Origin of the sequence: Pseudarthrobacter defluvii, from assembly GCF_030816725.1 — a bacterium.
Classification (GTDB): domain Bacteria; phylum Actinomycetota; class Actinomycetes; order Actinomycetales; family Micrococcaceae; genus Arthrobacter; species Arthrobacter defluvii_A.
The window spans coordinates 3,770,849-3,826,139 of record NZ_JAUSYG010000001.1 but is presented as its reverse complement, the minus strand read 5'-3'; the positions used below and the strand labels follow the sequence as shown (position 1 = coordinate 3,826,139).

Below are 55,291 nucleotides of genomic sequence, written 5' to 3'. Positions count from 1 at the left end.
GGCCCACACGGGAGCCCAGGCCGTCGCGGAGACCGAACGGCTCCAGCCGGACCTGGTGCTGCTGGACATCCACCTGCCGGACATCAACGGCCTGGACCTGATGCAGCGCCTGCGTACTGTCGCTCCGGAGCTGGATGTGCTGGTGATCAGCGCTGCCCGTGAGGTCGAAACCGTGCGGAAAGCGCTCCGCGGCGGCATAGTCCACTACCTGATCAAGCCCTTTTCGCAGACGGACCTGCAGGAACGGCTGGAACACTACCGTCACGCCTACCAAGGCCTGGATGCGTCCAAGGACGTGGCTGAGCAGTCGGACGTCAACCGGGTGTTCGGCCTGGACCGCGCCGAGCGGCCGCTGCCCAAAGGCTGCAGCATCGAGACGCTGAAGCTGGTGGAGGAGGCACTGAATGCGGCCGCCGGAGACGTGTCCGCGGCCGAGATGGCCGAGGAACTTGGGACCTCCAGGGTCAGCGCCCGCCGTTACCTGGAATACCTGCATGACGAGGGAACGCTGGACGTGCGGCTCAAGTACGGCGTGGGACGCCCGGAGCGGCGGTACGTCCTGAAGGCCTGAGCGCTGACAGTCAGCGGGCTTTCAGCGCAGCAGCGTGTCCACCAGCCTCGCCGCGGCCCGGGCGGTCCGGCCGTCGATATCGAAGGCAGGATTGAGCTCCGCCACGTCCAGGTGCAGCAGCTTGCTGCTCCGCGCCACCTGCCGGCACACCGCGGAAATGATGGGCAGCGGCACGCCGTAGGCTGCGGGTGCGCTTACCCCCGGCGCCACGGCGGCGGGCAGCACGTCCAGGTCAATGGTCAGGTACAGGACGTCGATCTCCGCCAGGAAGGCCGTCACGAAGTCCCGCACCCGGTCCGCTTCACAGTCCTCGTCCAGCAGGTACCGGACGCCCAGCTTGTCCGCGGTGTCGAACAGGACCTGCGTGTTGTTCGGCTCCGAGATCCCGACGACGGCGTAGCGGAAGTCGCGTCCGGCGTCCGATTCCGCCCGGGCCATCTGAAGGAATGGAGTCCCTGAGCTGGGAACGGGCTCGTCGCGGAGGTCGAAGTGCGCGTCAAGGTTCAGGACGCCGAGGCGTTGCCCCCTTTGGACTGCCGATGATGCGCTGACGCCGAGGTAACTGGCGTAGGCGGTTTCATGGCCGCCGCCCAGCACGACAGTCTGGTGGCCGGCGTCGAGCAGGGCCGCCAGCGCCTGGCCAAGCCGTTCCTGCCCGGCCTCCAGGTCCCCTCCGGACACCACCACGTCACCAACGTCAGCAACCGCGCGGTCCAGATGGAATGCCAGCGGGCCGAGCGCTTTCCGCAGGGCTGCGGGGGCGGCGGAGGCTCCGGTGCGGCCCTTGTTCCGGCGGACCCCCTCATCGCTAGCGAAACCCAGCAACGCTGCAGGCCGTCCGCCAGCCCCGGCATCCTGTGGGCCATCCGGTGCGTTCACGGCCTGCCACCAGCGGCAGTGTCCGGGGCCGTCGCCGTCGTACCTTCCCGTCCAGGGCTGGGGCGGGACGTCGACGGCGGGGAGCTGGAGGGACATGCCTCAAGCTCACCGCATGCGCGGCACGAAAACCAGCAGCGCCGCCGTCGTACTGTCCGGAATCCAAGAAACCTGTGAGTCTTATCAGCAGCTGGTCTGGGACTGGCTGGCAGGATGGTATCGGCCGTCCGCCTCGGTGGTTGTGACTCAAAGAAACTATGACCATTAGTGTCTTGCGTCCGACTTGTCCTTCCGTCGGGGTGGTCGGCCGGTACCTGTCCGGCCCACTTCGGTGACTTGATCAGAAGATTGTCCGCGTTGTTGAGCGCGTGACTCGTCACAGTGCTGTTCCGATGTGATTCCTACCCGGACCGGTACCGGCCTTTAGCGGCCGGACCTTGTCCATCGCTGAGGAAAGGTGCTGCACCGCCATGTCTATCGTTGCGCATTCCCACCCGTTTGTCGTGGGGGTTGATACCCACGCCCGGAATCATGTTTACGCCGTCCTCGCCGCCGGGACCGGCGAGCTGCTGGATACCCGGGAGTTTCCCACGACGCCTGCCGGCATCAGCAGGGCCATCGCCTGGGTCGCCCGCCGTACCGGGGCAGACGCTGGCGCGCTCTGGGTCATCGAAGGCGCCGCATCCTACGGGGCTGTCCTGGCCGGCACTGTTGCCGCCGAGGGCTTCCCTGTCGCCGAGGCACCACGCATGGATGCCAGGAAGCGCCGCGGCGTTGGGAAGTCCGATGCCCTGGACGCCCACCGGCTCGGCGCGGCCGTGCTGCCGCTGCCGCTGGAGAAGCTGCGCCGGCCCAGGGTGAACGACGGGGTCCGTCAAGCCCTGCGGATCCTGATCACGGCACGCGATGCGATGAGCACCGAGCGGACCCGCTCGGTCAACGCGCTCACCGCGCTGCTGCGCACACACGTTTTGGGAATGGACGCCCGGAAGCCTCTTTCAGGCGGGCAGATCACTGACGTCTCGCGGTGGCGTGCACGCGAGGAGGAGCTCTCCCTGTCCATTGCCCGCGCCGAGGCGGTTCGCCTGGCCAGGCGTGTCCTCGAACTCGATGAACAGCTCAAATCCAACGAGAACCAGCTGACCGAGCTGGTGCAGATCAGCGAGGCCGCGCCCCTGCTTCAGGAACCGGGCTTTGGGCCCGTCGCTGCAGCGACCTGCCTCGCCACCTGGTCCCACCACGGGCGGGTTCGAAACGAAGCCGCCTACGCCTCCCTGGCGGGCGTCAACCCGATCCCTGCGTCTTCGGGAAACACCGTCCGCCACCGCCTGAACCGCGGGGGCGACAGAAGCCTGAACCGCGCCTTACACATGGTTGCGCTCACCAAAATGGCCCACGATCCCGAGACCCGGAAATACGTCGAGAAGCGGCGGGCAGAAGGCCACACAAATAGGGAAATCCGTCGATGCATCAAGCGCTACCTAGCCCGACGCGTACACCGTACGCTCAATGCCTCCTGCACTTCGAATGCCGCTTGACAGACATAGAAGAGTCGGACGGGAACGGGGTTTTGTGGGGAACCGCCGGCCGGATGGGTACGAACGATAGGGTGAGACCGGGTCCGGCGGCGGCAGCGTGACCGCCCGCTGCACCGGACCAAGCAACAATTCCAGGCTGGAGAGCCCATGTTTGAAGCCCCCGACATCCTTTTTGCCGCGGCCGGCCTGGCCGTCTTCACCGCGGCCGTCCTGCCCAAGCTGCTGCGCAACATGCCCTTATCCATGCCGATGGTCTTCGTCGGCGCCGGAATGGGTGCCTTCGCGCTGATCCCTTCGTTGCCGGACCCCAACCCGGTGGAGCGCAGCGACTTTGTCATGCACCTTGCGGAGGTCTGCGTGATCATCTCGCTGATGGGCGCCGGGCTGGCCCTGGACCGGCCGGTGGGACGCAAACGCTGGGCCACCACGTGGCGGCTCCTGGGCATAGCGATGCCGCTGTGCATCGTGGCGCTCACCCTGCTGGGCATGTGGTTCCTGGGTCTGGGGCTGGGCGCAGCGCTGCTGGTTGCCGCCAGCCTGGCGCCCACGGACCCTGTGCTGGCGTCGGAGGTGCAAGTGGGGGAGCCCGCGGACCAGGACGACCACACGGACAAGGAGGACGAGGTCCGCTTCGGGCTCACCTCGGAGGCCGGGCTTAACGACGGCCTGGCGTTCCCGTTCGTGTACCTCGCCATTGCCATCAGCGTGGCTGGAGCAAACCCGGCCGCCTGGTTCGGTGAATGGTTCGGACTGGACGTGCTGTGGCGGCTGGCTGTTGGGCTGCTCGTGGGCTTCCTCACCGGCAAGCTGCTGGCAAGGCTTTTCTTCTCAGCCCGAGCAGACAGCCTGCGGCTGTCCAACCATTCCGAGGGCTTCGTGGCCCTGGCGGCAACCTTCCTGGCGTACGGGCTGACGGACATGGTGGAGGGCTACGGGTTCATAGCTGTGTTTGTCTGTGCCGTGACCATCCGGGCAGCTGAACGGACCCACGGCTACCACCGGGTCCTGCACTCCTACGTCGAGCAACTGGAACGGCTCCTGACCGTGGTGATCCTGGTCCTGCTGGGCGGCGCGATTGCCCGCGGGCTGCTCGCCGGCATCGGGCTGGCGGAGCTGCTGGTGGCGCTGGCTTTCCTGCTGGTGGTCCGGCCACTTGCGGGCTGGGTGGGCCTGCTGGGCGGCAAAACCGGCCCGCGCGAACGCGTTGCCCTCTCCTTCTTCGGCATCCGCGGAATCGGTTCCCTGTACTACCTGGCCTTCGCGCTGGGTGAGGGCCACTTCGCCGAGCAGGCGCATTGGCTCTGGTCGTTCATCGGGCTGGTGGTGGCCCTGTCCATCGTGATCCACGGCGCCACCACCTCGCCGCTGATGAACCGGCTGGACCGGCTGCGGCAGCGCAAAGCCCTGGCCGTGTCCGGCGACGAAGGACTTGCCCCCAACACCCCGGTGTAGGCAGCGCTTTCGGGAAGAAAAAAGGGCTGGTGCGGCAGATGCCGCACCAGCCCTTGGTCCAGAACAAGGGGACTACATTCCCAGGGCGGCCTCGATGGGGCCGATGGCGAAGAACAGCGCGAAGGCGGCAGCCACGGCCCACATCAGCGGGTGGATGTCCTTGACCCGGCCCTGGACCGTGCGGATCAGCACGTAGGCGATGAAACCTGCGCCCAGGCCATTGGCGATGGAGTACGTAAACGGCATCAGGGTGAAGGTCAGGAACGCCGGGATGGCGATGCCCCAGTCCTGCCAGTCGATCTTGCCAACCTGGGACACCATCATGAAGCCCACCACCACCAGGGCCGGGGCCACGGCCTCGAACGGCACTAGGTTGATCAGAGGGGTGAAGAACATGGCCACCAGGAACAGCAGGCCGGTGACGATGGAGGCGACGCCGGTGCGCGCGCCTTCGCCGATGCCGGCACCGGCTTCGACGTAGATCTGGTTGGAGGAGACGGACGCGCCGCCGCCGATGATGGCGCCGAGTGCGTCCACCTGGAGCACGCGGTCGACGTCGGGAATGTTGCCGTGCTCATCCACGGTGCCGGCTTCGTTGGCCAGGCCCACCATGGTGCCCATGGCGTCGAAGAAGATGCTGAGCAGGATGACGAAGGCCAGCAGCGTGGCGGCCACGAAGCCAAGGTGCCCGAAGGCGCCGAACGGGTTTGCCTTGCCGATCAGGGAGAGGTCAGGGGCGGCCCAGCCGGAAAACGCCGGTGCCACCAGGGACCAGCCCTGCGGGTTGAAGTTCTTGCCGTCGAAGCTGGGTCCGATGTGCAAGGTGGTCTCAAGGATGACGGACAGCACCGTGGAGGTGATGATGCCGATCAGGATGGCGCCCTTGACCTTGCGCACTACCAGGGCGATGGTCAGGATCAGGCCGAACACGAAGACGGCGGTGGGCCAGCCCAGCAGCTTGCCTTCGAAACCCAGGCCAACCGGAACGGTGGTGCCCGCAACATCGGGGATGCGCCGCACGAACCCGGCATTGACCAGCCCGATCAGGGCGATGAAGAGGCCGATGCCCACCACGATGGCCGTCTTAAGCCCGTCCGGCACGGCCTTGAAGACGGCGGTGCGGAAACCGGTGAGGACCAGGATCAGCATCGTGATGCCGGAAAGCATCACCAGCCCCATCATGTCCGGCCAGGTGAGCCCCGGGTTGGTGGCCACGGTGACGGCCACGAAGGCGTTGACGCCCAGGCCGGTGGCAAGCGCAAACGGGTGCCGTCCCCACGCACCCATGAGGATGGTCAGGATGCCCGCGACCAACGCGGTCACCGCGGCCACGGCGGTGAAGCCCAGCGTGGTGCCGCTGGAGTCCGGCCCCGACAGGATTAGGGGGTTCAGCACCACGATGTAGCTCATGGCGAAGAACGTGGCGAACCCGCCGCGGATCTCGCGGGAAAGATTGGAACCGCGCTCGGTGACCCTGAAATACCGGTCCAGGGCAGAGCCTTGCTTAAGCATTAGTCCTCCGGGGGAGTGTGTGGGGATACCTGCATCCTAAAGGGGCCGCAGGGGATGGGTCGCCAAATTCGCCTAGTCTGTAAGGAAGCCAACACAAGGAGCAGCCCAAACATGCGCCAAGTCCGCCGCCAGTTGCTGAGCCTTGTGCTCGGTTCCTTCATCCTCGCAGCCGCAATGCTGGGCCTGGCAGGCCCGGCCTCCGCCCACGATGCTGCAGAGTCCACCAGTCCGGCGCAGGGGGCCTCGCTCGCGGCGCCGCCGGCGGAGGTCTCCGTGACCTTCAGCAACAAGCCCCTGGGTATCGGTTCGTCCTTCTCGGTCAAGGATGCCGGCGGCACTGAATGGGCTGACGGATCCGTCCAGATCGTTGACAACGTGGCCACCCAGAAACTCCGGTCAGGCGGTCCGGCCGGCGCATACACCGTTGCGTGGCGCGTGGTCAGTTCTGACTCCCACCCCATCGAAGGAACCTTCACCTTCACAGTTGCCGCCGGTGCTGTCCAGCCAGGTGCCGCAACCTCCGGGCCTCCCACGGCGGGAAGTCCGACGACGGCGGCAGGTACGGTGCCGGGCATGGGCACAGCACAGCCAGGGGTGACGGAAGAGCCGTCCGAGCCTGCCAACGCCGGGGAGCCCTTCCAGTGGAGCATTGTGATCTTTGCTGTCGTCGCAGTGGGACTGCTGGTGGCCCTGGGTGTGCTGGCACGTCGCCGGCTCACCGGCGACGGGGATGTGGGGGAAAAAGGCGGGGAATAGGCCAGACGGGCGGGACTGGAGGATTTCACCGTAACGGCGGGAGTGGGGAAGACCGTCAGCAGCCCAGCACCGCGAAGCTCCCCGTTGCCGGAAAGGCGCCGCTGGCGAGTTGGGCGCTGCCCGGGTTGACCTTGGCGGAGATCGCCTGGCCCACCGTTTTGGCCTGGCGCAGTACTTCCTTGGGCGAGGGCGTAATCAGTTCGCCCACGCCCACCAGGTAGATGCCGATTGCCCGCATGGCGGCGGCGACGTTGCGGCCGACAGCAATGCCGAAGTCGTTGAGCATGCGCCGCAACTGGCTGTGCGCGCACCGGGTCAGGACGATGTGGTCGGCCACCAGGACACCGGTGGGCGTGTGCACCTGCCACTGCGGGGCGGAGTGGTGCTCCGTGCCTTCCACCATGGTCAGCTGAACCGCACGTGTGGTGTTCCGGACGTCGACGCTGTGGCTTGCCGCGTAGTTGCGGAGGTGGCGCAGGATCTCGTTCCGCTCCCGCAGGGTGTCGCTGTCCGCTGCGTCGCAGCGCTGAAGCGAAGAGGTGTTGGCAGGTTGGTTGGCGCCAAGGATGTCCAGGCCGTCCACCACAATGGAGTCCACGCCATGGCGGCGCAGTTCGGCGGCCACGGCCAACCCGGACAGGCCCGTGCCGATGATGACAGTGGTGGTCTGTTCGGTCGCGGCATCCCCAGGCAGGCTTGACACTACAGTTTCCCTCCTTCAGAGCGTTCAGCAGGCGCCGGCGTCCTCGCCGGCCCGCGTCCCGTTACCCCCAAGCACGGCCGCAGCGCGTGGCCGGGACAGTCCTGGCAGGAAGCATCGGTTGGCGTCCCGGACCAACAATGTCCTGAAGACTACAGAACAAATCCGGCCGTGGATAGCCCAAGGATGTAAACATCTCCTGCCGGGCTGAAGGCGCTTTCCGGACGTTGCCGGAAAGCCTGTGGATAACAGGGGCAACCGGCTCCTGAGCAGGCTTGCTAAGCACTGGGGGACGGAGAATAGTGGAAAACGGGAAACAGTCTTTTCCTGCCGGTACAGCCGGAAATCCGGATGCGCGGGGGACTGGCCGTTTTCTGGCAGAATAGCCGCAACATCAGGCGTATCGCGAGGAGGCGGCCCCCATGGGCTCACGAGAGTTGCATCCGGATCCGGCCCGGGACGGGGGCGGTACTGCCGCTCCGCACGGCATCGTGGTGGGGGTAGACGGGTCGGACCACGGCCAGTGCGCACTGGTGTGGGCGGCACGCGAGGCCCAGCGCCGCCGTCGTCCGCTTCATATCGTCACTGCCTATTCCGTGCCGATCTTCGCCGCGTCCGGCCTGGATGGCGGTTACGCCACCGTGGACGATTCCGTTATCCGCGAAGGTGCCGAGGCGATCGTCAGGCAGGCACTGGAGAAAGTTTCGCCGTACGACGTGGACGTGACGTCCTCGGTGGAAAACGGCGATGCTGCAGGAGTTTTGCTGGAAATCTCCGAGACCGCGGAACTGCTGGTGGTGGGGACCCGCGGCCGGGGCGGCTTTGTTGGCCGGCTCCTGGGCTCGGTCAGCAGCGCGCTGCCCGCCCACGCCAAATGCCCCACGGTGACGGTCCCGCTGTTCTGCTCGGACCGGCTGGGCGAGACCACCGAGGACCGCCGGGTCAAGGCGGAGCAGGCGAAGTCCGGGCACCGGCCCGTGGAGGATGTGGTGGTGGTCGGGGTGGACGGCTCCGAGCAGGCACGCGTCGCCGTCCTCGAAGCGGCCGATCAGGCCGAACGCCTTGGCGCCTCCCTGCGCGTGGTTTGCGCCGTACCCCAGTACAGCGGTTCCTTGGCCTGGGTTCCCGCACCGATGGACCGGAAGGCCCTTTTCGACGACATCCGCGCCACCTTGGAAGCCGGCATGGCCTGGCTGCGCAGCCACTATCCGCGCCTGCAGGCCGAGTACGAGTTGAAGGACGGCTCACCGGTTGACGTGCTTGTCGAGGAAAGCAAGCATGTGGAGCTGGTGGTAGTGGGTACCCGCGGGCGTGGCGGCTTCACCGGGATGCTTCTGGGCTCAACGTCCGACGGCGTGCTCCACCATGCGAAGGGACCGGTCATGGTGGTCCCGGACCGCGAGGACCCGCGCATGGCGGACCGCGCACGGTTCGGCCCAATAATGGGCGACGCCGCCTAGCTCCCGCCCGGACCGCCAGGCAATACCGCACTTCAGGCATACGGCACCCGGAACATGGAACAGCAAGGGCCGCTGTTAGCCGGCACCAGCGCGGACGCCGGGCTGGTACTGGACCTGCGTCATCTCAACGCCCGGATGCTGGCGGTGGTGGGCGGCAAGGCAGCCAATCTTGGGGAGCTCCTGTCCGCAGGGTTGCCGGTTCCGGAAGGCTTCTGCCTCACCACCGCCGCATACCGGCAGGCCGTCGCCGCCGGCGGCTCCGTGCTTCCGGCGCTGGCCGGGGTCTACGCTGACCTTTCAGCCGGCGCCGCCACGATAGAGCCGGGCCGGCTCAATGAACTGGCCGGGACGGCACGGGCAGCCATCCTGGCGGCGCCCCTTCCGGCGGCGGTTTCCGCGGCCGTGGAACAGGCCTACGCGGGTCTGGGTCCCGACGTTCCGGTGGCGGTCAGGTCCTCCGCCACTGCTGAAGACCTGCCGTTCGCCAGCTTCGCCGGGCAGCAGGACACGTACCTCAACGTGGTCGGAGTGCCTGCGGTGCTGGACGCCGTCCGGCGGTGCTGGGCGTCGCTGTGGACCGACCGGGCAACTGCCTACCGGGCGGGTCTGGGGATGGACCCGGCAGGCGTGGCGCTCGCGGTGGTGGTCCAGCGGATGGTGGACGCAGAGACCGCAGGCGTCATGTTCACGGCAAACCCCCTTACCGGCAGCCGCCGCCAAGTGGTCATCGACGCCAGTCCCGGCCTGGGTGAGGCTGTTGTCTCCGGCGCCGTCAATCCCGACCACTTCGTGGTGGATGCCTTGACCGGCAGGGTGCTGGACCAGGAACTGGGCGCCAAGGGCGTTGAGGTGCGCCCGGTCCCCGGGGGCGGTACGCAGATCCGGGAACTGCCCGAGGACCACGGCGCTGCCTGCCTGGCAGAGCGCCAGTTGCGTGCGCTCGCACGCCTGGGGCTGCAGGCTGAGGAGCATTTCGGCTCTCCGCAGGACACCGAGTGGGCCATCGGCCGCACAGGGGCCCTGTGGCTCACGCAGTCCAGGCCCATCACCACGCTGTACCCCGTTCCGAGGAGCAATGGTGCCGCCGGCAGGATCCCACAGGGGAGGGCCGCTGTTGGCGGCACCAGGGCCTACCTTTGCTTCAGCCTGGCCCAGGGGCTGACCCGGCCGCTCACCCCCATGGGGCTCGCGGCCGTTCGCCTCATCGCCTCCTCAGTGGCCACGGCTGCCGGCTTCCCTGTTCCTGATCCGCGCAGTGGGCCGTCCCCCTATGCTGAAGCCGGGCAACGGATCTACGTCGACTTCACCACTCCCATTCGCAGCGCCATAGGCCGGCGCATCGTTCCACGGGTTTTCGACATCATGGAAGCGCGGACCGCCGCGGTCATGCGCCGGCTGATGGAGGACCCCGCCTTTTCGGTCACCTGGAGGACGCCGTTCGGGATGCTGCGCCACGTTGCCCCCGTGGCGATCCAGGCCAGAGTTCCTGCCACACTCCTCCGTGCGCTGGTCCGGCCCCGTGCGGCCATGCGCCGTCTTGACCGGTTCACCCGTGATTTCGAGGCGTCACTGGCTTCCAACGGTGCTGACAGTGCCCTGGCCCGCCTTGACCACGCCGAGTCACTCGTCGGATCCCGCCTGTTCCTGATTGTGCCGGCCATTCTTCCCCTTCCTGCCGTGGGCTTCGCCATGCTGGGCATTGCCGGAAAGCTGGTGGGCGGAAATGCGTGGGAGGAGCTGCAGGCGGTGATCCGGGGTCTGCCGCACAACGTCACCACCGAAATGGACCTGGAGTTGTGGCACCTCGCCTCAGCCATCCAGGAAGACTCTGACTCACGCACCGCACTGTTGACGGAGAATCCGTCGGTCCTGGCGGCCCGTTTCCAGGCCGGGCAGCTGCCCGCCCGCCTGGACACCGGTCTGGCCAGGTTCCTGGACAGGTACGGCCAGCGGTCAGTGGGCGAAATCGACGTCGGGCTGCCGCGGTGGTCGGAGGAACCGGCCCACATCCTCGGGATCCTCGCCAACTACCTTCGGCTGGACGACCCCGCGCTCGCACCTGACATGCAGTTCAGCGAGGCCGCCAGGGACGCGGAAGAACAGGTGGGCAGGCTCGTTGCCCGCGCGGCCGCCCAGGGCAGGATTCGGGGCATGCTGGTGCGTGCCGCGCTGCGCAGGGCGCGGTTGTTTGCCGGGCGGCGGGAGCTGCCAAAGTACCAGCTGGTGCTCGGGCTCGGGGAAGTCCGGCGGCAGTTGCTCGTGGTGGGCAGGGAGTTGGAAGAAGCGGGCACCATTGAGCGGCAGGACGACATTTTCTTCCTGGACTTCGCGGAGGTCCGCCGGGGGTTGGCCGGCAATAGCCCGGACATGGAAAACCCGCCCCGTGACCTGCGGGAACTTGTGTCGGCCCGGCGCCAGGAGTATGACCGGGAGCTCAGTCGCCGGAACATCCCCAGGGTGTTGCTCTCGGACGGTACCGAACCCGAGGCGGTGCGGACCGCCGTCGGAATGGAAGGGGACGGAACCCTGTCCGGCAGCCCTGCCTCGGCCGGAACGGTGACTGCTGCAGCACGGGTCATCCTGGATCCGGTCGGAGCCCGCCTTGAGCCGGGTGAAATCCTGGTTGCACCGTCTACGGACCCCGGCTGGACTCCGCTGTTCCTGACGGCCGGAGGGCTGGTGATGGAGATGGGCGGAGCAAACTCCCACGGCGCAGTCGTGGCCAGGGAGTACGGCATCCCGGCGGTTGTAGGAGTGCCCGACGCCACCAGCGCGATAACCACCGGCCAAAAAATAACGGTCGACGGCGGTGCGGGAACCGTAGTGCCGGAAGAACCCGGCACGCTGGAGGATGGCAGGGCGGCCAGGGGCGCGGAGCCGCCGGCACGGGCGTAGTCTTTATCTATGGGCTCCAACAGGCTGGATTCCAGCGGACGGCTGCAAGTTAACACCACACCCCTGAACCGGCGCGCGTGGCTGCGGTGGATGCCCGCCGCGGCGGCTCCGGTGGTCATCGCCGCGGGTGCCCTCACAGTGTCCCTCCCGGCAGGGGCCAGCAACCCCTTGCCCACCAAGACGCCCGCCCAGGTCCTGGAACTGGCGGCAAGCCACCAGGTGCAGGCATTCTCCGGGACCGTGGAGCAGTCGGCCGAACTGGGCCTGCCGGAGTTGCCCACCACCGGCAAGCCTTCCGGGCCTGCGTCTCCGGGCAGCGCCGCTTCGGTCATTGAAATGCTGACCGGCACCCACACCGCGCGCCTCTACGTGGATGGCAAGGACAACGCCCGCGTCCAGGTGATGGACCAACTGGCCGAGCGGGATGTTATCCGGCACGGCAATGACGTCTGGTTCTATTCGTCGAAGGACAACACGGCAGCACACGCCACCATGCCCGCGCACGCCCCCTCGCTTTCAAAGGACCGCCAGGGTCCAGGCGGCGTGTATACACCCGCCGAAATGGCCCAGCAGTTCCTTTCGAAGATTGACCCCAACACTGCCGTTTCCGTGGGACCGGACGTTTCCGTGGCCGGGCGGGCCGCGTACAACCTGCTGATTGAGCCGCGCACGGACGCAACCTTGGTGGGCAAGGTGGCCATCGCCGTCGACGGCCAAAACGGCTTGCCCCTGTCCGTCCAGGTGACCGCGCGCGGAGCGGACAGGCCTGCCTTCAGTTCCGGTTTCACCAACCTCTCCCTGGCTGCCCCGGACCAGTCGGTCTTCAGCTTCAGCCCGCCGCCGGGCAGCACGCTCAAGGAACTCCCCGTTCCTGACAGGCCGGATGACCCCGCCGACGGCTCCCGCCAGGACGCCATGCACAACGGGGGCAAGGGCCACGTCTCCGTGAGCGGGACCGGCTGGGAGGCCGTGGTGGGCACCGTGCGTGGATCTGCTGCAGAGGCGGACATGATGCTGCAGGATCCGCTGCTGTCCCCGGCTGCGGTCGCCGTACCCGGTGGCCGGCTGCTCTCCACCGCCCTGCTCAACGTCCTGATCACAGACGACGGACGCATCTTCGCAGGAATGGTGCCGCCGGAACGGCTGCAGTCAGCAGCAGCGGCCCAGTAAGTGGTGGCCGCAGGGGGAATGGTGGCCGGAGAGTTCAGTCCGGCCTGCCGAAGGCTGGCCCGATGAGCGGCGCCCTGGCGATTGAGACGCAGGGACTGAGCAAGCGCTTTGGCCAGCAGGCCGCCGTCGACCGCGTGGACTTGGCCGTCCCGCACGGAACGGTCTTCGGTTTCCTGGGACCCAACGGGTCAGGCAAAACCACAACCATCCGCATGCTGCTGGGCCTGGCAGGAGCGTCCGCCGGGACGGTAAGCCTCCTTGGCCAGCGGATGCCGGACAAACTCCACGAGGTACTGCCGCGTGTGGGCGCGCTGGTTGAAGGGCCCGCCTTCTACCCCTTTCTGTCCGGCGCCGCCAACCTCCACCGGCTGGATTCGGCCAGCCCGCATACTGTCCCCGCAACCCGCAAGGCCCGGGTGCAGGAGGCGCTGGAACGTGTGGGCCTGGAGCACGCGGCAGGCAAACGGGTGCACGCGTACTCGCTGGGAATGAAGCAGCGGCTGGGGATAGCCAATGCCTTGCTGTCACCGCGGGACCTGCTGGTGCTGGACGAGCCCACCAACGGCCTGGATCCACAGGGCACCCGGGAGGTCCGCAACCTGGTGCGGTCCCTGGCGCATGAGGGCACCACCGTTTTCGTGTCCAGCCACCTGCTGGCCGAGGTGGACCAGATGTGCACTCACGCAGCCGTCATGAGTGCCGGAAAGCTCGTGGCCCAGGGGCCCTTGGCTGAGCTGCGGCAGGCGGGGTCCACCCGGCTCCGGCTGGTGACCCCGGACGGCGGGACGGCCCGCGGGGTCCTGGCCCGGCTGGGGCTTGCATCCGAATCAGGGAACACTGACCCCCTGCGTGCACAACCCGACGGGGAGACTGTGATGGCGGTGCTTCAAACCGGGGCCCACCAGCCGGAGGTGCTTCCCGAGGACGTCGTGGCGCACCTGGTCCAGGCAGGCGTCCGGGTCAGGGGCTTCGCCGTCGAGCGTGAAAGCCTTGAAGACCGCTTTGTCGCCCTCACCGGGGAAGGATTCGACGTTGCCCAGTAGTGTGCCCTCCGATGTGCCAGCGGACATGCCCGGGATTGCCGGAGCTTCGAGGTCAGCCAGCCGAAGCTCCGGATTCTCCCTGCTGGGGTCCGAACTCAAGGTGTTGTTCGGGCGCCGGCGCACGTGGGCGCTGCTCCTGTCCCTGGCCGCCATCCCGGTCCTCATAGCCGTCGCCGTGAAGATCTCATCCGCCGTACCACCCGGCCGGGGTCCCGCGTTCCTTGACCGGATCACCCAGAACGGCCTCTTCGTCGCCTTTACCGCCATGCTGGTCTCCGTCCCGCTGTTCATGCCGCTCGCCGTGGGTGTGGTGGCCGGGGACACGATCGCTGGGGAGGCGAACCTGGGAACCCTCCGGTACCTGCTGGTGGCCCCGGCCGGACGGGTGCGGCTCCTCCTGGTCAAATACGCCGGTGCCCTGGCCTTCTGCATCGTGGCCCCGTTGACCGTGGGCCTTGCCGGGGCGGCCATCGGAGCGGCGCTTTTCCCGGTAGGCCCCGTGACACTGCTCTCCGGAGGCGTGGTGCAACCGTCCGAAGCTCCCCTGCGCATCGTGCTGATCGCCGCGTACCTTGCAGTATCCCTGGCCGGTCTGTCCGCGATAGGGCTGTTCCTGTCCACACTGACGGTGGTTCCGGTCGGGGCGATGGCCGCCACGGTGGTGGTCTCGGTGGTCTCACAGGTCATGGACCAGCTTCCGCAGCTGGAGTGGCTGCACCCGTGGCTCTTCAGCCACTACTGGCTTGGGTTCGGCGACATGCTCCGCCAGCCCGTGGCTTGGGATTCCTTCGGCAGCAACGCACTGCTCCAGGCCGGCTACGTGGCAGTCTTCGGGGCGCTCGCCTACGGCCGGTTCGTCACCAAGGACATCCTGAGCTGACGACGGCGGCTGGGAACTTCAGCGCCGCGGCTCAGCCGGGCTGGGGCAGGCAGCCATCCGCGCAGCTTAGTAGCGCGCTGCGTACGGGTAGAGCTCCATGCCCACCATCGAGCTGATGCTGGAAACGGTGATGCCTTCCTGCGGGTTGAGGGCCTGCACCACCTGGCCGTTCCCCAGGTAAATGGCCACGTGGTAGAAGTTCGGCGCGGAGCCCCAGACCAGCAGGTCGCCGCGGCGGGCCTGTGAAATGGGGACGTGGACCGGGGCGGCGGCGTACTGCTGTGAAGCCGTGCGCGGCAGATACTTCCCGGCTGCGGCGAAGGCGTGCTGCACCAGGCCTGAGCAGTCGAAACCATAGACCCCGGTACCGCCCCACTGGTAGTAGTACGGTGCGCCCACCTTCCCCAGCGCAACGGAGATCGCGGCCTCATAGGTACCTGAACCGGTGGAAGGCGCGGGAGCAGGGGCGGGGGCTGGAGCGGGAGCAGGCGCCGGTGCGGGAGCCGGGGCAGGAGCGGGTGCGGGAGCCGGGGCAGGAACGGGTGCAGGCGCCGGTGCAGGCGCCGGTGCGGGAGCCGGGGCAGGTGCGGGTGCAGGCGCCGGTGCGGGAGCCGGGGCAGGAGCGGGTGCAGGCGCCGCGGGGGCAGGTACTGCCGGAGCAGGGGCCGCAGGGGGTGCATCCTGCGCGCGGTTGTTCTGCCCGGATGCCTGGCTCCGGTCACTCCGGCTCTGGTCATTCTGGGTCCGGGCAGCCTGATCCTGGGCTGCCTTATCCGCGGCGGCCTTGTCGGCAGCGGCGGACAAAGCGGCCAGACGTGCCTCCTCACGCTGCCGGTCCAAGGCATCCACGCGGGCTGATTCGAGCGCCACCGTGGTGTTGCGGAGCTGTGCCAACTGGTCCACCAGGACGGTCCGCTGCGCCTTCGCGTCGGCTACGGCCTTCACCTGTGCGGCGTTGGCCTGTTCCGCCTGGGACTTCCGTTGCTCTGCGGTCTTCGCTGCATCATCAGCAGCCTTGGTGGCATCCTCCGCGGCCGCGGTGAGGGAGCGGTTTGCGGTGGCCGCGGCGTCGGCAGCTTCAAAGGCCCGGCTGCGGCTGGCAGAGAGGGCCTCGAGCGTGGCGGCCTGTTGCAGGCTTTCACCCCCGCTGGCAAAGGTTCCGAGGGTGGGGTTCAGGCCCCCGTTGCGGTAGAGGTCACCGGCGAGCTGGCCCACCTGCTTCCGGGTTTTGTCCTGCTGATCCCGGGCCGAGGCGGCCTTCGCGGAAGCTACCGATGCGGCCTCGGTCCGCTGCTGCAGTTCCACCAGCGCCTCGCTGTAGGCATTGTTGGCCTGCATGGCCACCGCGAATGCCGCCTGTTGGGCGGTGGATGCGTCCGCCAGGATGCGCTCGATGGCGGTGACCTGGTCCGCCGTCGCGGACTCGCTGGCCTTGGCAGCGGCAATGTCCTCGGGCGAAGGGATCTCGGGCGACGCCGGAACGGCCAGGGGAGAAGACAGTGGCGGGATTGCGGCTGCGGGCGTCGCTACGGAAGCAAAGAGTACGACGGCGGCGCACAGCACAGCCGTCCTGCGGCCGGATCCGGATAAAGCCATCTGCAGAGACCTCGCAACGGTAAGGCTGGGAGTGAGGTTCTGGATGCGGCACGACGGTGCCCCTCAGCTGCTCGCCAGCAGTCCGAGGCTACGTGACAGTTTGCACATTGGCAACAGCAGTCACATCAATAACATAAACCACAACAATGTCATTAGCGGCGGAATCAGCGCGGGTGTGTCGCGTCAGGCGTGTTGGTGTTCCTCGTGTTCGGAATGGCTGGCAGGCTCCAATTGGAAGGTGCAATGGTCCGTATCGAAATGCGAGCCCAGGCACGTGATGAGCTTGTCCAGCAGCTGGTCGGCGCCCCGCGCATTGAGCACTCCGTCTTCCACCACCACGTGCGCGGAGAACACCGGGACGCCTGAGGTGATGGTCCAGATGTGGATGTCGTGGACGTCGGTTACGCCGGCCACCGAAAGGATGTGCTCGCGGATCATCTGCACCTCCACGCCTTTCGGGCTGGCCTCCAGCAGGACGTCCACCACGTCACGCAGCAGGCTCCAGGCCCGGGGGAGGATCATCAGCGCGATGAGGACGGAGGCAATGGTGTCCGCCGCTTGGAAACCGGTCATCATGATCACCACGGCTGCAATGATGACGGCCACTGAGCCCAGGAGGTCACCCAGCACTTCCAGGTACGCGCCGCGGATGTTCAGGCTCTGGTCCTGCGCCGTGCGGAGGACCAACAGCGACACCAGGTTGGCCACGGCGCCCACGACGGCGGCAAACAGCATGATGTCCGTCTGCACTTCCGGGGGCGCCCCAAACCGCCGGACCGCCTCGGTGAAGATGACCACGGAGATCACGATCAGGATCAGCGCATTGGCAAGGGCCGCCAGAACCTCCGCACGCTGGTAGCCGTAGGTCCGCTGTTCGCTCGCGGGGCGGCCTGCGATCCAGGCGGCCAGCAGGGCGATGGTGACGCCGGCAGCATCGGAGAGCATGTGCCCGGCGTCCGCCAGCAGGGAGAGCGATCCGGACAGCACGGCCCCCACGATCTGGATGACCACCACCCCAAGGGTGATCCCCAGGACGGCCACAAGGCGTTTCCGGTGCCGCCGCGTGGCGGTGATCCCGTGGCTGTGATCGTGTCCCATGCTTACAAGGCTAGCCCCAGCCCAGCTCGTGCAGCCGGTCATCGGATATGCCGAAGTGGTGGGCGATTTCGTGGACCACGGTCACGGCCACTTCGTGGATCACGTCCTCCCGGGAGGCGCAGATCGCCAGGATGGGTTCGCGGAAAATGGTGATCCGGTCCGGAAGGGAACCGGCGTCCCACCATGAATCGCGTTCCGTCAGCGGAACCCCTTCGTACAGCCCCAGCAGCACGGTCCCGGGATCCTCCCCGGGCCCCGGCACGTAATCGTCATCAATGAATACCGCCACGTTGTCCATGGCGCGGGCCAGCTGGTCGGGAATGCTGTCCAGGGCGTCGTGCACGGCGGCCTCGAACTCATCGGGCGACATGGTAAAACCGGAGGGCTCGTGCGGGCCGTCGGGAATGATCGGCAGGCCCGGTGGCAGGTTGGCTGGCATGCCCAGACTCTAGCGCTGAAAGCGCCGTTGCCTAACCCGGCCCGCCCGGGTCCTGCGCCGGGTCAGCCCGACCCCCACCAGGCACACGAGCCCGCCCACCAGCCCCCAGGCGGTGGGGATCTCGCCCAGCAGCAGCCAGGAGATCAGGACCGTGGTGCCGGGGACCAAATACGTCGTCGCAGCCAGCTTGCCGGCATCCACCAGCGACAACGCGTAAGCCCAGGTAGTGAAGGCAATCGCCGTCGGGAAAACGCCCAGGTACACCAGGCCCAGCGTGGCCTGCGGCGGGGCAGCCTGGACTTCGGACGCCAACTGCCCTGCGAAAGGCAGGCAGCACAGGGCGCCCACCATGATCCCGAACCAGGTTGCCTGCGCGGCAGGGAATTTCCGCACCACCGGTTTCTGGATGATCACGCTGACCGCGGCGAGCACCGCTGCAAGGAGGCAAAGCGCCACGCCCGCCAGGTCCGCCGTCGAACTCGCCCCGGGAGTGCGCGGCTGCCCCGAACCGAGCGCGATCAACGCGACGCCCGCAAAGGCCACTGTGCTGCCGATGAGCAGCCACCGCGGGAAGCCTTCTTTGAGGAAGATGCCCGACATGATGGCCACCAGGATGGGGTTGACATTGATCAGCAGGGCACTGGTACCGGCGTCGAGGATGTGCTCGGCGGCGTTCAGGGCCACGTTGTAGCCTCCGAACCACATGACGCCATAGGCGAAAATGGGCAGCCATTCCCGTCCCCGGGGCAGTACCCGGCTCTTGAGCAGTTGCGGCACCACCAGGAAGGCCAGCACGACGGCGGCAATCGCCAGCCTGCCCAGGGTCAGGGAACCGGGGGAGAAGTGGGGGCCAATGGCCCGGATTCCAACGAACGCCGACGCCCACAGAACCACCGTGACCACCATGGCGGCCACCCCAAGGGCCGTCACGGGCTTCAGTGCTGCTTGTGCGGTGGTCAGCGGTTCCTGAGCGGGGCTGGTGGAAGGCATGAGACCAATGTACGGCGGGGACGGGTGCTGGACTGGCGGAAATCGGCCTTGTCGCTGCCCTCGGCTAGGATGCGGACTATGCTCTCCCCTCAGGCTCCTGCCCGTGATACCCCGCGCCTTGTCCGGAAAATCATCTGGATCGCACTGGCTGTCATCGTCCTGGGCGGCGTCGCCTGGTACGCCCTCTTCACTGCCAACAAACCCCAGCAGTCGGCGCCGCCTGCCGCCGGACCGGAACAACTGGTGCGCGCGGACAGCCACCGGCTCACCGCACCTGGCGAGGAAAAAGCGCAGCTGGTGGAGTTCCTGGACTTCGAGTGCCCCTCCTGCGGAGCCGTGCATCCCTATGTGGAGGAGCTTAAAGCGGAGTTCGGGGACAGGATCACGTTCGTCAACAGGTACTTTCCGCTGTCCGCCCACCCCAATTCAGGCCAGGCAGCCCTGGCGGCGGAAGCGGCTGCACAACAGGGCCAGTACCAGCAGATGGCTGCCAAGCTCTTCGAAAACCAGTCGGCGTGGGCCGGCAGCCAGCAGTCGCAGGCGCCGCTGTTCCGTACCTACGCCGGGGAGTTGGGGCTGGACCTGGCACAGTTCGATGCCGCCGTCGCCGACCAGAAAACCGAAGACCGCATCCTGGCCGACATCGCCGACGGCAATGCCCTTGGTGTCAGCGGCACGCCCACCTTCTTCCTCAACGGCGAGAAGCTGACACTGAGCACCAAAGCGGACTTCCGGCAGAAGCTGGCCGACGCCGTCAAGTAGCTGTCCCGGCACCAACCAGCAGTCACCCAAATCTCCGCCTGCCCCTACCTTCCGCCAGCCCAGGCGAGCAACTCTTCCACCGGCCAGGTGGTGATGATCCGCTCGGCCGGCACGTTATTGCGGGCGGCCCGCTCGGCACCGTACTGCAGGAAATCCAACTGTCCCGGTGCGTGGGCATCGCTGTCGATCGAGAACAGGCAGCCCGCTTCCAGTGCCAGCTGGATCAGGGCATCGGGCGGGTCCTGCCGCTCCGGACGGGAATTGATCTCCACAGCTACGTTGTGCTCGGCGCACGCTGCGAACACTTCCTTGGCGTCGAATTCCGACGGCGGACGGGTTCCACGTGAGCCTTCCACCAGCCGGCCGGTGCAGTGGCCCAGGACGTTGGTCCGGGGATCCTGGATGCCGCCGAGCATCCGGGTGGTCATCGTTTTCCGGTCCGCGCGCAGCTTTGAGTGGACGCTGGCCACCACAATGTCCAGGCGGTCCAGCAGTTCCGGTTCCTGGTCCAGCTCGCCGGACTCCAGGATGTCCACTTCGATCCCGGTCAGGAGCCTGGTGGCTCCGCCGCTGCTGTTGTTGATGCCCGCCACCACGTCCAGCTGGTCCAGCAGGCGGTCGGCCGACAGCCCGTTGGCAATGGTGAGGTTGGGCGAGTGGTCGGTCAGGGCCAGGTACTCCCTGCCCAGCACCTCAGCGGCCGCCACCATCAGCTCAATGGGGGAGCCGCCGTCGGACCATTCGCTGTGGCTGTGAAGGTCTCCGCGAAGCGCCGCCCGGATGTCCGTGCCGCCCGAGGCCAGCGGCTCGGCGCCCTTCTCCCGAAGGTCCGCCAGATAGTCGGGGACCTGTCCGTCCACGGCTTGCCGGATCACCGCGAAGGTCCGGTCACCAATCCCCTTCATGGACTTGAGTCGGCCGTTACGGGCGCGCGCGGCCACCTCCTCCGGGCTGAGCGCACTGATGGCAGCGGCCGCCTTTCGGAAGGCCTGGACCTTGAACGTGGCCGCGCGTCCGCGCTCCAGCCAAAAAGCGATCTCGTTGAGCGCATCGACGGCATCCATCCGTCCATCTTGACCCGTCCAAGGGCCAAACGGCGGGCTTTTTCGCCGATTTTGGAATATTCCCGGTTAGCCCCTATAGTTTTAGAGTCCAGTTCGGAGAAACGCAAAGGACAAAGACGAAAAGCCCCGCTTGACGCCTTTTATTTTGTTCCGAACGGGTTCTGGCCCCCATCGTCTAGCGGCCTAGGACACCGCCCTTTCACGGCGGCGGCACGGGTTCGAATCCCGTTGGGGGTACGCAAGGAACTGGTCAGGCAGGCTAAAAAAGTCTGGTAGGCTGGAGGCCTTGAAAAAAGCGGTAGAGATACCGCAAAGCAAGAAACGCAAGGCCCTGTAGCGCAGTTGGTTAGCGCGCCGCCCTGTCACGGCGGAGGTCGCGGGTTCAAGTCCCGTCAGGGTCGCTCTGATTGTTGGAAGAGATTCCGGCTCTCATGGTGACTAGTCACCTAGGCTCTGTAGCTCAGTTGGTAGAGCGTTCGACTGAAAATCGAAAGGTCACCGGATCGACGCCGGTCGGAGCCACCACTGGGAAGCATCAGTTCTTCGGAACTGGTGCTTTTCTGCTTTAACCCTTTTGACCACTCTTCCAACGCTGTGTCACAGGCTGGGGATAGGGTGGAAGCAACAGAAGGGGGAGTGCCTGATGGAATACCAGAACCAACAGCCCGTGGTGCCAAGACGTCCCGCCGCAAGCCCGGCCCCGGGCCCCGGGCGGACGGTCATTTCCGAGACTGCAGTGGCAAAGGTGGCCGGAATCGCCGCACGGTCAGTTCCGGGCGTCTACTCCCTGGGTTCGGGCCCCTCCCGTGCCCTGGGCGCCATCCGCGACGCCGTGGGAAGTTCGGACCACGCATCCGGCGTCCATGCAGAAGTGGGCGAAACCCAGGTGGCCGTGGACATTACCCTGGTGGCAAGCTACGGAACGCCCCTGCACGCACTGGCCAATGACGTCCGCGCTGCCGTCTACCGTGCCGTGGAGGAACTGGTGGGGTTGCAGGTCATCGAGGTGAATGTCGAAATAACGGACGTCTACGTACCTCCGCCCGTCAAAAGCACACCGTCCGCCACCACCGAACGGGAGGCGCTGCTGTGAGCCTCACGGTGGCAGGGGTTGCAATTGGTGCCTTCGTGGCTTTCATGTCCCTGCAGTTCGGCCTGTGGGGCTTCCTTGTCTCCCTTCTCTTCATGGCCATTGGAGCGCTCCTGGGCCGTGCCGCCGAAGGGAAACTGGACCTGCGCGGAGTGTTGGACGCCATCACCGGCCGCCGTTCGTCCTCATGACCACGCCCGCGCCCGTAGTGCGCGGGCGGGTGCTCAGCGGCCATAACCGGATCAGCACCCAGGCACTGACCAGCGTTGCCAGGGTGGCGGCAGCCCAGGCATTGGGCGTTGACGCCCAGGACGTGCGGGCGGATTGGACGGATGACGACGGCCTGCTGGCCCTATCCCTCGTCGCCCCCATCGGCGTCCCGCCATTGCAGTCCGTGGTGATGGACCGTGGCCGGGCGGAGGCAGCAGGCGGGTCCATCTGGGACCGCACCATCAAGGCCAAAGCAAGTATCTTGGCCACAGTTTCCGAATTGAGCGGCTCCCGGTTGAGCCGCGTGGATATCCGCATCAGCGGGGCACGGATAAGCACAGGAGGACGGGTGCGGTGAGCAGTAGCGTCGAAGACCCCAAGGTGGCCGGGGAAACCCGGGGGAACATCGGGCCTGACATGCGCAGGATCCTTTACCGTGAAACCCACTCCTCCCGGGCGGCCGTGTCCGTTGCCGCAGCCGTCCTGATCCTGGTGCTGGCCGCTTACGGGGTCCTCGAATCGGGGGTGCATGCCGTGGGCCAACCCGCTTGGCTCATTGAGCCGCAGGTGGCTGCCCAGCGCATCGTGGACCTCCCGGCCGGAATGCCCCCGCTGCTGCTTGCAGTCACCGGCGCCGTGCTCGCCATGCTGGGCTTGATCTTCTTCCTCAACGGGGTCCTCCCCGGGAAACGCGCCCGCCATCTGCTGGCCGGGGCACGTGGAGAGGGCCTTCCGGCCGTGGTGGTGGATGACGAGGTCATCGCATCCTCCCTCGCCCGCCGCACGCGCTTGGCCGCCAACGTCACGCCTGAACAGGTCATGGTGGTGGTTTCCCAGCGGCAGGTACTGGTAAATGTGCGGCCCACATCAGGAATTCCCGTGGACCAGGGCAGCGTGTTGGAAGCCGTCAGGGATGAGCTGGAGCAGATGCTGCTGGAACCGGCGCCCGTGCCCCGCGTCAATGTCACTCCTTCCGGGGTGATCGGGGCATGAACAGTACGCCGGCACTGCTCAACCGCATCCTTCTCACTGTGCTTGGCCTGGTCCTGCTGGGGACAGGGATCCTGCTGGTCCTGCTGGCGGCCGTTCCTCCGGTTGCCACATCGTGGCATGCCTGGTCCGGCGGAGTCTGGGCTGGCATCAGCCGGCTTTTCGACTCCACCCGGTTCCCCGGCCGGCCCGAGAGCTGGTTGTGGATCATCGTGGCACTGTCTTTGCTGGCGCTGATGGGGCTCATGGTCGCTTGGATCGCGCAGCAGGGAAAAGGCCGTTCGAACCTGCTGGCCGAGGAATACGATCCCGGCGATACGCCCGGCGACGTCCGCATCGGTGGCGGAGTAGCGGAGCAGGCGCTCAAGCAGGCTCTCGAGGGAAGGCCGGACCTGGCCGGCGCTACCGTCACCACTTACAACGTGAAGGGTTCGCCCGCGTTGAAGGTCCGCCTCCTGCCCCGCCAGGGTGTGGCCCCGCACCTGCTCGCGGCCGAGGTGTCCGGACTTCTGCACGCCTTGGAGTCCGTTGTGGGCAAGGAGATACCTGTCCTCATCCACATCGGAGCCGGGGCACGCACCCGCTTCAGCCGGGCTGAGCGCGTCCGCTGAACTGAAGCTTGCTCTGGCTGGCACCGCTGCCGCACTGTGCCTTTCCGGCTGCCGCCCGGAAGTTACCGCTCGCTCTGAAGATAGACGGTGCAGTCCACGGGGACCTCCTTCATGGCGGCCCAATCTTCCACCGGCTCGGGACCGCTGGACAGCACCACGGCATAGCCCTCAGGCACGGGGGCCGAGGCGAAGCCCATGTTGGCCACCACCACTGCGTCACCGTTACGGAAAGCCAGCAGTCCGCTGTCCGGCGCGTGCTCGTCGGTCCACTCAACGGTGCCGCTGCCTAGGCGCTGGGCTGCCCTGAATGTCAACGCGGCGCGGTAGAGCTCCAGCGTCGAGCCCTCCTCGCCGTCCTGCTGGTCGGCGGCCAGAGGGCCGAAGCTGTCCGGCTGGGGGAGCCAGGGCGCGGGCGCTTCTGCGGAAAGCGTCCCGGAAAAACCGTATCCCGGCTGGTCCATGGCCCACGGCAGGGGGACCCGGCAGCCGTCGCGCCCGATCTCGGCACCGCGGGTCCGGAAAAACGTTGGGTCCTGCCTTGCCCCGGACGGGAGGGTGGTGTGCTCCGGGAGTCCCAACTCCTCACCTTGGTAAAGGTAGGCGGAGCCTGGCAGCGCCAGAGCGACAAGCGTGGCGGCGCGGGCGCGGGCCTGGCCGAGGGCTGCGTCCGGCTGTTCGTCGTCAGGGCCAATGCCCTTTGGAAAGGTGGTGGGGTCCTTGAGCCCGAACCGGGTGGCGTGCCGCACCGTGTCGTGATTGCTGAGGACCCAGGTGCAGGGAGCGCCCACTGATGCTGCCGCTGCCAGCGACGCATCAATGGCCTCAGCCATGCGTTCGGCATCCCAACCGGCCAACAGGAAATCGAAGTTGAAGGCCTGCTGCATCTCATCGGGCCGTATATACCGTGCCAGGCGCTCAGCCGGTTCCACCCAGGCCTCGGCAACCATCATCCGGTCGCCGCCGTATTCAGCCAGGACCCGGTTCCAGTCGCGGTAGATCGCATGCACTCCGTCCTGGTCGAAGAAAGGCGACGGCGGGTACATCGGGGAGACGGCCCGGTGGGGTTCCTCCGCGTCAGTGTGGGCACGCGGAGCATCCCCTGGCTGATGGCTCTCCCGCGGCGGACCGGAGGTTCCTTCCACCATCGCGGCAACGCCGTCCCAGTCCGGTAGCCCCGCCTCCTTCACCAGGCCGTGGGCAACGTCCACCCTGAAACCGTCCGCGCCCCGGTCCAGCCAGAACCGCAGCACCGCACGCATCTCCTCATGCACCTCGGGGTTATCCCAGTTCAGGTCCGGCTGCTTGGTGTCGAACAGGTGGAGGTACCACTGTCCGGGCGTTCCGTCCGCGTCGGTCACCCGGCTCCAGGCCGGCCCGCCGAACACCGATTTCCAGTTGTTGGGCGCCAGCCTGCCGTCCCCGGAACCGGGCACTTCGTCCTGGCCGTCCCTGAAGATGTACCTGTCCCGTTCCCTGCTGCCCGGGGCGGCGGACAGCGCCTCGCGGAACCATGCATGCTCGTCCGACGTGTGGTTGGGAACCAGGTCAACGATGACTTTCATGCAACGCCGGTGGGCTTCCTGCAGCATTGCGTCGAAGTCCGCCAGGGTGCCGAAGAGCGGGTCCACCTGGCGGTAGTCCGCCACGTCGTAGCCGCCGTCGGCCTGCGGCGATTGGTAGAACGGGGACAACCAGATGGCATCCACTCCCAGCCGCTCCAAGTAGGGGAGGCGTTCGGTGACACCCCGCAAATCGCCCATTCCGTCACCGTTGCCGTCCGCAAAGGACCGGGGGTAGATCTGGTAGACGACAGCGTCGGCCCACCATGCGGAGGGGCGCGGTCCGGGCGGGGGAACGGATAAGTCGGACATTGGGTTCCCCTCTGATAACTTTTTGATGTAAACGCTTGCATTACCGACAGCTACCTTACTAGTGTGATGGTCACCACATCAACCTCACCTAGCAAGCGCACTGTCGACTTACTTGTCACTCAGCGAGGAGCTTCAAGCTAATGAAAACCCCGAGATTCCTGCTTCCGGCTGCCACTGCCGGCATTCTGGCCCTTACGTTGTCCGCCTGCGGCGGCGGAGGTGGAGGGGGCACCACGGGCGGTGGGGGCAGCGACGCTGACGCCAACCTCGATGCCCGCGGCCCCATCACCTTCGTGCAAGGCAAAGACAACAACAACGTCATTCGGCCTCTCATCGACAAGTGGAATGCGACTCACAAGGATGAGCAGGTCACCTTCAAGGAACAGACCGACCAGGCAGACCAGCAGCACGATGACCTGGTCCAGCACTTCCAGGCGAAGCAGTCCGACTACGATGTGGCTGATGTCGACGTTGTCTGGACTGCAGAGTTCGCAGCCAAGGGCTGGCTGCAGCCGCTGAAGGACAAGATGGCCATCGACACCAGTGCCATGTTGCCGGCCACGGTGCAGAGCGCCACCTATAAAGGCACGCTGTACGCGGCCCCGCGGACATCGGACGGCGGCATCCTCTTCTACCGCAAGGACCTGGTGCCCAACCCGCCCAAGACCTGGGACGAGATGATGGGCATGTGCTCCATCGCCAAGCAGAACAACATTGGCTGCTATGCCGGCCAGTTCAGCAAGTACGAGGGCCTCACGGTCAACGCTTCCGAGGCCATCAACTCGGCCGGCGGCTCGGTCCTGGACAAGGACGGCAAGCCAAACCTGAACACCCCCGAGGCCAAGGCCGGCCTGGGCAACCTGGCCAAGGCCTACGCTGACGGCAACATCCCCAAGGAAGCGATCACCTACAAGGAAGAGGACAGCCGGCAGGCCTTCCAAAGCGGCAAGCTCCTGTTCCTGCGCAACTGGCCGTACGTTTACAGCCTGATGAGCACTGAAGGATCCTCCGCCGTGAAAGACAAGTTCGGCATGACCGCACTGCCCGGCAAGGACGGTCCCGGTGCATCCTCGCTGGGCGGCCACAACACCGCAGTAAGCGTCTACTCGAAGCACAAGGCTACTGCGCTGGACTTTGTAAAATTCCTGACTTCCGAGGAAACCGAGAAGTTCTACGCTACGCAGGGCTCCCTGGCTCCGGTGCTTGGTTCGCTCTATGAGGACAAGGAACTGGTCGCGAAGCTGCCCTACCTGCCAGTGCTGAAGACGTCCATCGAGAACGCTGTACCGCGTCCCGTAACGCCGTTCTACCCGGCGGTCACCAAGGCAATCCAAGACAACGCGTACCCCGCTATCAAGGGAGAAAAGTCAGTGGAAAGCGCACTTACAGACATGCAGAAGTCCATCGAATCCGCCGGTGCGGGATCGTAGTTCTGTCATGGCAACCGAACTAGGCCCGACGCCGGTCAAGGCACCGGCGTCGGGTGGTACCCCCGGCCATCACGCGCCCAAGGGCGTAGGGGAGGACAACCGGATCGCGAGCCAGGGGCGCTGGGCCTCCTGGCTGCTCGCCCCGACCATCGTGGCCCTGGGTGTGGTGATCGTTTACCCCATCATCAGCGCCATCGTCATGTCCTTCCAAAAGGACGCCGGCCTTGATCCTGCCACCGGACTCTTCACCCAAGGTGGATCTGCCGGCCTCCAGAACTACGTGAACTGGCTGGCGCAGCAGTGTTCGGCGCCGGGTGGCGGAACCGTCGCCTGCCCGCCGGGCACCCTGGGCGGCCAGTTCTGGTCAGCCACGGCCACCACGTTCTTCTTCACGGTGGTGACGGTGGCACTGGAAACTGTCCTGGGCTTCTGGATGGCCATGATCATGGCACGCACGTTCCGCGGACGCAGTCTGGTCCGCGCCGCAGTGCTGGTGCCTTGGGCCATCCCCACAGCCGTGACGGCCAAGCTCTGGTTCTTCATCTTCGCCTTCGAAGGCATCGCCAACAAGCTGTTCAACACCACCATCCTGTGGACGGGCAGCGAGTGGCCGGCCAAATGGGCCGTGATCATCGCCGACGTCTGGAAAACCACGCCGTTCATGGCACTGTTGATCCTGGCCGGTTTGCAAATGATTCCGGCGGACGTCTACGAGGCAGCCAAGGTGGACGGTGCCACGGCCTGGCAGCGGTTCCGGCTGATCACCCTGCCGCTGGTGAAGCCGGCGCTGATGGTGGCCATCCTTTTCCGTACCCTCGACGCGCTGCGCATGTTCGACCTGCCCTACATCCTTACCGGTGGAGCAAACAACACCACCACCTTGTCCATCCTGGTGATCAACCAGATCAGGCAAGGGTTCAACTCGGCTGCGGCGCTGTCCACCATCACGTTCATCATCATCTTCCTCGTCGCTTTCATCTTCGTGCGCTTCCTTGGGGCGAACGTCGTTGAGCAGAGCGGCGCCACAGGAAAGGGGAAGAAATGACCACGGCAACAGCGGATGCCTCGGCCCTTCGTGCCCAACAGGACAAGGGCCGCAAGGCCGCGCAGAACCGGGAGAAGTGGGCGCAGGGGCGAACTTACCTCAGCGCCGCCATCATCCTGCTCTGGTGCCTGGCGCCGGCGTACTGGATGGTGGTCACCGCGTTCCGCGATGTGGGCTTTACGTATGACACGTCGATCCTGCCCAGCCACGTGACCCTGGACAACTTCCGGACCGCCTTTGACACGTCGTTCGGCAACAGGTTCGGCCAGGCACTGCTCAACAGTGTGTTTATCGGCGCGGTGGTCACCGCCATCTCGCTGCTGATCGGTGTGTTTGCTGCCTACGCCCTGGCCCGCCTGAACTTCCGGGGCAAGTTCCTGGTGCTCGGCTTCATCCTGGGCGCTTCCATGTTCCCCGGCGTTGCCCTCATCACCCCGCTTTTCCAGCTGTTCACCAACATCGGCTGGATGGGCACGTACCAGGCACTGATCATTCCCAACATCTCCTTCGTGCTCCCGCTGACGGTCTACACCATGACGTCGTTCTTCCGGGAAATGCCGTGGGAACTGGAGGAATCGGCCCGTGTTGACGGCTGCACCCAGGGGCAGGCTTTCCGCAAGGTCATCATGCCCCTGGCCGCACCGGCTATCTTCACCACGGCGATCCTGGCATTCATCTCCTCGTGGAATGAGTTCCTGATTGCCAGCCAGCTGTCCAGTGACGCAACGCAGCCGGTGACCGTGGCGATCGCCAACTTCGCCGGTGCACAGCCCAACCAGATCCCGTACACGGCCATCATGGCCGCAGGCACCATTGTCACCATCCCGCTGGTGATCCTGGTGCTGGTCTTCCAGCGCAAGATTGTCGCCGGCCTCACGGCAGGTGCAGTCAAGTGACGGACCACGGTTCCCGCCCCCGCACGCCGGGGGCGGGAAACCGCAGCCGGTTGGTCCGCTCGGGCGAGGACTTCGACATCATCATTGGTTTCCTCGCCTTCTGGGCGCTGGTCCTGCTGGTGGTCACCGTGTGGATGGAAGTTACCGCCCAGCCCGCCCTTGGCTGGGCGCTGGGCCTGCTGGCAACACTGCTGGCGTTGTATGGCATGGTGCGGCTGCGCAGGAAACTGCCGGCCCGCAGGTAGGCGCGGACGACACCGGGCCCGTGGTTACAGCTGCCACTGCATAGGCAGCCGCAGCCTGGGTTCCGATGCCCGGTGGCCTGACGAAAAATTGCGGGGCTGGGTATACGTAGGGCCGGGCCGGCCCCAAAGGAGTTAAAGAGGGGGCACGGTGGCACGGACAACGGAAAGGTCCCAGCGGGGCGGCCATAACGGCGTCAGCATCGAGGACGTGGCGGCGGCCGCCGGAGTTTCAACAGCCACAGTCTCCCGCGCAGTCCGCGGACTGCCCCGGGTCTCGCCGGCCACCAGGGAGAAGATCCTGGAAGTGGCCGGGAACCTGGGCTACGTAGCTTCTTCTTCGGCCTCCGGGCTTGCCACCGGACGGACCAAAACCATCGGCGTCCTGGCCCCCTTCGTCAGCCGCTGGTTCTTCTCCAAAGCGATCGAGGGTGCCGACCGCGAACTGCATGCCCGCCACTACAACCTCTCACTGTTCAATCTCGGGGGGCACGGCAGCAACCGTGAGCGGCTTTTCAGCAAAACGATGGTCTACAAACAGATCGACGCCCTGCTGGTCCTGTGTATGGCGCTCAGCCACGAGGAGATCGAGCACCTGCAGAAGATCGACATTCCGCTGGTTGTCGTGGGAGGGCACGTCGAGGAATGCCCCTACATCGGCATCGACGACTACGCCGCCGCCTCCACCGCTGTCCGGCACTTGATTGATCTTGGCCACCGGGACATTGCCCTGCTGCATGGCGACGACGAGACTGACCTGAATTTCGACGTCCCCCGGGTGCGCATCCTCGCATTCAAGGACGTCATGGCGGCGGCCGGCCTGCCGACACGGCCCGAATGGGATGAGTGGGGGGACTTCACCGTCCGCAGCGGCCAGGCGGCCTTACGGCGGCTGTGGTCCCGGCCCGGACAGAAGCCCACCGCGATCTTCTGCGCCTCGGACGAGATGGCCATGGGGGTAATCTTCGAAGCCCACCGCATGGGCATCAACATCCCCGGCGACCTGTCGGTCGTGGGCATCGACAACCATGACTTCGCAGAGGCCATGGGCCTCACCACTGTGGGGCAGCGGCCGGACGAGCAGGCCGAAATGGCCACCAAGATGCTTTTGGACGAACTGGACGGCCAGGAAGGCGCCGTCCGCTCCGCCGTCGCACCCCATGAACTGGTTGTGCGCAGTACCACGGCGCCTCCCCAAAACCTGTAAAAGCCCGGGAACTGATGGACGTTAGGATGCGCGCGCCAGCTGCCGGATAGGTATCCAGCGCGAGGCAAGCCGACGGTAGGCCGCGGCAGCCCCGGTCATGTCACCTTCAGCGAGGCACTCTATGCCCAGCCTGATGTCCATTGGGGACTCATCCGGGTAGACCTTGTCCGCGACGGCGCCGTAGTCCAGTTCCACCATGGAGTCCACGTGGAAGAGCTCAAGCCATTCCGTCAGCTGCGCCAGGTCATCGAGCATGTCCAGGTCGGGGGCTGCGAGGGCCAGATTGGCCACCGCGTAGCGGGCCCGCTCCAACGCATCGGTGATGGGCGCCCAGACGCGTACGGTCAGGATGCGCCCGGCAGCTTCCACCACTTCCTTGCGGTCGGATTCCATGAACAACGAGAACCAGCTGAACGGGATGCCCCACGTGGAGGCCCTGGTATGCACCCGGCTGGAACCGTCGCGGGCCTTCACCAGGTCAATCCGCTCCTGGTGCCGGTCACGCTGTTCCTCGGGGATCAGCAGCTCGGCCAAGGGGCCGTGGATGCCTTCCATCAGGGCGTTCGCCGCCAGGCCGGCGCGCAAAACGAGCTGGCTGGGGCAGTATAGCAGGACGGGCCCGGTGCCGGCGTCAGCACCGTCGTCGGCCGTTTCGCCGTCCGGGGCGCCGGTTTCCTGCGCGTGCGCCGTGGTGACCCGCACCAGGTCGGTCCGGCCGGTGGGGAAGGGGTCGCCGCCGGAGCGGGTGATGCGGCCCAGCGAGGCCAACAGTTCGGCGTTCTCGACGGCGGCACGCGAGGCCGCCCGCGCCCCGGCGGCCTGGATGGCCGGGCGTTGTTCCTCCGGAAAGGCTTCCAGGGGTTCATAGACGCGCAGGGTGGAGGAAAAAGGCAGGCCTGCCTGGCCCCGGTAGAGGTTTCCCGTCATTGCGGTCTCCTTGCGTGGGTCCAGGACGCAGCCATCAGTCCGCCAGTTCCACCAGCACGGGCGCGTGGTCAGAGGCGCCCTTGCCCTTGCGTTCCTCACGGTCAATCATGGCGCCGGTGACGCGCGCTGCAAGGGCGGGGGAGGCCAGGACGAAGTCGATGCGCATGCCCTCCTTCTTCGGGAACCGCAGCTGCGTGTAGTCCCAGTAGGTGTAGACGCCGGGGCCGGGGGTGTAGGGGCGCACCACGTCCGTGTAGCCGGCGGTCTCGAACGCGTGGAAGGCCTCCCGCTCCGGCGGGCTGACGTGCGTGGACCGGTTGTTGATGAACAGGTCGATGTCCCAGACGTCCTCATCGAACGGTGCGATGTTCCAGTCGCCCATCAATGCCACCTGTGCCTGGGGATTGTCCGTGACCAGGGCCTGGGCGTGGGTCTTGAGGCTTTCCAGCCACTTGAGCTTGTACGGCATGTGCTCATCGTCAAGGGAGCGGCCGTTGGGGACGTACAGGCTCCAGATCCGCACGCCTGCGCAGGTGGCCGCGATGGCCCGTGCTTCCTGGACAGGGTCCTTGCCGGCCTTGCCGAATGACGGCTGGTCCAGGAACGTCCGCTCGACGTCCTCAAGCCCTACCCGGGAGGCGATGGCCACGCCGTTCCACTGGTTCACCCCGAAATGGGCCACCTCGTAGCCCATCCGTTCGAAGAGCTCCCAGGGAAAGTTGTCGTCCTTGCACTTGGTCTCCTGGATGGCCAGGACGTCGCAGTCGCTGCGCTGCAGCCACGCTTCCACGCGGTCGGCGCGGGCTCGGAGCGAGTTCACATTCCAGGTAGCTATCTTCACGGTTCCTAACTTACCTTGGCTGCCGCACGCCGGGTAAAGCCTTCACCGGCCCCGCCCCACGCTTGCCGTGCGGTGGTCCCGGACGGGAACGGGCGGGTATATTCGCAAACAGAATGACCTGGATCACTCATCCGGCCACCATGCGAAGGAGCACTTAGCCGATGACCGCAGCCACGGGCAACACAACGGACAGCACGGAAGGCAGCGGAGGCGCGGAGGTGCTCTTTGACCGCCGCGGCCGGCTGGGCCTGGTCACCCTCAACCGGCCCCGGGCCGTCAACGCCCTTACGGCGGGAATGGTGGACCTGCTGCTGCGGCAGCTCACCGCATGGGCAGCGGACGACGGCGTGGCCTCCGTCCTGGTGCAGGGCGCCGGGGAGCGGGGCCTGTGCGCGGGTGGAGACATCGTGGCGATCTACCGGGACATGCTGCACGGCGGCAACGGAACGGCCGATTTCTGGAAAACCGAATACCGCCTGAACTCATTGATCTCCCGCTACCCCAAGCCGTATGTGGCGCTGATGGACGGACTGGTCCTTGGCGGCGGGGTAGGCATTTCGGCGCACGGGAACGTCCGTGTAGTCACGGAGCGGACCAGGATGGGGATGCCGGAGACCACCATCGGATTCGCGCCCGACGTCGGCGGGACCTTCCTGCTCTCACATGCACCGGGCGAGACCGGAACCCACGCCGCCCTTACCGGCGCACACCTGGCCGCCGGGGACGCCCTGTTCCTGGGCCTGGCAGACCACTATGTTCCGTCATCCGCGCTGAGCAGCCTGGCGGTGGCGCTGGAAAACGAACGCCCGGAAGACGCCGTCGCCCGTTACACCGGGCAGCCCCCGGCCTCGGAGCTGGCCGCGCAGCGGGAATGGATTGATGCCTGCTATGACTCGGACGACGCCGGCGAAATTGTCACCCGGCTCCGCACCTGGACCGGTCCCGGGCAGGACGCGGCGGCCGCGGCTGCAGACACCATCGAAGCCAAGTCACCCACTTCGGTCAAAGTCACCCTGGCTTCACTGCGCCGCGCGGCGGCCCTGACCCTGGACGAAGCCTTGGCACAGGAGTACCGGACCGGACTCCGGTTCCTGCAGGGGCCTGATTTCCGTGAAGGAATACGCGCCCAGGTAGTGGACAAGGACAGGAACCCGCAGTGGAAACCGGCAACCCTCGCCGAAGTGCTTCCCGCGCAGGTGGACCGGTTTTTCGAGCCGCTGGACGGCGGGGAACTGGACCTGCAGGCGAAGGAGGCGGACCATGCCTGACACAAGCAGTGTCGCCTTCCTGGGCCTGGGGCATATGGGCGGACCCATGGCCTTGAACCTCGTTCGTGCCGGTTACCGGGTGGCCGGTTTCGACGTGGTGCCGGCGGCTCTCGAAGCGGTGCGGGCACAAGGTGTTCCCGTAGCAGCTTCCGCCCATGGCGCCCTGGCCGGCGCCGGCGTGGTGCTGACAATGTTCCCCAGCGGCAGGCAGGTCCTGGACGCGTACCGGGGGCTTGGCGGGGAACCAGGACTGCTGGCAGCAGCGGCCCGTGGAACCATATTCCTGGACTGCTCCACCATCAACGTTGACGAAGCCCGGGAAGCCGCCCGCCTGGCCACCGAAGCAGGCCACCGCTCCGTTGACGCCCCAGTTTCAGGAGGGGTGGTTGGCGCTGAAGCCGGCACCCTGACCTTTATGGCCGGCGGAGACGACGCCGACTTTGAGGCCGTACGGCCGCTGCTTGAGGTGATGGGCAAACGGGTGGTGCACTGCGGTGGCCACGGCGCCGGCCAGGCGGCCAAAATTTGCAACAACATGATCCTGGGCGTCTCCATGATTGCGGTCAGCGAGGCGTTCGTCCTCGGGGAAAAGCTGGGCCTGACACACCAGGCACTGTTCGACGTCGCCTCAGCCGCGTCAGGGCAGTGCTGGGCGCTGACCACCAATTGCCCCGTGCCCGGACCGGTTCCCACCAGCCCCGCCAACAGGGACTATCAACCGGGTTTTGCCTCAGCCCTCATGGCCAAGGACCTCAACCTCGCCGTCAATGCGCTCAACAGCACGGGGGTGGCGGGAGAGATGGGAGCGCTCGCTGCCCACATCTACGATAGGTTTGCCGCGGAGGGCGGGGCGGGCCGTGACTTTTCCGCCATCATTACCGAGATCCGCGGCGCATCGGAGCGGCAGGCCGGGGATGGGACCGCAGGGCAGGGCGCCGGCACGGAACTGCCGGGCCGGCGCAGAGCCACAACAGCACACGACGACGGGAGTCCCGAATGACGGAGTACGCCAACATCCTGGTGGAGCAGCAGGGCAGGGTAGGGCTGGTGACCCTCAACAGGCCCTCGGCACTGAATGCGCTGAACAAGGCCACCATGGAAGAGCTGGTGGCCGCCGTGACCGCCATGGATTCCGATCCAGGCGTGGGCGCGGTGGTGATCACCGGCTCGGGCAAGGCCTTCGCCGCGGGAGCCGACATCAAGGAGATGGCGGACCAGGGCTACATGGACATGTACGTGGCCGACTGGTTCCGGGGCTGGGAAGACTTCACCCGCCTGCGGGTCCCCACCATCGCCGCGGTGTCCGGCTTTGCCCTGGGCGGCGGCTGCGAGCTTGCCATGATGTGTGACCTGATCATCGCGGGGGACAACGCCAAGTTCGGGCAGCCGGAAATCAATCTTGCCGTGCTCCCCGGCATGGGCGGATCGCAGCGTCTCACGCGGGCCGTGGGCAAGGCCAAGGCCATGGACATGATCCTCACCGGCAGGTTCATCGACGCGGAGGAAGCGGACCGGTGCGGCCTGGTGTCCCGGGTGGTTCCGGCGGCAGATGTGGTGTCCGAAGCGCTCAAGGTGGCCGGGGTTATCGCTGTAAAGTCGAAGCCTGCGGCAATGGCGGCGAAGGAAGCCGTGAATGCCGCTTTCGAGACCGGCCTGGCCCAGGGCGTGGTGTTCGAACGGCGGCTCTTCCACTCGCTGTTCGCCACCGAAGACCAGAAGGAAGGCATGGCGGCATTCACGGAGAAGCGCCAGCCGGAGTTCAAGCACCGCTAGTCCGGGCACATGCATGCCCTGCCGGGCGCGGCCGGCACGGCACGCGTCCGCCGGTCCCCGTAAGGTAGAGAGTACGGGCCAGCACGCGGCCATGGCATGCAGCGGGACGGAACAGGCGTATGTGGACGATCATGACCGGTGCAGCCAGCCCCACCGAGGGGCTTACGGGAATCGTGGGCTTTGCGGCGAGGGCCATCGATGCGTTGGGGGAGTTTGGCGTTGGCGCCTTCACGCTGGCTGAGACTGTGGTGCCTCCCATCCCCAGCGAGGTGATCCTCCCGCTTGCGGGCTATCTTGCCAAGCAGGGCTCCCTGAATCTCTTCCTCGTCTTTGCCACCAGTACCCTTGGTGCGTATTTGGGGGCGTTGTTGCTGTACCTGCTGGGGGCGAAGTTAGGGCTGGACCGGTCCATCCGGGGGTTGTCCAAGCTGCCACTGGTGGACCGGGAAGACTTCGAGCACGCGGCGGGCTGGTTCCGGCGGCACGGCAGGTCGTCCATTTTCTTCGGCCGCCTGCTGCCCGGGGTCCGCAGCCTGATCTCCCTGCCGGCGGGCGCGGCGGCCATGCCGCTGGGAACATTCACCCTCTTCACCCTTGCCGGCAGCGGGCTGTGGAACGGTGCCCTCATTGGGCTGGGCTATCTCCTGGGCACCCAGTACCGGCTCATAGAGGAGTACTCCAGGTTCCTGAACTACGCGGTCTATGGCGCATTGGCCGTTGCGGTGGTGCTGCTCGTCCTCCGGCGGACCAAGCGGGCCAGGGCCCACCGGGAGGACGTACGCCGCTGAGGCAGCCTCCCGATGCCCTAGAGGTACTTCTCCGCGAAGCTGTGCAGGGCGGCCCGGACGAAGCGTGCCCCCTCCGCCCCGCCGTAGTTGGCGGCGAAACGGGGGTCTTCCACGTACATGTCCGCCAGCCCGGTGACGTATCCCCTGATATCCCCGCCGCTTTGGGCCGCAGGTGTTCCGGGGATGGACTTCAGCCAAGCCACGTGCCGCCCTGCCACCTCCCGGGCTTCCGGCCCGTCGGCAGCAAGCCCGGCTTCCGCAGCCGCCGTCCAGTCCCGGGCAAGGCCCTCTGCTACGGACTTCCACTCCCGCTTTTCCGCTGCCGCCATTCCGCGCCACCATGAGTCGGATGTGGCGTAGGCTTCCTTGCCCCACCGCTCCTCGACTTCTTCCTTGTATTCGGTGTGGTCGAAGCCCTGGAACATGTTTTCTGCCATCAGCTGGCCTCCTGCCTTTACTGTTTCGATTGTTTGCCGGACTGATTCGGCCTGCAGGGCCAGCCGCTCCTGCTCCCGGCCGAGCCAGTCGAGATGGCGGCTGAGCGCCGCCACGGGATCCGCCCGGCGCTGGAGGAGCTCCCCGATCGCCGGCAGGCCCAGGCCCAGTTCCCGCAGCAAAAGGATGCGCTGGAGCTGGAGGAGGGCGGCGCCGTCGTAATACCGGTAGCCGTTGTGGCCCACCCGGCTGGGCGTCAGGAGGCCAATCTCGTCATAGTGCCGGAGCGTGCGGCTGGTGGTGCCGGCGATCCTGGCCACGTCCTGGATGGACCAGTCCCTGCCGCCGGCGTCGGGTAAATCCTGCATGCTCCGAGCCTAGGCATTGACGCTGCGTCAAGGTCAAGGTCAAGGGCGGCGGACCGTCACCCAACCCGCCGGCCGTGGGGCCTCCGGCGCCTGGCCTGGGCCACCAAACGCGTGAAGGCGAAAACAAAGATGGCCTCGATGAGCAGCATGAGGCCCAGCAGCAGCCACTGCTGCCGGCTGATGAAGACGATGCATCCGGTCAGGGCCAGGATGGTCCCCAAGGCCAGCGCGTAGACGGCGAAGCCGACGGCGACCCGGGCGCTGCGGACCCCCGTCCGGAAACCGAAGCCGTGCGGCTCCCCGCCGGGCTGTCCGGGGACGCGGTCCGGTGCTGCGGGGCCAAGGGAGTCAAACTCCTCCCAGGGATCCCTGTCCTGGTCCTGTCCGGTCATGAATCAATTATCCCAAATGCGGAAACCCAGAGACGCTGCGCACAAAAACAGCGGCTCCTCCAACCTGGGTTGGAGGAACCGCTGGATGGGGTCCCGGCGTATACCGGAGGCCGCCGAAGACTTAGAGCGGGCGGATGTTCTCTGCCTGCGGGCCCTTGGGACCCTGGGTCACATCGAATTCGACCTTCTGGTTCTCGTCCAGTGAGCGGTAGCCGCTGCTGGCGATTGCCGAGTAGTGGGCGAATACGTCAGCGGACCCGTCATCGGGGGCAATGAAGCCAAAACCCTTTTCGGCGTTGAACCATTTAACTGTGCCTGTTGCCATGGCTGCATTCCTTCATGTGACTCTGATTCTCTCCCCGGGGAACGTCCCGGAGTGTGCGGGAGTTAGTCCCCCACAGACCCCAACGTACGGGGCTCAGGCTCTGGGTGCAAGGGTAGGCGCCATAAAGTGCCGTCAGCGCATGCCTTCGCGCCGGATCGCGGTGGCGATGGCGGCCGCCCTGGTGTCCACGCCGAGCTTGGCATAGATGTGCGCCAAATGGGTTTTGACCGTGGCCTCGGAGATAAAGAGCCGCCGGCCGAGTTCGCGGTTGCTGAGGCCCTCGGTGAGGAGGCCCAGCAGCTCGGCTTCCCGTGGCGTCAGGACTTCGTCGGGATTGCGGAGCTGCTGGAACAACCGGGATGCAACCGGCGGGCTCATCACGCTCCTGCCCACGGCCGCACCCCTGATGGCCGCAAAAATCTCCTCCGGGGCAGCGTCCTTCAACAGGTAGCCCATGGCGCCGGCATCCACGGCGCGGACGATATCGGCATCGGAGTCGTACGTGGTGAACACCAGGATGGCCTGCCGGCCGTTGAGGTCCCTGATCCGCCTGATGGCTTCGAGCCCATCCATGCCCGGCCCCATGGCAAGGTCCATCACCACCACCGAGGGGGAGAGAGCCTGGGCCAGTTGCACGGCATCCTCGCCGGACGCGGCTTCGGCCACCACCTCGATGTCCGGCTCCGTGCTGAGCAGCGCACGAAGTCCGCTCCTGACCACCAGGTGGTCGTCCACCAGCAGGACGGTGTTGCTGTTCATGTGCCTGCCTCCATTGGCAGCTGCGCCGCCACGATTGTTCCGTCGCCGGGGGCGCTCTGCACGGAGAATGTTCCGCCCAGCTGCTCCACCCGCTGCCGCATGGCCCGCAGCCCATAGCCTCCCGCGTGCGACGGCGGAGCTGCCGCCGCCGGATCGAAGCCGTCGCCGTCGTCGTAAATGTCCAAAGTCACGGCGTCCGGCAGGAAGCCCAGGGTTACCGTGGCCACCGACGCCGCAGCGTGGAGCAGGATGTTCGACGCCGCGCTTTGCACTACGCGCAGCAAGGCGTGGCGAACGTCAGCGGAGACCGGCCGCAGGTCGCCAGTCACCAGCAGCGTGGTCCCGGGAACGTACTGGCGGGCGGTGGCCAGCAGTGCCTCCGGCAATGGGACCGATTCCAAACCGGGCGAGGCCAGCTCATGGACCAGGCTCCGGGTCTCCGCCAGGTTCGCGCGGAGCAGGCTGGTGGCCTGGAGAAGGCCGTCACGGGCTGCTGCACTGGGCCATCCGCGGCCGGCGGCCTCGAGCAGGAGCAGGCTGCTGGCGAGGCCTTGGGTGACAGTGTCGTGGATTTCCCGCGACACCCGTTCCCGTTCGGCAATGGTGCCCGCCCGGCGCTCACTGGCGGCCAGCTGGCCCTGGGCCAGGGAAATGTCCGCATGCAGGCGGCGCTGCTCCTCGGCGTCGTGCTGTATCCGGTCGTAAATCAGTGTCAGCATGGCGCCCACGGCCAAGGGCCCCAAAAGCATGGCCAGGTCGGTGCCGTTGCCCAGCCGGAACAGGCCGGTGGCAGTGGCGAGTGTGATGGCCCCGGCCAGGATGTAGGACGCGGCACCGCGCAGGGCGCTCCTGCAGAGGAAGAAAAGAGCGAAGGAACACCACGCGAAACTCGGCGCAGCCACGACCAGGACCGCCCAGACAGCCACCAGGGCCACCATCCACGGGGTTCCGGGGCGGTCCTGCACCGAGAGCAGGGCCACGACGGCGTAGAGCACGCAGGCGGCAGCGGCGAGTCCCAGGACCAGGAGATTGTCGGCCGGGGTATGCCGCATGACGTACCGCACCACCGAGGCCACCAGGAGGACGGCGAAGCCCAGGTGGACGGCTGCCTCGATGCTGCCCGGCCGGCCTTTGGCGCTGGGAGGCACGGGACGGCGGGAGCACGTGGCGTCCTGGCCGGCGACGGCTTGGGCTGGCCCGGTGTGTTGGGGGGTGTCTCTGGCGGGCATGCTGGATCCGGATCTGGTGGCGGAAAGTGCTGCCTTCCATGCTAGGGCTCAGCGGACGTCTGGTGCCTCAGCCTTTTGGTTGATACGGCTGGCCTTTCGTCGGAGCCGGGACCAGACGAAGGCCCGATGGCAGGGCCGGTGTTTCCCGGAAACATGGAAAGCGGCAACACGATCCCCCCTGACCTAAGGAAATATCTTGAAGCAGTCCACCAAAGCCCTCGCCGCTGCCGCAGCCGGAGCCCTCCTGATCACTGCCGGAGCAACGGCTGCCGCCAACGCCGGTACCGCGGGCACTACGGAAGCACCCGTCGCCGTACCCGCCGTTGATGTCCAGCCGGCTCGGAAACCGTGGTGCAGCAAAACCGCATAGCAGCCGGCGCGTCCGCCCAGGCCGTCACTGCTGCGCTCGCAAAGTGCCAGGCCGACAAGCTGCCGTTCGTCACGGTGGCCCTCGTAGACCGCTTTGGTACGGTCCAGGCTTTGCTCCGGGGTGACAACGCCGCGGCCCACACCATCGAAGCGGCAAAGCAGAAGGCCTATACGGCAGCCGCGTTCGGTGCCCCCACCAGCGAGTTGGCCAAGCGCGTCAACGGCAACGGTCCCTCAATCGCGGACCTGCCGGGCACCCTGTTCCTCGCAGGCGGTGTTCCACTGAAGGTCAACGGTGTCTCCGTGGCCGGCGTCGGCGTGGGCGGGGCCCCCGACGGCGCCCTGGACGAAGCCTGCGCGGCGGCCGGCGCGGAAGCCATCGCGGGCGCCGCGAAATAGGCTGGACGCATGAGGCCTGGCAGCACCGCAGCACTCATGACCCTGGCCGCCCTGGGGTTGCTCCTTGCCGCGTGCCAGGCCGGTCCCGGCCAGCCACAGGGAGTGGATACTCCACCATCCGTTGCCTCGGTCAGTCCCGGCACCGGTGCAGGGACCCCCATGCCGCCTTCCACTGCGTCCCCACCCGCGCTGTCTTCAGCGGACCAGGCACGGCTGGACCAGGACCTTATTGCCGCCGCTAAAGCCAACAACGCCCCGTTGGTGGCCGAACTCATCGGCCGGGGTGGCAACGTCAACGCCAAGGACCCGATCCAGGACTCTGCGTTCCTGTACGCCGGGGCGGAGGGGCTCAACGAGGTACTGCAGCTGACGCTGGCCGCCGGCGCAGACGTCACCAGCATCAACCGCTACGGCGGGACGGCGTTGATCCCGGCCAGCGAGCACGGACACGTGGAAACGGTGAAGCTCCTCATTGCGGCGGGAGTTCCTGTCAACCATGTCAACAACCTTGGCTGGACCGCCATGCAGGAGGCCATCCTGCTCAACAACGGCGGGCCGCGCCAGCAGGAGGTGGTGCGGCTGCTGCTGGCGGCCGGCGCAGACCCCGGAATCCGCGACCCGGAAGGCCAGACGGCGCTGCAAAACGCTGAGCGGCTCGGTTTTTCGGAGATTGCCGCTTCGATCCGGGGCCGGGGTTAGCCCGTCGGCGTGCCGAGCCGCCGAGCCTGCCCACCTTTGCCTGATAACGACGGCGGCGCCCCGCACTTTCGGTGCCACGCGCCGCCGTCGGGCTTGGAAGCCGGGGAAATTCAGCAGTCCCTCAGCTCAGACGGCCTCAAGCACACTGACGTAGTTGGCGATGCCCACGCCGCCCATGTTCTGCACGGCCGCCCGCCGTGGCGCCGGGAGCTGCATGGCGCCCGCAGTACCCGTGAGCTGCATGGCGGCGATGACGTGCTGCGAAACACCGGTGGCCCCCACAGGGTGGCCTTTGGCCTTGAGGCCGCCGGAGACGTTGACCGGCAGCTTTCCATCCTTGTAGACCCAGCCCTCTTCGAGCGCCCGGGCACCCTGGCCCGGTTCCGTCAGCCCCATGGCCTCGTACATGAGCAGCTCGGCGATGGTGAAGCAGTCGTGCACTTCGGCGAGGTCCAGGTCATCGATCCCCACGCCGGCCATCGCCAGGGCGCGTTGCCACGAGACTCGGGTGGCTTCGAAGGCGGTGGGGTCCCGGCGCGTGGCGGGGAAGAAATCGTTGGCCTGGCCGAACCCGGCCAGCCGTACGGGGGAAGCGGTTCCACCGGTGGCGGAGGTGGACAGGACGACGGCGGCAGCACCGTCCGAGACAGGGGAGCAGTCAGTGCGTCGCAGGGGATCTGCCACCATGGGGTTCTTGTCCGAAACGGTGCGGCAGAACTCCTCGCCGAGGTCCTTCCGGAGCTGCGCGTACGGGTTGTCCACGCCGTTGCGGTGGTTCTTGGCCGCTATGGTGCCCAGGACATCGCCCAGCTTCCCGTCCGCGTCGTAGCGCTTGGCGTAGTGCTTGGCCACCTCGGCGAAGAGGCCCGTGAAGCCGGTAGTGGAGGGCTTGCCGGCCATGTCATAGTCAGCGCCGAGCAGGGCGGCGCCCACCACGTCTGCACCGGCGTGGGTCATCTTCTCGGCGCCGATGACCAGGACGGTCTTCGCGGTGCCGGCCAGCAGCGACTTGGTGCCCTGCTGGAAAGCAGCCGACCCGGAGGCGCAGGCGTTTTCCACCCGTGTGGAGGGCACGTTGGCCAGGGCCGGGGAGACCTGCAGGGCCAGCGAGGACGGGAAAGCCAGCGGCATCATGCCCGAATTGAACTGGCCCACGTAGACCTCGTCGATCTGCCCGGGGTCGATTCCGGCATTGCCGATCGCTTCGGTGGCCACCTGGACGATCAGGGATTCCAGGGTCTCCTCCGTCAGCTTGCCGAACCGGCTGTGTCCCCAGCCGGTGAGCAGGACGTCCTTGCCGAATTGGTCCTTCAGGCTCATGCCGCCACTTCCTTCGTCTCAAGCCGGACCTCAAAGCCGGCGTCCGTCTTCTCCCGGATCTCCTCTACCGTGACCCCCGGTGCCAGCCGGGTCAGCGTGAGCTGCCGCCCGCCGTCGTCGTCCTTCATCAGGTCAAAGACCGCCAAATCGCTGATGATCCGGTCCACGCAGCTGAGCCCGGTCAGCGGCAGCGTGCATTCACGCACAATCTTGGCGGTGCCGTCCTTGGCGTTGTGCTCGGTGAGGACCACCACGCGCGGGGTCCCGGCCACCAGGTCCATGGCACCGCCCATGCCCTTGACCATTTTGCCGGGGATGGTCCAGTTGGCCAGGTCGCCGTTGCCGGAGACCTGCATGGCGCCCAGGATGGCAACCTTGACGTGTCCGCCGCGGATCATGCCGAATGATGTGGCGGAATCGAAGATGCTCCCGCCCGGCAGGACCGTGACGGTCTGCTTGCCGGCGTTGATCAGGTCCGCGTCCTCTTCGCCCTCGTAGGGGAACGGGCCCATGCCCAGCAGGCCGTTTTCGCTCTGCAGCACCACCCGCACGCCCTCGGGCAGGTTGTTGGCCACCACTGTGGGGATGCCGATCCCCAGGTTCACGTAGTCGCCGTCGTTCAGTTCCTCGGCTGCGATGGCAGCCATTTCATCCCTGGTCCATCCCATGGGGTTTCTCCTTGGTCTCTTTAGCTGTACTCAGTTGGGTATTACCGGCGGCACGAACTCGAACGTCATCCCCAGCAGCCAGGCCAGGAGCAGGACCACTGGAAGGTGGAAGAGGAACTGCTGGAAGGTGAAGCCCACCAGGTCCCGGGCGCGCAGGCCCAAGACGGCCAGCAGCGGCAGCATGAAGAACGGGTTGATGAGGTTGGGCAGCGCCTCGGCCATGTTGTAGATCTGCACGGTCCAGCCGAGGTTCATGTTCACGTCCGTGGCGGACTGCATGACGTACGGCGCCTCCACCAGCCACTTTCCGCCGCCGGACGGGACGAACATGCCCAGGAGGGCGGTGTAGATGGCGATGATGACGGCAAACGCCCCGTTGCCGCCGATGCTGGTGAAGAAGTGGGCCAGATGCTCCGATACGGACAGTCCGCCGGCGCCGGTGGCCTTGGTCAGGATGGCCGCCATCGCCGCGTACAACGGAAACTGCACCAGGATCCCCGCGGTGGCGGGGACGGCCTTGGTAACCGACTGGAGGAACTTGCGCGGTGTTCCGTGCAGTACCAGCCCCAGCATCAGGAACACCAGCAGGTAGCCGTTGAGCGAGCTGACCACGCTCAGGATGGGCAGGGTCAGCAGCTGGGAGACAAGCCAGCCCAGGGTCAGCACGCCGGCCAGGATGGGCAGGATCCTGCTGTATTCGAGCCACTCGCCGGGCCGGGACTTTTCGGCCGGCGGTTCGGGCTGGTCATCGAGGTCGACGCCGAGATCGGCTGCCGTCTTGACGCCGGCTCCCGTGGGGGCAGAGAAGTGCGCAATGACGGTGGTCAGCAGCATCAGGATGCCCAGGGTCAGGAGCGACTGCCAGGTGAAAATGGTGGTTCCGAAGTCCAGGACGCCGGTAATCTTCAGCAGCGCCGGCGGGATGGAGGCCTTTGTCGCCTGGAGCTGGGCCGCGGAGGAGGACATCCCCAGGGCCCAGACCGCGCCGAGCCCCATGAACGCCGCCGCGCCAAGGGCCCGGTAATCGACGTGCAGGTCCGCGCGCCGGGCCACGGCCCTGGCCAGCAGGCCGCCGAAGATCAGGCTCAGTCCCCAGTTGACGAATGAGACCGACATGGACAGGACGGCCACGAAGCTGACGGCGGACCGCGCCGAGCCGGGAACCTGTGCCAGCCGCTCGATCAGCCGCGCCACCGGCGGGGACGTTGCCACCACATAGCCGGTGAGCACCACCATGGCCATCTGCAGGGTGAAGGCGGTGAGGTCCCAGAAGCCGTTGCCGAACGAATCCACCACGGCCTTGGGGGACGCCCCGATGGCCAGTGCTGCGATGGCCACCAGCAGTACGCCGGCCAGGGCAAAGATGTAGGCGTCCGGGAACCACTTCTGCGTCCAGCCGGCCAGTTTTTCAGCCATCCGGGCCAGGCCCGTCTGGCGGACATCCTGGTGGTTCAATTGCGCGGTGGTCATGAGGGTGGTTCTCTCCCTTGAGTAGTGGGTGCCGGGCGGGTCAGGGGCGGTGCGGGTCAGGGTCAGGCGGGGACAAAACCGGCGCGCTGCCGGACAGTCCGCTGCTCGATGTCCTTGACCCGGTCTGTTGCCTGGACCAGCCGCTGGACGAAGACGCCGGGGGTGACGATGTGGTTGGGGTCCAGCTGGCCGGGTTCCACGATCACTTCCGCCTCCGCCACCGTGAGGATCCCGGCCGTAGCCACCACGGGGTTGAAGTTCCGGGCGGTGAAGCGGTAGATCAGGTTGCCGTCCGTATCTGCCGTGTGGGCATGGACGAGTGCGACGTCGGCCCGGATGGCGCGCTCCTGGACGTACGTTTCGCCGTCGAACACCTCGTGCGGCTTGCCTTCGGCCACCAGGGTGCCCACGCCGGTTTTCGTGTAGAAGGCCGGGATACCGGCACCGCCGGCGCGAAGCCGTTCGGCCAGGGTTCCCTGCGGGGTGAACTCCACCTCCAGCCTGCCGGCAAGGTACTGCTCGGCGAACAGCTTGTTTTCACCCACGTAGGAGGCGATCACCTTGCGGACCTGGCCTGCCTCTATGAGGACGCCCAGGCCCTTGCCGTCCACGCCCATGTTGTTGGACACCACCGTGAGGTCACGTACGCCGGAATCGCGGACGGCTTCGATCAGGTCGGCCGGAATGCCGCTCAAGCCAAATCCGCCGACGGCGAGGGTGATGCCGTCCTGCAGTGCCCCTTCCAGGGCGGTGGCGGCAGAAACCTGCAGTTTCTTCATGACGTCTCCTCGTTGAGCACGGGATCGTCCACTTTGTGGACGCCGGGAATCTGAGCTTGGAGACTACGGCTGCCTGCCGCAGAGTGTCAAGAATCACTACTATGGGCCTTATAGTATGGACACTCCAAGGAAAAGCGTCCATATTGTGGACAAGGAGGCTCTATGTCAGCGACTCCGGTACAGGGTGCCCAGGTGGTGGGCCGGATCTCCGGGTTGCTGCGGTTGGTGGGCCGGAGCGCGGAGGGAATGCCGCTGGCAGGACTGGTCCGGGAATCGGGCCTCACCCGGCCAACGGTCCACCGGCTCCTGGCGTCGCTTGCCGCGGAAGGCCTGCTGGACCACGATCCGATGACGGGCAATTGGGTGCTGGGCCCCGAAATCCTGCTGATGGGATCGGTTGCTTCGGCCCGGTTCCCCATGGAGGACATTGCCCGGCCCAGCCTGCGCCGGCTGGCGCAGGCAACGGGCGAGAGCGCTTTTTTCTCGATCCGGCGCGGCGCGGAGACGGTCTGCCTGCTGCGTGAAGAAGGGAGCTTTCCCGTCCGGTCCTTTGTCCTGCACGAGGGTGTCCGATTCCCGTTGGGGGTCGCGTCGGCCGGGACCGCCATCCTGGCTTTCCTGCCGAAAAGCGAGCAGGAGGAGCTGCTGGGCCGCTGGGATGAACACGCGGGCGCCTTCGCCGCGAACCACACCCCGCAGCTGGTGCGGGAGAACCTGGCCCGGACCCGGCTGGCCGGCTACTCCGTCAATCCCGGGCTGGTCCTGGAAGGAAGTTGGGGGATGGGCGCCGCCGTGTTCGATCGTTCGGGGAAGCCTGCCTGGGCGCTGTCCCTGACCGGCATCGAGCCGCGGTTCAAGTCCGAGCGGCAGGAGGAACTGGGCGGCCTCCTGATGGCGGAGGCGCACCGGATCACGCAGCAGCTGGGCGACGGCGGGCGGCGGCCCCGCTAAGCCTCCCCGGCCTTGGCTGCAAATGACGACGGCGGGCCGCGTCTTTTCGGCGCGGTCCCGCCGTCGTGCTCCCCAAAGGTGGGGAAATCCAGTAGGTGCCTACAGTCCTGCGCGGGGCTCCACCGGGCCCTGGTCCTTCCACCACGTATCGAAAATGCTGACCGGAACAGTGCGCTTGTGGCGGGTCCGCAGGTACTTCTGCTCGATCGATTCGGCTACCTCGTCCGGAACCTCCCGGCCCTCGAGGTAATCGTCGATCTGGTCGTAGCTGAGGCCCAGTTCGTCCTCGTCCGTGCGGCCGGGGCGGTCATCGAGCAGGTCGGCCGTGGGGACCTTCTCCCAGACCCGGGCCGGCGCTCCCAGCTCGGCCAGGAGGGCGCGGTTCTGCCGCTTGTTCAGGCCGAACAGGGGCAGGATGTCCGCGCCCCCGTCGCCGTATTTGGTGAAGAACCCCGTGACGGACTCGGCGCCGTGGTCCGTGCCGAGCACCAGGTAGTTGAACTCCCCGGCCAGCGCGTACTGGGCGGTCATGCGGGTGCGGGCTTTGGTGTTGCCCTTGTGGAAGTCGGAGATCTCCGAGCCCGCAGTTTTTTCGAACTCTTCCTCGAAACCGTCCACTGCGGCGGAGATGTTGAACGTCCATTCCGTTTTGGCCTTGATGAAGTCCAGGGCTATCTGGGCGTCTTCCTCATCGTGCTGGATGCCGTAAGGCAGGCGGACTGCCACGAAGTTGGCTTCTACGCCTTCGGCCTCAAGCTCATCAACAGCCAGCTGGGCAAGCTTTCCTGCCAGGGATGAATCCAGGCCGCCCGAGATGCCCAGGACAAAGCCCTTGGTGTGGGTGGCCTTCAGGTAATCCTTGAGGAATGTGACGCGCTTGCGCACCTCCCCTGCTGGATCGATCCGGGGCTGAACGCCCATTTCTTCAATGATCTTGGCCTGGAGTTCGCGCATGTGGTCCAGCCTAGCCAGCGGTGTCAACAACCCTCAACTGTTCCCGGAAGGACCTGCGCGGCGTAGCGTAATCGCATGGAGCGGACGGGGTGTGCCGTAGTGGGCGGGGGCCCGGCGGGAATGATGTTGGGCCTGCTGTTGGCCCGGGCCGGGGTGCACGTGGCGGTCCTGGAGAAGCACCGCGATTTCCTCCGGGACTTCCGCGGTGACACTGTGCACGCCTCCACTGTGCGGCTGATCGACGAACTGGGATTGGGGGCCGGATTCCGCAGCCTGCCGCAGAGCCGGCTGAGCAACGTCGCAGTCCCTGTCCCCGGCGCCGGCATGGTCACCCTTGCCGCTTTCGACTCCCTGAAGCCGCCGTACAACTACGTGGCCATGATGCCGCAGTGGGACTTCCTGGATTTCCTCGCCTCAGCCGCCGCTGCGGAACCGACGTTCACGCTGCTCATGGAAAGCGAAGCGACAGGCCTGGTGTTCGACGGCGGACGGGTCACCGGGGTGCGCTACCGGGCCTCCGGCAACGGGGCGGCGGGTGCTGAACGGGTGCTGCACGCCGATGTGGTGGTGGCCGCCGATGGCCGCCACTCAGTGCTGCGTGAAGCCGCCGGGATGCGGCCCAAGGAGTATCCGGTGCCTTTTGACACCTGGTGGTTCACCCTCCCGCGCCGCGCCTCGGAAAAAGGCGAGGTGGCTGGCGTGGTGCCGGTGCTGGGGGACCGGGATGCCATGATTGCCCTCAACCGCACCAACTACTACCAGATGGGTTACCTCGCGCCCAAGGGCTCGGATGCGCTGATCCGGGCCAACGGCGTGGAGCGGTTCCGGAACCGGGTGGCGGCGCTCCGCCCGGACCTTGCAGACCGTGTTGATGCCATCGGCAGCATCGAGGACCTGCACTGGCTGGACGTCAAACTGAACCGCCTGTGGCGCTGGTACGTGGACGGCTTCCTGTGCATCGGGGATGCTGCACATGCGATGTCCCCCGCCGGGGGAGTGGGAATCAACCTGGCCATCCAGGACGCGGTGGCGGCTGCGGAACGCCTGGCCCCCGACCTTCGCCGGGGACAGGTGCGCAGCAAAACCCTTGCGGCAATCCAGCGCCGCCGCCGCATGCCCACGGTGGTGGTGCAAACCGTGCAGCGCATCATGCACCGGGTGGTCTTCGTTCCGCTTTTTGCGGGAACCCTGTCCGGCGACACGCTCGCCGGCAACGGTGTCCGGAACAGGTTCGCCATCCAGCGGGCGGTCTTCTTCATTCTGCGCCACAACCCCGTGGTGAAGCGCGTCCTCCCACGCGTCATTGCATTCGGACCGCGGCCCGAGCACGCGCCGGGGTTTGCGCGCCCACTCACGGTCCGGCCACCCACTAAACTTGGGGCCATGACTTCGCCCACTGACACTGCGGTAGACACCGCAGCTGCCCGCGCCCGACTGCTGGAATTGATCAAGGAACTCGCCGTGGTCCGCGGCAAGGTGATCCTCTCGAGCGGGGCAGAGGCCGATTACTATATCGACCTCCGCCGCATCACTCTCCACCACGAGGCCTCCAAGCTGGTGGGGCAGGTCATGCTGGCACTGGCGGACGACGCCGGGATCGACTTTGAGTGCGCCGGCGGGCTGACCATGGGGGCCGACCCCGTGGGCACCGCCGTCATGCACGCCGCCGTTGACGCCGGCCGGGCCGTTGATGCGTTCGTGGTCCGCAAGGCGCAGAAGTCCTACGGCATGGGCCGCCAGGTTGAGGGCCCCTCCGTCGAGGGCCGCAAGGTGCTGGTCCTGGAAGACACCTCCACCACGGGAGGTTCCGCGCTGACGGCGGTGGAAGGCGTCCGGAAAGCCGGCGGCAACGTGGTGGCGGTGGCCGTGATCGTGGACCGGGACACCGGAGCCAAGGAAAAGATCGAAGCCGAAACCGGCGTGCCCTACCTGTTCGCGTTCGGCAAGGACGAACTGGGACTGGACTAGCGAAAGCTGCGGGCGGGGGGCAGGCCTGCTGCGGTTGGCTGCCTTGTTGACGCTGCTTTAGAATATGCGTTAACACTTTTCAGTTTGCTTGGAGACCACGCATCTTGCTCCCCCCAGAACAGCCTTTGAGTACAACGGACCAGGTACAGAACCTCATCCTGGAAAGCGCTGACTTCGAGGATTTCCTCAACGAACTCGCCCGGTTCTCTGCCCACCAGATGGCAGGGGACGGGGACGATGCCCTGTGCGGCATTACTTTGCTGCGTGACCGCAAGGCGGCCACCATTGGCTGGAGCAGTCCCTCTGCCCGGGAAGTGGACGAAATCCAGTACTCCCTGTCGCAGGGACCGTGCCTGACTGCGGCGAAGGAAGAACGCGAAGTCTACGTTCCGGATCTGCTGCAGGAGGACCGGTGGGGCCCGGACTACGCTTCTGCCGTTGCCTCCCATGGACTGCGCTCGGTCTTTTCCCTGCCTTTCAACCTGCAGGGCGAAGCCAAGGCGGCCCTGAACCTTTACTCCGACTTCCCGAACAAGTTCGACGGGCGGGCTGCGGAAAGGGCCAGGGATTTCACCCGGGAAATTTCGCAGGCCCTCCGCCTCGCCGTCCGCTTCTCGTTGCATACTGACAGCGCATCCAACCTTCGGGCCACTCTCGAGTCACGCACCATCATCGATATCGCGGTGGGCATCGTCATGGCGCAGAACCGCTGCAGCCAGGAGGCCGCCGTCGAGATCCTCACCGAGGCGTCCAGCAACAGCAACACCAAGCTTCGGGATATCGCCAAATCATTGGTGAATTCCGTGGGCGGGGCCGGAGCACGCACCTACTACCAGGAACCGGGGAAGGTCAGTTCAGGTCCAGGCTCCTGAGCCGCGGGTTGTGCGCGGGCTTCCGTGCACGTTACGCTTGCGGAGGTTGAGCCGTCGGCCATAGACCTCTTTTGGAGTACCTATGGACCGCGCATTAGACGCACTCGTTAACCTCGATGTCCCGGCGGACATCGTCCGGATTGAAATCCGGGGGGCCCTTCAGCACGACTCCCGTGCTGAGTTGGTCCACATCATCCGCCGCGTCCGCAGGATGGGGATCCGTTGCCGCATCTGCGTGGACCTTTCGCAGGCTGAGCTTATTGAATCATCGGCGCTGGCAGGTCTCCGCAGCGACCTCAATGCCATGGACATCAACTCTTTGCCGGGCATTCCGCCAGCAGGGGTTTCCCTTCAGCTCGCGTCCGCCGCGCACGGCTGGTCCCCGGACGCCCTGTCCAGCCGCCAGCCGCTCCTGATGGACGACGACGTCCGCGAGCTGTTCCCCGGCGGCAAGTTCGCAGGCGACTTCCCCCAACTCCCGGTCATGTGGATCGAGGAACTGTACGGCCGCCCGCTGACCGAATACACGGACGAGGAACTGCTCCAGGCGAGCGACTCGGCCTTCGCGCTGCTGGACGCCCCGGAAGCACCCGACGGGGCGGACCTGCTGGGCCGCTACAACGACATTGGGTTGGAAATCCTCCGCCGCCAGCAGGAACCCCAGGCACCATTCCCCGCCGCAGAAGGCCAGGCCGCCAGCTGACCCACCCGTCGCCGAAGGTTTACCTGCACCTGTTGCAACAGGTACTTTCGGTTGGCTTACGGTAGGAGTGTGCCGTATGAGGGGGAGGTCAGTCCGCAGGGCCGGCGCGGGGTCTCAGACGTCCGCCTGCTGGCGGAAGCGGCTGCCCTGAAGCGCTTTTCGCGCCGCACCTTCCTGGCAGGCGCCGGGGCATCCGGGCTGCTGGCCGCCGACATGCTGGTGACCCGCGAAGTGCAGTCGCAGCGCCGCAGCACCAGGATCCTGACCGTCGCGGACGACTTCGCCGACGCCTATTACCCCGATGCCAGCTGGTTCCTGTTCCCGGGATACAAAACCAGCTGGGAAGAGGCGCGATGGATCCTCAACACCCTCCGGGGTTCCCTGAACAAGCGGGCCCGGCTCGCCGCCGTCGGATACTCCAACCTGGGGCTGAACATCACAGAGGTGGTCAACGCGATCACCGACTATATTGCTTCGGAGAAGATCACCAAGCTGTTCTTCTACGGGCACAGCTTCGGCGGCATGCTGGCCACCCAGGTGGCTGCGCGGCTGCTGGCATTGCAGGGAGTCCAGGTCCAGTTCATCCTCCTGGACTCCAGCCCCTACAGCGCCCACGACGTCCTGGACCAAAGCTGGTTCGACGGCGTGGTGTTCCTCTACGAGCGCGGCGTCAGGTTCCCGTCCACCCTGCGCGGCGGCTATGAACTGGGGGAGCGGATCATCCACAAGGACGAACGCAGCTGGCGGCAGATCCTGGACCAGACGCTGGAGCAGCTGTCCCCGATCGCCCCGTCCAACGTGCTGGTCCAGACCGAGTCCGCCTACATCTACCACTTCCAGGGAAACCAGTTCGCAGGGAAACTTGGCACAGCCAAAATGGCCTACCTCGGCAACCCCCGGGACAAGACTGTGGACTACGAGACCGCGGCGGAAACGTGGGCCGTGGTGTTCAAGGACAACATGGTGTCAAGCAACCTGCAGACCATCGGGGCTGCCCCCGCCCACGCCAGCCCCGGCTGGAACCCGCAGATCTACCGGCCGCTGCTGACGGAACTGCTGGACGAATACTTCCCCCTGCCCCGGGGAGGTTCCCGGGTCAGCATCTTCTAGATCTGGTTTTTCAGGTCCGCCACCGAGTTCAGGACCTGGTTTGGCCGGAACGGGTAGGCGGCGATGTCGTCCTTGTGCGTGATGCCGCTGAGGACCAGGACGGTGTGCAGGCCTGCCTCCATGCCCGCGATGATGTCAGTATCCATCCGGTCCCCGATCATGGCGGTGGTCTCGGAATGGGCATCGATCTGGTTCATTGCTGAACGGAACATCATGGGGTTGGGCTTGCCCACAATGTACGGTTCACGGCCGGTGGCCTTGGAGATCAGGGCTGCGATGGCGCCGGTGGCCGGCATCGGGCCGTCCTTCGACGGGCCGGTGGCGTCCGGGTTGGTGGCAATGAACCGGGCACCGGCCAGGATCAGGCGGATCGCGGTGGTGATCGCCTCGAAAGAGTACGTACGCGTCTCGCCGAGCACCACGAAGTCCGGGTTCTGGTCGGTGAGGATGAAGCCGGCCTCGTGCAGCGCCGTCGTAAGCCCTGCTTCACCGATGGTGTAGGCGCGGTTGCCCGACTCCGCACCCCCGGCGGACACCTGGTCCTTCAGGAACTGGGCCGTGGCAAGGGCGGAGGTCCAGATGTTCTCTTCCGGGATCTCCAGGCCCGATGCACGGAGGCGGGCGGCAAGGTCGCGCGGGGTGAAGATGGAGTTGTTGGTCAGCACCAGGAACCGTTTGGACGTATCCACCCAGCGCTGGATCAGCTCCGCGGCTCCCGGGATGGGCTGGTTCTCATGGACCAGGACGCCGTCCATGTCCGTCAGCCAGCACTCGATTTCCTGGCCGCTTCGGTATACCGACGGGTTGCCCGTTACCTCGTCTGCTTCTGCCATGCCTGCCTCCGCCTGTGATGGTTGCCTGAAGAGTCCAGTCTAGTGTTGAAGGGTGAACCAAACGCCCGGCATGACAGACGAACCCAACCACGCTCCCGGGGAAGACGAACCGGCCGGAACCGAACCCGCAAAGGCGGAGATCGGCGTCGGGCCCTGGGAAGGGGAGTCGCCGGAAGGTGACCACTGGGACCCCGACCTGCTGGCAGACGGCGACCGCCGCAACGTCCTGGACAAGTACCGGTACTGGAAGCACGAGGCGATCGTGGCGGACCTGGACTCTCGGCGGCACAACTTCCACGTGGCCATCGAGAACTGGCAGCACGACCTGAACATCGGCACCGTGGTGCGCACCGCCAACGCCTTCCTCGCCAAGGAGGTGCACATCATCGGCCGACGGCGGTGGAACCGGCGCGGAGCCATGGTCACCGACCGCTACCAGCACGTCCGCCACCACCCCACCGTCGAGGACTTCGTCCAGTGGGCGCAGGGGGAGGGGCTGGCCATCATCGGGATCGACATCTTCCCGGACTCCGTCCCCCTGGAAACGTACGAACTGCCGCGCGACTGCGTGCTGGTCTTCGGACAGGAGGGGCCGGGCCTGACCCCGGAAGTCCACCAGGCCGCCGTCGACACCTTGTCGATAGAACAGTTCGGCTCCACCCGCTCCATCAATGCCGCCTCCGCCGCCGCCATCGCAATGCACGCCTGGATCCGCCGCCACGTCTTCAACCAGCACGTCTGACCCCGCGAGATGGCATTTAACCGCAGTCGCGGCGGGTCTGACTAGCGCCAAGTGCCATCTCGCGGGTGCAGCGAGGGCTCAGCCTGTGGATAACCTCACCGCTGCCTCTCCCGCACGCCAGAATGGGGCATGCGCAGGGCATCCCTTCCCGATCACCTGACCACAGGTTCCTTCTCACTCCGGGCCTCCGACAAAGCCGGAATCTCCCGCACGCGCACCACGGCGAAGGACCTGGTGACCGTATCCCGGGGAATCCGGGTGCGAGTCCACTCAGGTGCTGCCGGAGCAGCCGCGTTGCGCGCGTACACCGACCTTGATGACACCTCCATCCTGGCCTCTTTGTCCGCTGCTCGGGTGTGGGGAGCGCCGTTGCCGGCCGGGCCCGCGAGCGACTGGCGGGTCCACCTTGCACGCCGGCGTGGTTTCAGCTTTCCGCGCCGGGCCAACGTGGTGGGCCATTTGCTGACCTTCCTGCCGGACGAGGTAGTGGAGTACGACGGCGTCCGGCTCACCTCGCCTGCGCGGACCTGGCTGGACCTTGCCTCGGTGCTGGATCTGGCAGAACTCGTTGCCGTCGGGGACCATTTCGTCTGCACCCACGGGCCGGAGTTTCCCCATCCGCGGGAGGCGTTGTGCGGCCTGGAGGATCTGAAAAGGATGGCTGCGAGCCACGTGGGGATGCGTGGTGTGAAAATTGCCCGGGCCGCCCTCGAACTCATCCGGGTGGGTGCCGACTCGGCACCGGAGACACATATGCGCCTGGCCCTCGTCGACGCCGGACTGCCGGAGCCGGTTCTCAACCACGTGGTCCTGGATGTCCGCGGCGTCCCGGTCCTCTGGCCGGACGCGGCTTACCCGCAGTGGCGCATTGCACTCCAGTACGACGGCCGGCACCACGCAGAGCCCGAACAGCATCTGCGGGACATGGAACGATACGACCGGAGTCTGGCCTTGGGCTGGCTGGAGGTACGCGTCGGCAGGCAGCACCTTGAAGGTGACCGGCCCGCCGTCGTACGCAAAGTCCGGGAGGCTCTGCAGAGCCGCGGCTGGTCGCGATATGGCAGGTGAGGGCAATCCCTGGCCGCAGCACTGCCGCCAAGTGCCATATCGCGGGAGGGGCCGGGCGTAACCCGGAGCACTCCGGGCCCGCTAATGGCTAGGATGGTGCCAAGCCGTAAGCGGTCTATTTGAGGGTCATCCACCCACAGACGAACTTCAGCAGAGGAGCCAGCATGCCCATTGCAACCCCAGAGATCTACGCCGAGATGATCGACCGTGCGAAGGCGGGCGGATTCGCCTTCCCCGCCGTGAACGTCACGTCCTCGCAGACGCTGAACGCGGCACTGCGTGGCTTCGCGGAGGCAGAGTCCGACGGCATCGTGCAGGTCTCCACCGGCGGTGCGGCCTACTGGTCCGGCGCCTCCACCAAGGACATGGTTGCCGGTTCCCTGGGCTTCGCTGCCTTCGCCCGCGAAGTTGCCAAGAACTACGGCGTGAACATCGCACTGCACACCGACCACTGCCCCAAGGACAAGCTGGACGGTTTCGTCCTGCCGCTGCTGGAAGCCTCAGAGGCTGAGGTCAAGGCCGGCCGCAACCCGCTGTTCAACTCCCACATGTGGGACGGCTCCGCAGAGACCCTGCAGGAGAACCTGAAGATCGCCCGCGACCTGCTGGCCCGCACCGCCGCCGCCAAGATGATCCTCGAGGTGGAGATCGGCACCGTCGGCGGCGAGGAAGACGGCGTGGAGAACGCCATCAACGACAAGCTCTACACCACGGTGGAAGACGCCCTGGCCACCATCGACGCACTCGGCGCCGGCGAAAACGGCCGCTACATCACCGCGCTGACCTTCGGCAACGTCCACGGCGTGTACAAGCCCGGCGGCGTCAAGCTCCGCCCGGAGATCCTCAAGGACATCCAGGCCCAGGTGGGTGCCAGGATCGGCAAGGAC

Annotated in this window: 55 protein-coding genes, 3 tRNA genes and 2 pseudogenes (2 of these 60 cut by a window edge); 38 read left to right on the top strand and 22 right to left on the bottom strand. The window is 66.5% G+C overall.

The annotated features are described in order from the left end of the window. A protein-coding gene (locus tag QF031_RS17825) for a response regulator (RefSeq protein WP_307431230.1) crosses the window boundary here: on the top strand, positions 1-571 show its 3' portion. Its footprint begins 95 nt before the window's first position; only the last 571 of its 666 coding nucleotides appear in the window; the start codon falls outside the window, past its left edge; it ends in the stop codon at positions 569-571. A gap of 21 nt (positions 572-592) precedes the next feature. Here the strand turns inward: QF031_RS17825 and hutG are convergent, their stop codons facing one another. Further along, positions 593-1,546 (bottom strand): formimidoylglutamase, encoded by a 954-nt coding sequence (hutG, locus tag QF031_RS17820; RefSeq protein ID WP_307431227.1) that lies wholly within the window; start codon positions 1,544-1,546, stop codon positions 593-595. 371 nt (positions 1,547-1,917) lie between these two features. Here hutG and QF031_RS17815 point away from each other — a divergent pair, with 371 nt between their 5' ends. Further along, positions 1,918-2,985 carry an IS110 family transposase gene (locus tag QF031_RS17815; RefSeq protein WP_307431224.1) on the top strand — a complete coding sequence of 356 codons (1,068 nt, stop codon included), beginning with the start codon at positions 1,918-1,920 and terminating at the stop codon, positions 2,983-2,985. Positions 2,986-3,132: 147 nt separating this feature from the next. Continuing rightward, on the top strand, positions 3,133-4,437 hold the full coding sequence (locus QF031_RS17810; protein WP_307431222.1) for a cation:proton antiporter: 1,305 nt from the start codon (positions 3,133-3,135) through the stop codon (positions 4,435-4,437). Positions 4,438-4,509: 72 nt separating this feature from the next. Here QF031_RS17810 and QF031_RS17805 read toward each other — a convergent pair whose 3' ends face one another. After that, complete coding sequence (locus QF031_RS17805; protein ID WP_307431217.1) at positions 4,510-5,949, bottom strand: NCS2 family permease; 1,440 nt, start codon at positions 5,947-5,949, stop codon at positions 4,510-4,512. Between the two features lie 111 nt (positions 5,950-6,060). On the opposite strand from QF031_RS17805, the gene QF031_RS17800 reads away from it, so the two are divergent. Beyond that, positions 6,061-6,705, top strand: a complete 645-nt coding sequence (locus QF031_RS17800) for a copper resistance CopC family protein (RefSeq protein ID WP_307431214.1) — start codon at positions 6,061-6,063, stop codon at positions 6,703-6,705. A gap of 55 nt (positions 6,706-6,760) precedes the next feature. Here QF031_RS17800 and QF031_RS17795 read toward each other — a convergent pair whose 3' ends face one another. Next, positions 6,761-7,399 (bottom strand): NAD(P)-binding protein, encoded by a 639-nt coding sequence (locus tag QF031_RS17795; protein WP_307433478.1) that lies wholly within the window; start codon positions 7,397-7,399, stop codon positions 6,761-6,763. A 428-nt stretch (positions 7,400-7,827) separates the two neighbouring features. Here QF031_RS17795 and QF031_RS17790 point away from each other — a divergent pair, with 428 nt between their 5' ends. The 5 genes from QF031_RS17790 to QF031_RS17770 all read left to right on the top strand — a co-directional run bounded on the left by QF031_RS17790 (position 7,828) and on the right by QF031_RS17770 (position 14,853). Beyond that, the gene (locus tag QF031_RS17790; RefSeq protein WP_307431211.1) at positions 7,828-8,865 is read left to right on the top strand and encodes a universal stress protein; all 1,038 of its coding nucleotides are present in this window, start codon (positions 7,828-7,830) and stop codon (positions 8,863-8,865) included. Between the two features lie 54 nt (positions 8,866-8,919). Next, complete coding sequence (locus QF031_RS17785; RefSeq protein ID WP_307431208.1) at positions 8,920-11,760, top strand: PEP/pyruvate-binding domain-containing protein; 2,841 nt, start codon at positions 8,920-8,922, stop codon at positions 11,758-11,760. A gap of 90 nt (positions 11,761-11,850) precedes the next feature. Further along, the gene (locus tag QF031_RS17780; RefSeq protein ID WP_307433476.1) at positions 11,851-12,930 is read left to right on the top strand and encodes a hypothetical protein; all 1,080 of its coding nucleotides are present in this window, start codon (positions 11,851-11,853) and stop codon (positions 12,928-12,930) included. Positions 12,931-12,992: 62 nt separating this feature from the next. Beyond that, the gene (locus QF031_RS17775) at positions 12,993-13,973 is read left to right on the top strand and encodes an ABC transporter ATP-binding protein (protein WP_307431205.1); all 981 of its coding nucleotides are present in this window, start codon (positions 12,993-12,995) and stop codon (positions 13,971-13,973) included. A 25-nt stretch (positions 13,974-13,998) separates the two neighbouring features. Beyond that, positions 13,999-14,853, top strand: coding sequence for an ABC transporter permease (locus QF031_RS17770; protein ID WP_307433473.1), 855 nt, complete (start codon positions 13,999-14,001; stop codon positions 14,851-14,853). Positions 14,854-14,919: 66 nt separating this feature from the next. Here QF031_RS17770 and QF031_RS17765 read toward each other — a convergent pair whose 3' ends face one another. From QF031_RS17765 to QF031_RS17750, 4 genes are all read right to left on the bottom strand, one after another. Next, entirely contained in the window at positions 14,920-16,449 is a 1,530-nt protein-coding gene (locus tag QF031_RS17765) for a C40 family peptidase (protein ID WP_307431201.1), read from the bottom strand. Between the two features lie 183 nt (positions 16,450-16,632). After that, positions 16,633-17,547: a cation diffusion facilitator family transporter gene (locus QF031_RS17760; protein WP_307431197.1), complete on the bottom strand. Its 915-nt coding sequence runs from the start codon at positions 17,545-17,547 to the stop codon at positions 16,633-16,635. Positions 17,548-17,557: 10 nt separating this feature from the next. After that, positions 17,558-17,986, bottom strand: a complete 429-nt coding sequence (locus QF031_RS17755) for a metallopeptidase family protein (protein WP_307431194.1) — start codon at positions 17,984-17,986, stop codon at positions 17,558-17,560. A 9-nt stretch (positions 17,987-17,995) separates the two neighbouring features. Next, positions 17,996-18,976 (bottom strand): DMT family transporter, encoded by a 981-nt coding sequence (locus QF031_RS17750; RefSeq protein WP_307431191.1) that lies wholly within the window; start codon positions 18,974-18,976, stop codon positions 17,996-17,998. A 78-nt stretch (positions 18,977-19,054) separates the two neighbouring features. On the opposite strand from QF031_RS17750, the gene QF031_RS17745 reads away from it, so the two are divergent. Then, the gene (locus tag QF031_RS17745; RefSeq protein ID WP_307431187.1) at positions 19,055-19,738 is read left to right on the top strand and encodes a DsbA family protein; all 684 of its coding nucleotides are present in this window, start codon (positions 19,055-19,057) and stop codon (positions 19,736-19,738) included. 44 nt (positions 19,739-19,782) lie between these two features. Here QF031_RS17745 and QF031_RS17740 read toward each other — a convergent pair whose 3' ends face one another. Continuing rightward, positions 19,783-20,802 (bottom strand): PHP domain-containing protein, encoded by a 1,020-nt coding sequence (locus QF031_RS17740; RefSeq protein ID WP_307431184.1) that lies wholly within the window; start codon positions 20,800-20,802, stop codon positions 19,783-19,785. Positions 20,803-20,966: 164 nt separating this feature from the next. On the opposite strand from QF031_RS17740, the gene QF031_RS17735 reads away from it, so the two are divergent. The 8 genes from QF031_RS17735 to QF031_RS17700 all read left to right on the top strand — a co-directional run bounded on the left by QF031_RS17735 (position 20,967) and on the right by QF031_RS17700 (position 23,703). Beyond that, a tRNA-Glu gene (locus QF031_RS17735) sits at positions 20,967-21,039 on the top strand. A 90-nt stretch (positions 21,040-21,129) separates the two neighbouring features. After that, positions 21,130-21,203: transfer RNA gene (locus QF031_RS17730), tRNA-Asp, on the top strand. A gap of 48 nt (positions 21,204-21,251) precedes the next feature. Continuing rightward, a tRNA-Phe gene (locus tag QF031_RS17725) sits at positions 21,252-21,327 on the top strand. Between the two features lie 118 nt (positions 21,328-21,445). Beyond that, positions 21,446-21,895, top strand: a complete 450-nt coding sequence (locus QF031_RS17720; protein WP_307431181.1) for an Asp23/Gls24 family envelope stress response protein — start codon at positions 21,446-21,448, stop codon at positions 21,893-21,895. Beyond that, positions 21,892-22,083, top strand: a complete 192-nt coding sequence (locus tag QF031_RS17715; RefSeq protein ID WP_091420981.1) for a DUF2273 domain-containing protein — start codon at positions 21,892-21,894, stop codon at positions 22,081-22,083. Before QF031_RS17720 ends, QF031_RS17715 begins: the two co-directional genes overlap by 4 nt. Next, positions 22,080-22,460, top strand: coding sequence for a hypothetical protein (locus QF031_RS17710; protein WP_307431177.1), 381 nt, complete (start codon positions 22,080-22,082; stop codon positions 22,458-22,460). Before QF031_RS17715 ends, QF031_RS17710 begins: the two co-directional genes overlap by 4 nt. After that, positions 22,457-23,095, top strand: coding sequence for a hypothetical protein (locus tag QF031_RS17705; RefSeq protein ID WP_370874530.1), 639 nt, complete (start codon positions 22,457-22,459; stop codon positions 23,093-23,095). The genes QF031_RS17710 and QF031_RS17705 overlap by 4 nt, the downstream gene beginning before the upstream one ends. Then, entirely contained in the window at positions 23,092-23,703 is a 612-nt protein-coding gene (locus tag QF031_RS17700) for a hypothetical protein (protein WP_307431174.1), read from the top strand. The genes QF031_RS17705 and QF031_RS17700 overlap by 4 nt, the downstream gene beginning before the upstream one ends. A gap of 62 nt (positions 23,704-23,765) precedes the next feature. Here the strand turns inward: QF031_RS17700 and QF031_RS17695 are convergent, their stop codons facing one another. After that, positions 23,766-25,574 carry a glycoside hydrolase family 13 protein gene (locus tag QF031_RS17695; RefSeq protein WP_307431171.1) on the bottom strand — a complete coding sequence of 603 codons (1,809 nt, stop codon included), beginning with the start codon at positions 25,572-25,574 and terminating at the stop codon, positions 23,766-23,768. Positions 25,575-25,714: 140 nt separating this feature from the next. Between QF031_RS17695 and QF031_RS17690 the strand changes: the two genes are divergently transcribed. From QF031_RS17690 to QF031_RS17670, 5 genes are all read left to right on the top strand, one after another. Further along, positions 25,715-27,004, top strand: a complete 1,290-nt coding sequence (locus QF031_RS17690; RefSeq protein ID WP_307431169.1) for an ABC transporter substrate-binding protein — start codon at positions 25,715-25,717, stop codon at positions 27,002-27,004. Positions 27,005-27,011: 7 nt separating this feature from the next. Further along, on the top strand, positions 27,012-28,049 hold the full coding sequence (locus tag QF031_RS17685; RefSeq protein ID WP_307431166.1) for a carbohydrate ABC transporter permease: 1,038 nt from the start codon (positions 27,012-27,014) through the stop codon (positions 28,047-28,049). Beyond that, positions 28,046-28,945, top strand: coding sequence for a carbohydrate ABC transporter permease (locus tag QF031_RS17680; RefSeq protein ID WP_307431163.1), 900 nt, complete (start codon positions 28,046-28,048; stop codon positions 28,943-28,945). The genes QF031_RS17685 and QF031_RS17680 overlap by 4 nt, the downstream gene beginning before the upstream one ends. Continuing rightward, positions 28,942-29,190: a hypothetical protein gene (locus QF031_RS17675; RefSeq protein WP_307431160.1), complete on the top strand. Its 249-nt coding sequence runs from the start codon at positions 28,942-28,944 to the stop codon at positions 29,188-29,190. Before QF031_RS17680 ends, QF031_RS17675 begins: the two co-directional genes overlap by 4 nt. A 148-nt stretch (positions 29,191-29,338) precedes the next feature. Beyond that, complete coding sequence (locus QF031_RS17670) at positions 29,339-30,394, top strand: LacI family DNA-binding transcriptional regulator (RefSeq protein WP_307431157.1); 1,056 nt, start codon at positions 29,339-29,341, stop codon at positions 30,392-30,394. Between the two features lie 21 nt (positions 30,395-30,415). On the opposite strand, the gene QF031_RS17665 is transcribed toward QF031_RS17670, so the two are convergent. Further along, positions 30,416-31,321: a hypothetical protein gene (locus QF031_RS17665; protein WP_307431154.1), complete on the bottom strand. Its 906-nt coding sequence runs from the start codon at positions 31,319-31,321 to the stop codon at positions 30,416-30,418. 34 nt (positions 31,322-31,355) lie between these two features. Continuing rightward, entirely contained in the window at positions 31,356-32,162 is an 807-nt protein-coding gene (locus tag QF031_RS17660) for an exodeoxyribonuclease III (protein WP_307431150.1), read from the bottom strand. A gap of 161 nt (positions 32,163-32,323) precedes the next feature. Between QF031_RS17660 and QF031_RS17655 the strand changes: the two genes are divergently transcribed. The 4 genes from QF031_RS17655 to QF031_RS17640 all read left to right on the top strand — a co-directional run bounded on the left by QF031_RS17655 (position 32,324) and on the right by QF031_RS17640 (position 35,991). Beyond that, positions 32,324-33,430 (top strand): enoyl-CoA hydratase/isomerase family protein, encoded by a 1,107-nt coding sequence (locus QF031_RS17655; RefSeq protein ID WP_307431146.1) that lies wholly within the window; start codon positions 32,324-32,326, stop codon positions 33,428-33,430. Next, positions 33,423-34,430 (top strand): 3-hydroxyisobutyrate dehydrogenase, encoded by a 1,008-nt coding sequence (gene mmsB / locus QF031_RS17650; RefSeq protein WP_307431143.1) that lies wholly within the window; start codon positions 33,423-33,425, stop codon positions 34,428-34,430. Before QF031_RS17655 ends, mmsB begins: the two co-directional genes overlap by 8 nt. Beyond that, positions 34,427-35,203: an enoyl-CoA hydratase gene (locus tag QF031_RS17645; protein WP_307431140.1), complete on the top strand. Its 777-nt coding sequence runs from the start codon at positions 34,427-34,429 to the stop codon at positions 35,201-35,203. Before mmsB ends, QF031_RS17645 begins: the two co-directional genes overlap by 4 nt. Positions 35,204-35,322: 119 nt before the next feature. Further along, the gene (locus QF031_RS17640) at positions 35,323-35,991 is read left to right on the top strand and encodes a DedA family protein (RefSeq protein ID WP_307431137.1); all 669 of its coding nucleotides are present in this window, start codon (positions 35,323-35,325) and stop codon (positions 35,989-35,991) included. 17 nt (positions 35,992-36,008) lie between these two features. On the opposite strand, the gene QF031_RS17635 is transcribed toward QF031_RS17640, so the two are convergent. The 5 genes from QF031_RS17635 to QF031_RS17615 all read right to left on the bottom strand — a co-directional run bounded on the left by QF031_RS17635 (position 36,009) and on the right by QF031_RS17615 (position 39,499). Further along, positions 36,009-36,794: a MerR family transcriptional regulator gene (locus QF031_RS17635; RefSeq protein WP_307431132.1), complete on the bottom strand. Its 786-nt coding sequence runs from the start codon at positions 36,792-36,794 to the stop codon at positions 36,009-36,011. Between the two features lie 56 nt (positions 36,795-36,850). Then, positions 36,851-37,186 carry a hypothetical protein gene (locus QF031_RS17630; RefSeq protein ID WP_307431128.1) on the bottom strand — a complete coding sequence of 112 codons (336 nt, stop codon included), beginning with the start codon at positions 37,184-37,186 and terminating at the stop codon, positions 36,851-36,853. 121 nt (positions 37,187-37,307) lie between these two features. After that, complete coding sequence (locus tag QF031_RS17625; RefSeq protein WP_013599688.1) at positions 37,308-37,511, bottom strand: cold-shock protein; 204 nt, start codon at positions 37,509-37,511, stop codon at positions 37,308-37,310. A 132-nt stretch (positions 37,512-37,643) separates the two neighbouring features. Next, positions 37,644-38,270: a response regulator gene (locus QF031_RS17620; protein ID WP_307431124.1), complete on the bottom strand. Its 627-nt coding sequence runs from the start codon at positions 38,268-38,270 to the stop codon at positions 37,644-37,646. Next, on the bottom strand, positions 38,267-39,499 hold the full coding sequence (locus QF031_RS17615) for a sensor histidine kinase (protein ID WP_307431120.1): 1,233 nt from the start codon (positions 39,497-39,499) through the stop codon (positions 38,267-38,269). The genes QF031_RS17620 and QF031_RS17615 overlap by 4 nt, the downstream gene beginning before the upstream one ends. A 196-nt stretch (positions 39,500-39,695) precedes the next feature. Between QF031_RS17615 and QF031_RS17610 the strand changes: the two are divergent. Further along, a pseudogene (locus tag QF031_RS17610) lies at positions 39,696-40,267 on the top strand (GlcG/HbpS family heme-binding protein). A gap of 9 nt (positions 40,268-40,276) precedes the next feature. Beyond that, the gene (locus QF031_RS17605) at positions 40,277-40,966 is read left to right on the top strand and encodes an ankyrin repeat domain-containing protein (protein WP_370874529.1); all 690 of its coding nucleotides are present in this window, start codon (positions 40,277-40,279) and stop codon (positions 40,964-40,966) included. A 126-nt stretch (positions 40,967-41,092) separates the two neighbouring features. Here QF031_RS17605 and QF031_RS17600 read toward each other — a convergent pair whose 3' ends face one another. The 4 genes from QF031_RS17600 to QF031_RS17585 form a co-directional block, all read right to left on the bottom strand. Beyond that, the gene (locus tag QF031_RS17600; protein WP_307431118.1) at positions 41,093-42,286 is read right to left on the bottom strand and encodes an acetyl-CoA acetyltransferase; all 1,194 of its coding nucleotides are present in this window, start codon (positions 42,284-42,286) and stop codon (positions 41,093-41,095) included. Beyond that, positions 42,283-42,954 carry a CoA transferase subunit B gene (locus tag QF031_RS17595; RefSeq protein ID WP_307431115.1) on the bottom strand — a complete coding sequence of 224 codons (672 nt, stop codon included), beginning with the start codon at positions 42,952-42,954 and terminating at the stop codon, positions 42,283-42,285. Before QF031_RS17595 ends, QF031_RS17600 begins: the two co-directional genes overlap by 4 nt. Positions 42,955-42,984: 30 nt before the next feature. Further along, entirely contained in the window at positions 42,985-44,424 is a 1,440-nt protein-coding gene (locus tag QF031_RS17590; protein ID WP_307431112.1) for a short-chain fatty acid transporter, read from the bottom strand. Positions 44,425-44,486: 62 nt separating this feature from the next. Further along, entirely contained in the window at positions 44,487-45,203 is a 717-nt protein-coding gene (locus QF031_RS17585; protein WP_307431109.1) for a CoA transferase subunit A, read from the bottom strand. Between the two features lie 162 nt (positions 45,204-45,365). Between QF031_RS17585 and QF031_RS17580 the strand changes: the two genes are divergently transcribed. Then, positions 45,366-46,154, top strand: coding sequence for an IclR family transcriptional regulator (locus QF031_RS17580; RefSeq protein WP_307431107.1), 789 nt, complete (start codon positions 45,366-45,368; stop codon positions 46,152-46,154). 99 nt (positions 46,155-46,253) lie between these two features. On the opposite strand, the gene nadE is transcribed toward QF031_RS17580, so the two are convergent. After that, entirely contained in the window at positions 46,254-47,108 is an 855-nt protein-coding gene (gene nadE, locus QF031_RS17575; protein ID WP_307431104.1) for an ammonia-dependent NAD(+) synthetase, read from the bottom strand. Between the two features lie 75 nt (positions 47,109-47,183). On the opposite strand from nadE, the pseudogene QF031_RS17570 reads away from it, so the two are divergent. The 5 genes and pseudogenes from QF031_RS17570 to QF031_RS17550 form a co-directional block, all read left to right on the top strand. After that, positions 47,184-48,395: pseudogene (locus QF031_RS17570) on the top strand (FAD-dependent oxidoreductase); the annotation flags it as partial. Positions 48,396-48,491: 96 nt separating this feature from the next. After that, the gene (pyrE, locus tag QF031_RS17565) at positions 48,492-49,076 is read left to right on the top strand and encodes an orotate phosphoribosyltransferase (RefSeq protein WP_307433464.1); all 585 of its coding nucleotides are present in this window, start codon (positions 48,492-48,494) and stop codon (positions 49,074-49,076) included. Between the two features lie 125 nt (positions 49,077-49,201). Continuing rightward, complete coding sequence (locus QF031_RS17560; RefSeq protein WP_307431101.1) at positions 49,202-49,948, top strand: GAF and ANTAR domain-containing protein; 747 nt, start codon at positions 49,202-49,204, stop codon at positions 49,946-49,948. An 82-nt stretch (positions 49,949-50,030) separates the two neighbouring features. Continuing rightward, complete coding sequence (locus QF031_RS17555; RefSeq protein WP_307431096.1) at positions 50,031-50,651, top strand: hypothetical protein; 621 nt, start codon at positions 50,031-50,033, stop codon at positions 50,649-50,651. 69 nt (positions 50,652-50,720) lie between these two features. Beyond that, positions 50,721-51,761 carry a thioesterase domain-containing protein gene (locus tag QF031_RS17550; protein WP_307431092.1) on the top strand — a complete coding sequence of 347 codons (1,041 nt, stop codon included), beginning with the start codon at positions 50,721-50,723 and terminating at the stop codon, positions 51,759-51,761. Here the strand turns inward: QF031_RS17550 and QF031_RS17545 are convergent. After that, positions 51,758-52,594, bottom strand: a complete 837-nt coding sequence (locus QF031_RS17545; RefSeq protein WP_307431089.1) for an HAD-IIA family hydrolase — start codon at positions 52,592-52,594, stop codon at positions 51,758-51,760. The two genes, QF031_RS17550 and QF031_RS17545, sit on opposite strands and share 4 nt — an antisense overlap. A gap of 70 nt (positions 52,595-52,664) precedes the next feature. Here QF031_RS17545 and QF031_RS17540 point away from each other — a divergent pair, with 70 nt between their 5' ends. The 3 genes from QF031_RS17540 to fbaA all read left to right on the top strand — a co-directional run. After that, positions 52,665-53,336 carry a TrmH family RNA methyltransferase gene (locus QF031_RS17540; RefSeq protein WP_307431086.1) on the top strand — a complete coding sequence of 224 codons (672 nt, stop codon included), beginning with the start codon at positions 52,665-52,667 and terminating at the stop codon, positions 53,334-53,336. 129 nt (positions 53,337-53,465) lie between these two features. Continuing rightward, complete coding sequence (locus QF031_RS17535) at positions 53,466-54,404, top strand: hypothetical protein (RefSeq protein WP_307431084.1); 939 nt, start codon at positions 53,466-53,468, stop codon at positions 54,402-54,404. Positions 54,405-54,568: 164 nt separating this feature from the next. Then, on the top strand, positions 54,569-55,291 hold the 5' portion of the coding sequence (fbaA, locus tag QF031_RS17530) for a class II fructose-bisphosphate aldolase (protein WP_175319088.1). It continues 297 nt past the right edge of the window; only the first 723 of its 1,020 coding nucleotides appear in the window; its start codon is at positions 54,569-54,571; the stop codon falls past the right edge of the window.

Coding starts and splice junctions, on each gene's coding strand:
- hutG (WP_307431227.1), bottom strand. CDS start 1,546: ATGTCCCTCCAGCTCCCCGCCGTCGACGTCCCGCCCCAGCCCTGGACG.
- QF031_RS17815 (WP_307431224.1), top strand. CDS start 1,918: ATGTCTATCGTTGCGCATTCCCACCCGTTTGTCGTGGGGGTTGATACC.
- QF031_RS17810 (WP_307431222.1), top strand. CDS start 3,133: ATGTTTGAAGCCCCCGACATCCTTTTTGCCGCGGCCGGCCTGGCCGTC.
- QF031_RS17805 (WP_307431217.1), bottom strand. CDS start 5,949: ATGCTTAAGCAAGGCTCTGCCCTGGACCGGTATTTCAGGGTCACCGAG.
- QF031_RS17800 (WP_307431214.1), top strand. CDS start 6,061: ATGCGCCAAGTCCGCCGCCAGTTGCTGAGCCTTGTGCTCGGTTCCTTC.
- QF031_RS17790 (WP_307431211.1), top strand. CDS start 7,828: ATGGGCTCACGAGAGTTGCATCCGGATCCGGCCCGGGACGGGGGCGGT.
- QF031_RS17785 (WP_307431208.1), top strand. CDS start 8,920: ATGGAACAGCAAGGGCCGCTGTTAGCCGGCACCAGCGCGGACGCCGGG.
- QF031_RS17780 (WP_307433476.1), top strand. CDS start 11,851: ATGCCCGCCGCGGCGGCTCCGGTGGTCATCGCCGCGGGTGCCCTCACA.
- QF031_RS17775 (WP_307431205.1), top strand. CDS start 12,993: ATGAGCGGCGCCCTGGCGATTGAGACGCAGGGACTGAGCAAGCGCTTT.
- QF031_RS17770 (WP_307433473.1), top strand. CDS start 13,999: ATGCCCGGGATTGCCGGAGCTTCGAGGTCAGCCAGCCGAAGCTCCGGA.
- QF031_RS17765 (WP_307431201.1), bottom strand. CDS start 16,449: ATGGCTTTATCCGGATCCGGCCGCAGGACGGCTGTGCTGTGCGCCGCC.
- QF031_RS17760 (WP_307431197.1), bottom strand. CDS start 17,547: ATGGGACACGATCACAGCCACGGGATCACCGCCACGCGGCGGCACCGG.
- QF031_RS17755 (WP_307431194.1), bottom strand. CDS start 17,986: ATGCCAGCCAACCTGCCACCGGGCCTGCCGATCATTCCCGACGGCCCG.
- QF031_RS17750 (WP_307431191.1), bottom strand. CDS start 18,976: ATGCCTTCCACCAGCCCCGCTCAGGAACCGCTGACCACCGCACAAGCA.
- QF031_RS17745 (WP_307431187.1), top strand. CDS start 19,055: ATGCTCTCCCCTCAGGCTCCTGCCCGTGATACCCCGCGCCTTGTCCGG.
- QF031_RS17740 (WP_307431184.1), bottom strand. CDS start 20,802: ATGGATGCCGTCGATGCGCTCAACGAGATCGCTTTTTGGCTGGAGCGC.
- QF031_RS17720 (WP_307431181.1), top strand. CDS start 21,446: ATGGAATACCAGAACCAACAGCCCGTGGTGCCAAGACGTCCCGCCGCA.
- QF031_RS17710 (WP_307431177.1), top strand. CDS start 22,080: ATGACCACGCCCGCGCCCGTAGTGCGCGGGCGGGTGCTCAGCGGCCAT.
- QF031_RS17700 (WP_307431174.1), top strand. CDS start 23,092: ATGAACAGTACGCCGGCACTGCTCAACCGCATCCTTCTCACTGTGCTT.
- QF031_RS17695 (WP_307431171.1), bottom strand. CDS start 25,574: ATGTCCGACTTATCCGTTCCCCCGCCCGGACCGCGCCCCTCCGCATGG.
- QF031_RS17690 (WP_307431169.1), top strand. CDS start 25,715: ATGAAAACCCCGAGATTCCTGCTTCCGGCTGCCACTGCCGGCATTCTG.
- QF031_RS17685 (WP_307431166.1), top strand. CDS start 27,012: ATGGCAACCGAACTAGGCCCGACGCCGGTCAAGGCACCGGCGTCGGGT.
- QF031_RS17680 (WP_307431163.1), top strand. CDS start 28,046: ATGACCACGGCAACAGCGGATGCCTCGGCCCTTCGTGCCCAACAGGAC.
- QF031_RS17665 (WP_307431154.1), bottom strand. CDS start 31,321: ATGACGGGAAACCTCTACCGGGGCCAGGCAGGCCTGCCTTTTTCCTCC.
- QF031_RS17655 (WP_307431146.1), top strand. CDS start 32,324: ATGACCGCAGCCACGGGCAACACAACGGACAGCACGGAAGGCAGCGGA.
- mmsB (WP_307431143.1), top strand. CDS start 33,423: ATGCCTGACACAAGCAGTGTCGCCTTCCTGGGCCTGGGGCATATGGGC.
- QF031_RS17645 (WP_307431140.1), top strand. CDS start 34,427: ATGACGGAGTACGCCAACATCCTGGTGGAGCAGCAGGGCAGGGTAGGG.
- QF031_RS17640 (WP_307431137.1), top strand. CDS start 35,323: ATGTGGACGATCATGACCGGTGCAGCCAGCCCCACCGAGGGGCTTACG.
- QF031_RS17635 (WP_307431132.1), bottom strand. CDS start 36,794: ATGCAGGATTTACCCGACGCCGGCGGCAGGGACTGGTCCATCCAGGAC.
- QF031_RS17630 (WP_307431128.1), bottom strand. CDS start 37,186: ATGACCGGACAGGACCAGGACAGGGATCCCTGGGAGGAGTTTGACTCC.
- QF031_RS17625 (WP_013599688.1), bottom strand. CDS start 37,511: ATGGCAACAGGCACAGTTAAATGGTTCAACGCCGAAAAGGGTTTTGGC.
- QF031_RS17620 (WP_307431124.1), bottom strand. CDS start 38,270: ATGAACAGCAACACCGTCCTGCTGGTGGACGACCACCTGGTGGTCAGG.
- QF031_RS17615 (WP_307431120.1), bottom strand. CDS start 39,499: ATGCCCGCCAGAGACACCCCCCAACACACCGGGCCAGCCCAAGCCGTC.
- QF031_RS17605 (WP_370874529.1), top strand. CDS start 40,277: ATGAGGCCTGGCAGCACCGCAGCACTCATGACCCTGGCCGCCCTGGGG.
- QF031_RS17600 (WP_307431118.1), bottom strand. CDS start 42,286: ATGAGCCTGAAGGACCAATTCGGCAAGGACGTCCTGCTCACCGGCTGG.
- QF031_RS17595 (WP_307431115.1), bottom strand. CDS start 42,954: ATGGGATGGACCAGGGATGAAATGGCTGCCATCGCAGCCGAGGAACTG.
- QF031_RS17590 (WP_307431112.1), bottom strand. CDS start 44,424: ATGACCACCGCGCAATTGAACCACCAGGATGTCCGCCAGACGGGCCTG.
- QF031_RS17585 (WP_307431109.1), bottom strand. CDS start 45,203: ATGAAGAAACTGCAGGTTTCTGCCGCCACCGCCCTGGAAGGGGCACTG.
- QF031_RS17580 (WP_307431107.1), top strand. CDS start 45,366: ATGTCAGCGACTCCGGTACAGGGTGCCCAGGTGGTGGGCCGGATCTCC.
- nadE (WP_307431104.1), bottom strand. CDS start 47,108: ATGCGCGAACTCCAGGCCAAGATCATTGAAGAAATGGGCGTTCAGCCC.
- pyrE (WP_307433464.1), top strand. CDS start 48,492: ATGACTTCGCCCACTGACACTGCGGTAGACACCGCAGCTGCCCGCGCC.
- QF031_RS17555 (WP_307431096.1), top strand. CDS start 50,031: ATGGACCGCGCATTAGACGCACTCGTTAACCTCGATGTCCCGGCGGAC.
- QF031_RS17545 (WP_307431089.1), bottom strand. CDS start 52,594: ATGGCAGAAGCAGACGAGGTAACGGGCAACCCGTCGGTATACCGAAGC.
- QF031_RS17540 (WP_307431086.1), top strand. CDS start 52,665: ATGACAGACGAACCCAACCACGCTCCCGGGGAAGACGAACCGGCCGGA.
- QF031_RS17535 (WP_307431084.1), top strand. CDS start 53,466: ATGCGCAGGGCATCCCTTCCCGATCACCTGACCACAGGTTCCTTCTCA.